The organism is Lachnotalea sp. AF33-28 (assembly GCF_003477885.1).
GTDB lineage: Bacteria > Bacillota > Clostridia > Lachnospirales > Lachnospiraceae > AF33-28.
Genome location: NZ_QUEE01000017.1, coordinates 1 through 51,208, shown reverse-complemented (window position 1 = coordinate 51,208; position 51,208 = coordinate 1). Strand labels below are relative to the sequence as shown.

Here is a 51,208-nt window from a genome sequence, read left to right as displayed (position 1 = left end):
TTCCTTCACGGATCCGGACGAGGTTGAAATCGTCACATTGGACGATGTGATCTATATGGGCACCAAAAACGATGCCGCGTTTCTGATTGACGATATTTTAAATCTGTACGAACATCAGAGCACTCAAAATCCCAATATGCCCCTGCGAGGCGTATTTTATATGGCCGATGAATACCGCAGGTATATTGACAAATACAGACTGAATGTCTACGGAAACAGCCTGATCCGCCTTCCGCTGCCACAGTATTATGTGTTCTATAACGGGCTTAAGGAGGAGCCGGACCGGACGGAGCTTAAGATCTCGGATGCCTATTCAAAGAAATACCCGGATTTAGTACCTTGCCTGGAGTTTAAAGCCACGATGCTCAATATCAACATAGGGCACAACCAGGAGCTGATGGAGCACTGTCAGAAGCTGAAGGAATATGCGCAGTTTGTGGACGAGGTGCGAAAGAGGCTGGATGAGGGCGCACGTCTGGAAGATGCGGCGGACGGCGCAGTGAACAGCTGTATTGAAAAGGGGATTCTCGCGGAATTTCTGATCGCACACAGAGCGGAGGTGAATGAAGTGGTCCTTACAGAATACGATGAACAGTTTCATATCGCCTGTGAGAAGGAAGAGAGCAGGCAGGAGGGCTTAAGGCAAGGTCTGGAACTGGGGAAGGAACAGGGTATCCAAGCATTAATAGTGACCTGCGCAGAGCTTGGTCTTTCAAGGCCGGATATTACCGAAAAAGTAAGCGTTAGGTTTTCACTGTCCAAAGAAGCATCTGAAAAGTATGTGGATACATGGATTCCGACTGAAAAATAAATCTGCGCGTACATAAATGCGGCCCCGATGCTGTGAATCGTTCACAGCATCGGGGCCGCATTCATTTTTCTTACCGTTTCAGAGCGTGTTTGAAACTTCATTTTCGTAAAGTGTGACGCATATCTTACGGAAGGCAGCTTCCAAACACATCCAGGAACCTGATATAATTAAGCTCTGTTGGAAAGAACTTCTTTCTCGTATCTCTTTACTTCTGCAAACCAGTCTTCCTTTGCGGGAACGCCGTTTAATTCGCAGAAATAATTCCATACATCGCCGTAAGGATACAGTTTTAATTCTTCCTGCATCATCATCAGCTCGCTCATCTGGCCGCTTTCCTGCAGCTCTCTAAGCTTTGCATTGGGGGATACCAGCGCATACAGCAGAGCTTTCTGCAGGCTGCGCATGCCGACTACCCATGCAGAGATGCGGTTAATGCCGGCGTCAAAGAAATCGGTAGCAAGCATCACCCTGTCAAGAGCATTGTTTCTTACCACTTCTTTGGCGATTTCCTTGGTCTCATCGTCAAACAGGACTACATGATCGCTGTCCCAGCGAACCGGCCTGGTTACATGCAGCGCCAGTTTATCGTAGAATAACAGCATGGAAGAAATCTTGTCGGAAACCACCTCGGTAGGATGATAATGTCCGTTATCCATCAGGCACAGAATATCATTCTTCGCTGCGTAATTCATATAAAACTCATGGGAACCTACGGTGTAGCTCTCCATACCGATGCCGAATACCTTGGATTCTACCGCTACCAGAACTTTTTCCTTATCGTAATCGATGGAAAGGATCTGGTCCAGAGAATCTTTCAGACGGGCTCTGGGGGCCATTCTGTCAGCCGGAACATCCTTTAATCCGTCCGGAATCCAGATATTTACCAGACAGGGCTGTCCCAGTTCGGTTGCAAAATACTCAGCGATGCGCAGGCAGGCCTTGCCATGGTTGATCCAGAACGTACGGATTTCTTCGTCAGGGCTGGACAGTGTGAAGGGCTCTGACTTCGGATGGGAGAAGTATGTAGGGTTGAAATCCAGTCCCAGACCTCTCTCTTTCGCAAATTCCACCCATTTCTTAAAGTGCTTCGGCTCTAAAGCGTCTCTGTCGGCCCATTCGCCGTCTTCAAATATAGCATAGCTGGCATGCAGGTTGATTTTGTGCTTTCCGGGGATCAGCTTTAACGCTTCATCGATATCCGCCATCAGTTCTTCCGGTGTTCTTGCCTTGCCCGGATAGTTGCCGGTTGCCTGAATACCGCCGGATAACGCACCCTTCTGGTCAAATCCGCCAACATCATCGCCCTGCCAGCAGTGCATGGAAATGGGTACATTTTTCAGTGTTTCCAGAGCAGCGTCGGTATCAACGCCGATTGCCGCATAGCGGGCTTTTGCTTCTTCGTATCTTTCTTTGATTGTCATTTTTGACACCTCCATATTGTATTAAATCTATCAGCGGTCCGTTTAACGGACTCCTGTGTCCTCTAGTTATATTCCTTAATATTGAAGGAATGGTAAATCGTGTCCCTGGCCTCTTCCACAGATGCGAATACGTCGTCTTTTAACATCTGTGCCACCAGATTTCCGATGGCTGTCGCTTCCGTAGGGCCTGCGTGCACGCTCTTGCCGGTCGCTTTGGCCGTCAGGCGGTTTAAATAGTCCGCGTTGCAGCCGCCGCCCACGATATGTATCCTGGAGTATGTCCTGCCGGACAGCGCCTCCATCTCCTTAACCGTTTCGCCGTAGCTGTCGGCAAGGCTCTGATAGATCACCGTAGCCAGCTGACCGATAGTTTCAGGCACCTTCTGGCCGGTTCTGCGGCAGTAATCTTTGATCTCCTCGGTCATATTGTCGGGAGACAGGAAACAGTCGTCATTGACATCTACGCGGGAGGGGAAGTCATTCTCCTTCTCCGCCATCTCACAGAGCTGTGCAAAGGAATATGCATCGTTTAATTCATGGCGCACGGACTGAATCATCCAGAGGCCCATGATATTTTTCAGATAGCGGAAACGGTAGTCATAGCCGCCCTCATTGGTCAGATTTGCCTTCATGCTCGCCATGGAGCAGTCAGCTTCTTTTCTTTCCAGGCCCATCAGTGACCATGTGCCGGAGCTGATGTACATGAAATCGTCGTCATTGGCCGGTACGGACAGCACCGCCGATCCTGTATCATGTGTGGCCGGAAGCACTACCTGAAGCTGGAAACCAACCTCATTTGCGATTTCTTCTTTCAGGCTGCCGACCACAGTGCCCGGCATGGAAAGGGGTCTGAACATTTCTTTGTTATATCCCAGCATTTCAATCAGCTCATAATCCCAGTCTTTGGTCACAGGGTTTACCAGCTGTGCCGTGGTGGCGTTGGTGTATTCATTAACTTTATTGCCTGTCAGCAGATAGTGGAAATAATCAGGCACCATGATGAAGTCTTTGGCGGCCTTCATATATTCGGGATGATTCTCCTTCACCGCCATGAGCTGATAGATCGTGTTAAATATCTGTTTCTGAATTCCTGTTCTGGCATACAGATCCTCCGGGGAGATGATCTCATACACCTTTTCGTCCATCCCCGTGGTTCTTCTGTCGCGGTAACCCACGGTGTTTCCAAGAACCTGCTCATTTTCATCCAGCAGAACATAGTCCACACCCCAGGTGTCAATGCCCATGCTCACCGGTATCTTACCAAGCTCTTTACACTTCTTCATACCGTTTAGGATCTCCTGAAACAGGCGGTCCAGTTCCCAGCAGAGCTCGCCGTCCTTTTTTACCAGGCCGTTTTCAAAACGGTAAACCTCTTCCAATGTGATCCTGCCATCCTCTATGGAGCCAAGGATATGACGGCCGCTGGATGCGCCGATGTCCACTGCCAAATAGTACTGGCTCATTTTCATACCTCCATTCGTATGGGACAGCCCGAACCGGTCTGTCCGCGGTTGTCCATTTATTTGTATTATAATGGAATTGCAAATGAAAAATAAGGACGCTATTTGATTGAAATAGTGTCCTTATTTGCAGTCCATTAATCAACCGCGAATTGCTGCCCCAAATGCTATTTCCTCAGCAGCCATTTATCAAAAAACTCGATCACCCCTGCGCCGACCCACTGATGTCCGCCCGGATGTATAGAATGCTGCAGTCGGTCCTGCGCGCCGTACAGCCGGAAAGCGCTTCTGGCCGTTTCCACCTGCGGATAGACATTTAAAAGGCCGGAAGGGCCGTTTAAGCCGTCTTTCTCCCCGCTTTCGATAAACAGCGGGCGGGGAGCGATCATGGCACCCATATCTCCCATGTCCATGGTGCGCCACATATTGGGCACAAAATTGCAGGGGCAGTTGGCTGCCAGAACCACCAGGGACTCTTTCATTCCATAGAAATATCCGCTGGTCACGGCAGCGCTTATCCTCTCATCGACAGCCGCAAGCCACAGCGTCTGCTGCCCGCCGCCGGACATGCCGGCGCAGCCGATGCGGGTTTCATCAATATCCGGCTGTTCTGCCAGAAAATCCACCAGGCGCATCAGATCCCATACTGCCAGGCCGATGACGGACTGTCCGAAACCGATCGCCACCTGCAGAAGCTCTCTGTGGGAGTTGGAAGTCCACGCTTCAGGGGAATCCCCCTGCTGCCCTGCTTCCCTGCGTTCGCCGGATCCCCGTTCATCGGGGCAGGCCACCGTATAGCCGGCTCTTGCCAGGTCATGGGCGAAGCACCCCTTGTCAAACCACTGTCTCATCGCGGCTACGCCCGGATTATCAAAATCGCTCACGGTACCCTCTTTGCCGGAGCCGTGTCCGTGAGGAACGATCACAGCGGCCCCGTTGGGGCTGCCCGGCCTTAACAGATAAAACGGCATATAGATATCCGGTTCGGTCTGTATGGTCCAGTACTCTTTCACAAACCCGTCCATAGGCACTTCGGAGTGCTTCACAGGCCGCAGATCCGCTGCCTCACACTGATCAATTCCGGAAATCTCCTTCAAACGGGCGGCTGCCTCTTTCCGCCACGCCTCATGAGCCGCCTGATCTACAGGATGAAACGCATACTGCCTCTCGGTGCGCTCATATTTTCTGGCCATCGCTTCCAAGCTTGTATAATACATGATTTATCCTCCTCTGTCACCAACCGCAGGTTGATGACCTACGCACACTTCAGTGTGCTTCTGCTTTTTACTTTCTTAGTCGAGCAGACTGACCTTAACAGGCCCAAGCAGCCCTGAAGGCTCCACCGGCATCGTCATGGAGAGAGGATCCCTCTGATTGTGCACCAGGGTATTGACCACCCGCACCTTCAGCACATTGCCCTTTTCTTTCAGCACCGTCCCGCCTGTTACACAGTACGGAGGCGCTATACGCACACCCAGATCCTCTCCGTTGAGCCAGACTTCCATGGTCTCATAGACTTCTCCGAAATCCAACTTCACTTTCTGCACCTCTGCATTCAGACCTTCGGGCAGATCAAATACGGTCTCGTATTCCATCACGCCGGAGAATTCCGGCTTTCTATCCGGGGCGGTCATATCCTCCAGTTTCTCCAGGCGCAGCGTCTCGTCGCTTCTGTCCTTCCGATAGTCCTTAAGCGTCACAGTCCAGGGGCTCTGGGGCTCAAATGCAGCCTTCTCTTCCCAGCCTTCTGCTGCAGGAACGCATCCTTCGTCAACATCACCCACATAGAGTATGTACGCTTCGTACGGGCTTAAGCGCAGCTTCAAGCGGTTATCCTCATGCTCCGCCACATACAGACAGTTGTCAAATGCGTCATAGCGGCAGCAGTTCCTGCCGGACAAGGGCAGCCAGACTTCCGTCTCCACCGCGCGGTTCGCGGACTCATTAAAGAAGAGATAGAACTCCCCGTCCTGCTGCCGGTAATGGTAATAGCGAAGATCGGGCGCTTTCGGCGCGCACATGAGCTCGGCGGCTCCGGTCTTTCTAAGATACGGCGCGAGGATCTCCTTAGAGAGCACAATGGAGCCCGCGCAGTCGAAGGTTTCTCCTGTTTCCAGCACCTTTGGCGATTTTTCAAGGAATATGATCTCCAGTCCCTTCGCCGATGCATCCGTACACCAGTCCAGCAGATATTGAGGGAGATATTCACAGTACGGAAAGATCAGCGCGTTTAACGGCTCTCTGCCGGCGATCAGCCTGCCGTTCTCACACCGGCACTCCTTCAGCACATCCTCCGGCAGCACTTCATAGTCGATCTGCTCCCTCGATAAAATCATGCCCGCCTCTTCAAACGGCTCGTACTCACCTGCCCACTCCGCGCAGGCATTGTAAAACAGTCCCACACAGGGCACATGGATGCCGCCGTTTATCAGATGGCTCACCCGGTTCATATACTGCATCAGATATCTGAAATACGGATACTGCGGGTTATTTCCCCTGGCATAAAAATGGGGCGGGCAGTCCGGATCGGGAAAATCTTTCATCGTAAATGCGTGTGGAACAAAATGATTGACGCCGCGCACCAGCATGTGATCGGTCAGCCATTTCATCAATTTTAAGCCTTCGGACCAGCCGTAGGCTCCGTACATCTCGCACATCGTCCTGCCGTGTTTTTTCTCATCCAGATGGCCAAGGCTTGCGCCCATCTTTGCCAGACCGAACTGGAAGAAACGGCCGTCATAAAGTCCCTTCCCGCCGATGTGGTGGAACTTTCTGTCCTCATATCCGGGACGGATCTGCTGGAGCACCACGTCGATGCCGGACATATCCTGTCCCCACAGGGCCCTGAAAAAGTGTCCGGTTCCCAGCCCCATCATGGCGTGACAGCCGTTATCCTCGATCACATGGCCGATGTATTCCACCCCGCGGTCACGGCACCACTGTCCGATCTGTCCGCAGAAATTCACGTCATACAGACGAGTCACCTCATCCATAAACTCCACCCTGGCCCTCGGCGAGATTCCGTCCATCTTACAGAAAAGAGCCGTCAGATTCTCCCCGTAAGCCGGGCCCCATAATTCTTTCAGCCGGCTTTCCAGCTCTTCGCACCAGGGAAGAGGTGCATCCGAATGTCCGATCAGGTGATGTGCCACCACATTGCCGATCTCCGGCTCATCCGAGAAAAATCCCGCAAACCGCCTGCCAAACTGTTCCTTATAATGGGCATAATGAGGCTCATAAACCGTATCGATAAAAAAGCGCACCGCATCTCTGTCAATGATATTGATATAGCCGGGGCGCACCTTGGCCTTCCTGGTCGTCTTAAACACGGTCAGCCCCCAGTCTCCCTCCGGCACATCCCAATAAAGAATCCCATCCCGCACCAGGCCGGTCAGCTCCCTCACTTCAGAAAGCTTTTCCGGATCCTTAGGATCCCTGATTCCTGCAGTCACCGCTTCCAGCGTCTCTCCGGCTTCCACCTTAATTAAAAAGCTGCTGCGGGAGGCCGGTCCAAACGCGTCGATATGATAATAGTCCAGAAAAGTCTTAGCATAGGGTGAATTTTCCTCCACCTTTCCGTTGGCATACCCGCTGGGGAAATGGGCATCGTCCAACACCCATACGCGCATATCCAGCCGGTCGGCCTCATCCATGATCACATCCATATCCCGCCACCAGCTCTCGCCGACGAAATCCGGATGGGGTCTGGATTCCACACACACCGCGCGGATTTCGGATTCCCGGATTTTCCTCATGCCTTCTCTAAGCAGAGTCTCATCTTCCCCATGCTGCCAGAAAAAAGGAAGTATATAATTATCTCCCCCGCCCTCCAGCAATTCCTTCAGTCTTCTCTCCATACACTCGTTCTCCTTCACTCAAGTCCAAATAAAGCCCACCGCACCGCCCGTTAAATCAGGCAGCGCGGCTATACTCTAATATTACCCTTCTGCCAGGGCAACGTCCAGTGTTATTTTCTTTCCGCCGCTCCCACAGTCAACCCTTTACCGCCCCAATCGTCAGTCCCTTTGTAAAATACTTCTGTAAAAACGGATAGATCAGAAGGATCGGAAGCAGTGTCAGAAACAGCTGCGCGGCCTGCAGCGTCTTCACATTGGACAGCGCATTTTCGATGGCATCGCTGGCATTGGTCATATCGCTGTTGGATATGAGGTTCTGCAGATAGGTCTGCAGGGGATAGTGAACGGATTTATTGTTGTAGATCTTGCCGTCAAACCATGAGTTCCAATGGCTTAAAAAGCTAAACAGTGTAACAGTCGCGATCACCGGCTTGGAAAGCGGCAGGACGATGCGGATAAAGCGCTGGAAATAGCTGGCCCCGTCCACCATGGCCGCCTCCTCGATCGTATCGGGCAGCTGCTTCATAAAATTCATGCAGAGTATGATGTTGTAGATCGGAACCGCCCCTGGAAGCACCAGCGCCCAGATCGTATCAAACAGTCCCAGATCCTTTACCAGAATATAGTTCGGGATCAGCCCTCCGTCAAATACCATGACAAAGATCAGAATCCATACATAGTATCTTCTGGCTCTGAACTTCATCTCCGATTTTGACAGCGGATAAGCCATCAGCACGGTCAGCACCGTATTGATCAGCACACCCAGAATCACCCGTTCCACGGAAACGCCGAACGCGTTCCAAAACGCAGCCCTTTTAGCCACAACCTTATAGGATGCCAGCGTAAAGCCTACCGGCAGCAGATTTACCTCATTGGCGGCAACTGCCGCCTGATCGCTCAATGAAACTGAAAGTATATGTATCACGGGAAACAGGCAGACCGCGGAAAGCGCCAGCATGAGCAGGGTGTTTATCACCGTAAAAGCTCTATGCCCTATCCCTTTCGATTTTAATCCACTATTCATAATATGTGCTCCTCTTATTTCGAGATTAAAAGATCGTGTAATCGCTGTATTTGTTGGCCAGCGCATAACTGGATACGATCAGTATAAAACTGACCACCGATTTCAGCAGGCCCACCGCCGTACCCAGGCTGTAATTGGCCTCCACCAGGGAAATGCGGTACACAAAGGTATCGATAATATCCGCTGATTCGTACACCAGAGGATTATAGAGGTTAAATACCTGTTCGAATCCCGCGTTGAGCACATTACCCAGATTCAGGATCATCATCAGCATGATAATCGGGGCGATGCTGGGAATTGTTACATGAAGGATCTGTTTGAAACGGTTGGCACCGTCGATCCTGGCCGCTTCGAACAGCGATTCATCCACTCCGGTGATCGCCGCCAGATAGACGACCGTTCCGTATCCGAAATTCTTCCAGACATCGGTTCCCACCAAAAGCCCGACAAATTTGCTGTTGTCACCCAGGAAAAATACGGATGAGAGTCCCATGGCATTTAATGTCTTATTTACAATGCCCTCCAGCGAAAAGATATCGAGTATGATGCCCGCCAGGATTACCCAGGAAATGAAATAGGGCAGATATACGATGGTCTGCACGCTGCGCTTAAAGAAATTGGAGCGCACTTCATTTAAGAGAATTGCCACAATAATCGGTATGGGGAAATTGATAATAATCTTTAACACCGCTATCTTTAATGTGTTCCAGAGCACTCTGGCCGTATCCGGCAGATCAAACATATACTGGAAATTTTCCAGTCCGACCCAATCCGATCCAAAGATGCCTCTGGCAGGGTAAAAATCCTTAAAAGCGATGGTTATGCCGGCCAGAGGCGCATACTTAAATATCAGAACAAGTATAATGCCGGGCAGAATCATCAGATGCAGCTGCCAGTTGTTGCGCAGATCAGATGCAATACGGCTGCCCAGGGTTTTTTTCACCGGCATCAGGCCGGTTGTTGCTTTTTTCGTTGTTTTCATTTCGTGCACCACCTGTTTTGTGGTAACAGTTCAGACAAACAAGTGCATCTAAACCGTACCGTTTTATGATCATAAACGCTGCTAAGCGCGGTTTTCGGGTTGAAAGAGAATCCGCCCGCGGTCGTTTTCCATCCTCCGGCACAGGACGTGCGGAGGAATAAAAAACGGAGGGCTGCCGCAAAATAGACACCTACTTGCGCTATTTTGCAACAGACCCCCGCGACAGTTCCAGCTTATTCTGCTGCAGCCTTTATCTCTTCGGCAACTTTGCTTCCACCGATGCTGTTAAAGGTCTCAACAAATGTGTCAAAATAATCCACCGGCTGGTCGCCCATGATGATGGAGATATAATCTGTCAGTTTCTGCTTGTTCAGAAGGGACTGTGTCTTTACAGCAGTATCCGTAGGAGCTCCGGCATAATCGCTGTAACGGACATTGGAAAAGTCAATAGCGAGATAGCCTTCCAGGTATACCTTCTTCCATGCCCAAGACATCTCTTCCGGCAGTTCGGTGCTGATCACGTTCTGATAATCGGCGTCCTTGCCTTCCACATGCTCTTCCCCAGCTTCCACAGCCGCTGTAAACTTCTCGCCCCAGTTGATATTGCTCTGCATCTGAAATGGCATCAGGTTATTGGGTCCTGCGGTTCTGATCGCATCATCCAGTGCCAGCTCATTGAATTTAGTATAGAATTCCGTAGGCTCTTTTGCCAGATCAGGAGCTGCGAATCCGTCGCATACCTGGTTCATCATTTTTACTACTGCTTCCGGATGTTCAATGCCTTTCTTGGCATACATGTATCCGTATACGTTCAGGGCAACACCCGGTTTATACGATGCAACGCCTTCTGCAGGAGGCATCTTGACAGCAACCCAGTCAGCACCCTCCACATTCTTAACGCAGTCTTTCATAACGCCCAGCGGATTAAAGAAGTATCCGATATAGATACCGATCTTTCCTGCCGCGATCAGTTCCTCTTCCTTTGTAGTATCCTTAACTGCAAATTCCGGATCAATCGCTCCGGCCGCATACAGTTCAGCCAGCTTTGCAAGCGGCACTTTCGCCTTTTCATCCGTGCAGCCCGCCATGAAGGAGCCGTCGTCCTTCTTTACCCAGTACTCGTCCTTGCTATATACTTCATAAGCCGACATGATGTGATCCAGACCGTTTAAATCCTTGTCCAGATACAGGCCGTAAGTATCCTTCTGTCCGTTTCCGTCCGGATCGTCGGTAGCAAATTTCATCGCTATATCCAGAGCTTCATCCATGGTCTTCGGTTCTTCTAAGCCTAAAGCCGCCAGCCAGTCAGAACGCATCCACATAATCGGATAGCTGTCACCAAGGGTGTTAGCTACAGGAATTGCCATATATCTGCCGTCTCTCGTAACCGGTGCGAATAATGCGTTGTCACTCTGTCCGGTCACCGTTTTTAAGTTGTCGGTTGCCCAGTCATTATAAACATCGGTCATATCTTCAACCATATCATTCTTGATCAGTGTTGCCATCATCGTTGCATCCACAATACCGAAATCCGGGATTTCGTTGCTGCCAATAGCCAGCTGCATTTTCTCAGTCATGGAGCTGGATGGACAGAGAATGGAATTTTCCACTTTAATTCCCATGATGTCTTCCCACATCTGATACAGCGCGTTGTTCTGTGCGTCCATGCCTTCCGGATAAGCCGTAACCACTTCGGATTTATTAAAGGTCATGGTGATAGCCGGATCATAGGCTTTCATCTTGTCTTCTTCATTTTTAGGCTTCTCGACAGTGGTCGTGCTGCCGCCGGCGTCTTTTTCCTTTGTGCCGCATCCCGCCATCGACAACAGCATCACAAAACAAAGTAAAACTGCTACTACCGCTTTGATCTTTTTCATAGAACTTCCTCCATTTGTTTCGTTTCAGTGAACATTCACCATGGCCATGTATGTGTTCCTTACCGATAACAAAATTCTACCATAGCGGCTAAAAAGGGAAAATAGAAAGGTTTTTACTTTGTGGAACTATCTTGACTTATATGTTTGTACGGTATTCCTTTGGCGACATTTTCACCATACGGTTAAAAACCTTCGTAAAATAGCCAGGGGTCTCAAAACCCACTTTATGTGAGATCTCATAGATCCTGTCATCCGTTTCCCTAAGCAGGCGCTTGGATTCTTCGATTCTCACCTCAGTGATAAATGCGGACAGCTGCACCCCCAGCGTCTGGTGAAAGATCCTCGACAAGTATGACGGATTGATGCGGAATCTGGATGACAGGGCTCCAAGCGACAGATCCTCTCCCGGATTTTCCCGGATATAGCGCTCCACTCTCTGCACGATATAATTGCCGTTCTCCTCCTGCGTGTCCGGATTCTCATCCACCTGACAGAGAAACAGCGTTCCGTCAGCATTTTTGATCTCGCGGTGGGAAAGCACATGTTCCAGTACACTTTTTAAGTCCGGCAATGCAAAGGATTCTGTCAGGCATATGGACATAGACATGTCCAGCTGCTCATAAAAATAACTCTGCATCTCTTCCACTTCCTTTAACAGAGACACAGTGTCGATCTCTCGATTAGCCTCCGGCTGAAGCAGAAAAACGGAACAGTTTGTCTCATACTGAAATCCGGTAATCCACCCCATACCATAAACTACCTTCTGAAGTATATTCATCAGCCAAAGATGAGTTCTGTTCTCAATCTTCTCCCCTACTCTTCCGCCATAGCGGATCACCAGCATGCGTACCTTCAGATCCGCATTCAAAGGGATTTCCGCCCGGCTTAAGCTGTCCTGCCTGCAAAAAGATGCATCACCGGCCAGAAGATCATAAAAATAACTGTTCAGGCGCTCCAGGCCGGTGCAGTCCATTTCCCAGCGGTTCCCTCCGGCATGAAAGCGGTTAAACCATTCCGTATCCAGCCGGTCCACCAATCCCCTAAGCACGCTGATCAGCTGTTCGTCCATAATCGGCTTTAACAGATAGTCCACGCTTCCCAGCTTAATGGCCCTGCGGGCATATTCAAAGTCCTGATATCCGGTCAAAAAAATTACGCTGGTACCCGGCCATATCTTCCGCGTTTCTTCTACCATAGAAAGGCCGTCCATCTCCGGCATGCTGATATCCGATAAGATGATGTCAAAAGGAGTTTTCGAGAACAGCTCTAACGCAGACTTTGCGGAACCGGCGGTCTTCACCTCTTTAAATGGCAGATCCGAAGCCAGTATCACCTCAGACAGCCCTTCTAATATAATGGATTCATCATCCACAATTAATATGCTGTACATATCATATCCCCCGCATAATCGTTTATATCAAAAAACCGACCTGGAAACATCCGTCATCTGTGATCCGCAGCTGCAGCCCGCCGGACTGGGGATGGATCGCCTTTAGCCTCTGCTGGATATTCCATAGCCCGAAACTTTGGTTAGGGCAGACCGGATTATCCAATGTCATTTTGAGCCTTTCCATTTGTTCCGGCGTGATCGCACGGCAGTCATCCTCAACCAGAAAACCGAGCTGTTCTTCCTTTTTTACCACCGTGATCTGTATCCGGCAGGCTCTGCTGGTTTTCTCCACGCCGTGGCGGATGGAATTCTCGATGATCGGCTGCAGAAGCAGAGGCGGGATCATCTCCTGGTTGAGGCCCTCCTCCTGATCGATCTCATAAAAAAGCTTTTCCTCAAACCTCATCTGATTCAGCAGCAGATAGGTCTCTGTAAACTTCATCTCCTCCTGCAGAGATATGTAATCGTTGGACACATAGGTGAGAACCTTGAAATAATCCCCCAGATACAGGCAGAGCTGCGCCACTTTCTCTGAATCGCCGGATTTGGCCATGCGGTATCCCATATAAAAACTGTTGAACAGAAAATGCGGATTGATCTGGGCCTGCAGCTGCTTAAGCTTGGCCTGTTCTACCTGGAGCTGTTTCTCATACACTTCCTGAATCAGGTTCTCCACCTTGGCCGCCATGGAATTATACTGGCAGAATACATAGTTAAATTCCTGCGACTCATCCTCCGGGAGCTTATAATTGTAAACTTCCTGCTCCACCTTCTGCATGGCCGTGACCAGCTTATTCATGGGCCTGGAGAGCATGCGCCGCAGCAGCCAGGCGATCACAAGCGGCAGCAGCAACGCCATCACAGTCAAAAATATCCAGACCCGCTGGATGTAATAGACATCTCTATAAATATCATCCTTCTCTGAATAGAGTATGATGTCAAAATGATTGTTAGGTGTACGCACTCTTTCCAGCAGATACGTCCGGCCTTCGATCTCAGTCTCCTCCGGAAGCTCACTTTTCCCGCTCATGCGCTGAAAAATCTGTTTGCCCAGCTCACTTGCGCTGCCCTCTCCCAGCATCTCACCGCTCTCTGAATCCACCAGATAGAAATCATAGCTGTTATCGCTATATGAACGCAGTGTGTTTTTGATATGCCGGACGGAAACAGTGATACCGCACATAATTCCGTTTGCTCCCTGCAGGAGATAAACCATCTCATCCCTGTTGTTAAAGAAAGACTTTTTGCTTTCCAGATAGCTGTCGATCATCCTCTGATACGTATCATCCATCGAGATGATGCTGTAATTCGCCGTAAGAAGCTCCTCTGTGCCGGGCAGAAGTATGAAGATATCATCGATGTACATGCTGGTCTGACGGTAATCCTTCAGCTTGGAATAGGCATCGTAATAAGCCAGATAATCCTGATAATCAAAGGTGTCATCCCTTTGATTCACAAAGTTCTGTACATCTGCATCTCCGCACAGGGTATAGAGCAGACGTGTTACCCGGTCCAGATCATCATTGACAATAGCTGAGAAATAGGAGATATTTTCCTTTTGATTGCGGATCGTATTATCCAGCTGTTTCATGCTGATCACCCAGAGGCTTCCTATCACTACAACAGAAAACGGAAGCCACAGGGCAAATATCCACAGAAAGAGACGAAAGGTAACTGATTTGGGATTAAGCAGTGCGGTAAGTTTTTTCATGAAATTTTCCCCATACAAACAGCTCTATCCTTCGACAGAGCTGAAGCTATGACCGTATTGTGCCGCGGTTTACACATTGGCTGCCATCCTCCCCAGATGCCGGCCGGTCTTCATCATATACAGAAATACATTCCCCGCCCGCCAAAACAGCAGCTGCAGACTGTCCAGGCAATGCAGAGCCTTGTGCAGTAGGAATTGCCGCTCATGGACGGCATGCCTCCGAAGGGACTTCCCATGCTGCCATACCACTGTCCGCCGGACTCCAGCTGACGGACCAGATTCTGATACTGGGCATTGCCCGGCTCCATGGAAGCGGCCTGTCTGGCATGCGTCAGGGCATTGGCCTGATTACCCAGGCCGGAATTAGCGATGGCGCTGTAATAATACCACTGTGCGGTCCTGTCCGATATGCCGGAAAGCACGTTGACTGCTTCCTGGTAATGGCCGCTCTGGATATAGTTGGCGGCGGCCTGCATATGGACCGTATACTCATCATGACCCTGACCGCCGCCCGCTCCCCGCGCGCCTCCGAACCCGCCAAAACCTCCGAATCCGCCGAACCCTCCGTACTCACCGTAGCTGTCCTGGCCGCCGGTGCCGTACTGACGCTCCTTCATGATTTGATCGTAGGCCTGCTGTACCTCTTTAAATTTTTCTTCTATCGCATCTTTGTTGGGATTGTTGATATTGGCATCCGGATGGTACATGCGGCTTAACTTCCGATAGGCCTTCTTAATCTCATCGTCAGAAGCGTCCCTGGACACTCCAAGGGTTTTATAGGGGTCCGAAATCATAGAATTTTTCCTTTCTTTCTGCTGTATCTTATCTCCTGTCACCGGCCGTCAGGATGCTGACCCGGTGCAGCCGTGAGTGCCGTTGTACCGGCACCGGCCGCCAGCCGACGAACTTCGTATATCTTAGGGCGTTTTTTCTTCCTGCTGCCGTCGCTTTGCGGCCACCATCTCATAACGCGTCCAAACTCCGGAATACAGAATATTGCGCAGCACATCCGCACATTCCAGTATCGGCAGCCGTTCAAACGCCCTGGCGCTCTCCGCCATCATGGCTGTCAAGATCCCCCGGCAGGTTTCCTCGCAGCCTTCGCTGCCATATAAGGGGAGGAACGGATTGTATCCGCCGCTTTCCGCGTCCTTTTCCAGATCTTCATAGGCATCCATTAAGTAGATGAATTTGCCGAGAAAATATCCCATCTTTCTTAGCGGTTCTTCCCACTCATCCTGCCTGTATACGAATAATTCTGCCAGGATATCTCCAAAATATCCGGCCGCCTTATCCATGTTCTCTTCCCCGCGCTCTTCACAGTCCCGTATGCCCTTAAGGGCATCCAGAATCTTTTCAGCCTTGTACGGATAAGCGGCGGTTACCCGCCTGCACCTGCGTTTCAGCAGTGCCGCCATCATCCGGCGGTTTAAGCGGCGCTCGTCCTGCCAGTCATCCATCATCTTGTAATAGCCAAACACTATATTCATATCCGCAGCATAAACCGTGTATTCGTTATGGATGCAGAGATGCTTGCTGCAGGGATGCAGCATACACCGCCGGTATTCCTTAAGCGTATCCGGTTCGTACAGCCCGGTTAAAAGCAGCACCAGAAAAGTCATGTCATAGGACAGGGTCATCTGTCCGGCACGGCCGTAGCGCTTCTTCAGTTCTTTGCATAACCCGCAGTAAAAACCGCGATATGTATCGAAATCCTTGATCTTCATCTCCGGTCTGTTTGCGATGACGTATCCGAACATATGGGATGCTCCTTTCCAATGTCTTCCGACATTCTATCATAATACAAAATATTTGTGTAGTTTTTATGAGAAATTTATTAAGAAATACGGATAGAATTCCATTTTTTTCGTAAATCCGGGCTCTGCCTCTATGAAAAAAGGGTTGCAATTTCTAAAAAGTGTGCTATACTCACTGTCGTAAGAAATAAATGAGGCGTGACGTCCCACCGCAGGCGCCGCCCCGGCTGTTTCTTTTACAACAATTAAATATCATTCGCAGAGTAGATTTGTGTGCGTTAAGTGCCGGCTGAACAGGGAGTTGTCAATCGGACGAAAAGGCGGAAGCCTTGCGGTACACATTTCGCATCCCGCTGCAATCCGAAGATAAAAGCGCATAGGCTTTTCCTATGCTGTAATTATCTCCTATTGTAGTAAGAGGTCTGCAAAGGAGGTAATTTTTTTATGAAAAGATTAGCAACTTTGTTCGCCGATTCTTACCGTGAAGTAAAGAATATCAGAACAATCACCGTGGCTGCCATGTTTGCCGCCATCTCCGTAGCGCTGGGATATTTCACCATTCAGATCGGCGACTACATCAAAATCGGATTTTCCAGTATCTCCAATGAATTTGTGTATTACCTGTTCGGGCCTGTGGTCGGGGGATGTTTCGGCGGATTCATCGATCTGCTGAAATACATCATCAAACCCACCGGCGCTTTCTTCCCCGGCTTCACCGTCAACGCCATCTTAGGCGGCATCCTGTACGGAATGCTGCTTTACAAACGGCCGATCCGGCTTGTGCGGGTCGCCGCCGCCAAACTCACCGTTGTCGTAATCTGCAACATCCTGCTGAACACGCTCTGGCTGTCCATGCTGTACGGAAAAGCATTTATGGTGCTCCTGCCCATGCGGGCCCTGAAGAATATAATCATGTGGCCCATCGACTCCCTTCTTTTCTATACGCTGGCCAGATTCTTTGAGAATGCGGGACTGTTTAAAACCATTCGGCGTTTTGAAACACGCGCCGGTGTGAAAACCGCGGATAAATAGCCTCACTGTGCGGGCGCATGCAGATAATAGAAAAAAACTCTGGCCATGCGCTCCGCCGAGGCTCTGGCCGCATCCTCATGATAATGGATATCCACCATAAAATACCGGTTTACATGCTCCTCATCCGCCTCTATGCGGCAGGAGTGTGCCAGCGCATGCTCCACCGAACTGATTTCCTTCTCCTCTATCTCACCATTTTCCAGATTCACCTCACAGTAGAACGGACACGGTTTTCCGCATTTAAGCATTTGCCTGAAATATTCCCTGCTGATCACTCTCATTCCATAACCTCCATGATATCCATGTTCCCCCCGATTCTGTGCTGTAAATCCTGCCGCGGCACCTAAAGCGTTTATGCCTGTCCAAAACTGCCGGACCGCACTGCCGCCTTACAGCGATGCGCCGCATGACCTCCTCTCCTGCTTTCTTTGCATTCAGCTTCCTTCATCACCGATGAAAAAAATCCCGTTCGCCATCCGAAGAGCTAAGTATATTTTACTACTATCAAATGGAAAGGTCAACCATTTTTCAAACATTTGTTCTGTTTTTATTTTAATTGTATTTTGACTATATTGTCGGATAAAAATACAGCGGCAAACTTAAGCGAATATACCTTATCCCGCATTAAGTCCTCCGCTGTTTACCCGCTGTATTCTCCGCAATCGGAAGCAGTAACCGCCGTTACAGATATTTTGCGAATGCACTGAATGAATATTTAAAATAAGCAAAGCTCATATTGGAGCCGAATTCTTCGATGTATTTTTTATATTTATATTCGGAAGGCACCCTGCCGGCCACGCGTTTATCCACCTTGGTGGATGTGTCCAGCAGATCCGCCTTGATATCCAGCCCGTCTCTTACCGCAGAGGAACAGACATAATTAAAAAACCCGGAACTGGTCACGGTGGAAGCGGTCAGCCGGTCGTCCCCCACGATTTCCTTCATCATCTTCAAACGGTCGCGGAACCGGCGCCACATGGACTCCGGAGCCATCGCCTTGGTGGAATACCAGACGCTGTCCGGATACAGCGATTCCGTCAGATGGGAAGGCTGGCTCTTGTTCTGAAGCGTGCGGATCTGGGATGTCTCCAGCAGCAGCTTTATCAGCCTTTCGCTGACCGTGCGGGTGTTGCCCTCATAGAGGCGGACTGTCCGCGTCTTTGGATCGATGTCGGCAGTCGTAAGATGCGTCAGATTAATGTAGTAATTGCCGGCAATCCCCTCATAAAGAGCCACAAATATGGATGCATTATATACCCCGTCATTGGCGGCCAGAATCTTCTGATAATACTCCTCATACTTCTCCGGCGTCAGATAATATCTTTCCTGGGATTCGTCAATCGCGGCGAATATCTTCTCATTCGGATACAGTTTATAATCCAGCCAGTTCACCTTACAGTAGCCCAGCGCTCTGCACCAGTTGATGTAATTAGTGATTATGGTGCGTTTCTGCCGGATCGTGGTCTTGGCCTTAAAGGACAGAAGGATCCCAACCAGCTCCTCCGTCGACATCTCGCACAGATCCTTGCCTGCGTCTCTCTCAAACTTCTCCGTGGCGGCAAATGTATTCTTAGCGTTTGTTTTGTCTTCTGTGGTGTATTCCAAATAAGCTAACTTCCGTTCTGCCTGATACATATTTCCTCCATTCACATCAACCGAATGCTGATGACCTACGTGCGCTTTTTTGTGCGCTCACATGAACCGATACGCCTGCGCGTTCTGCCCCTCTGTCCGGAAACCTATCGGCTTCCGTTTATGTTCAGTGCCTCTCTGTCCGCAATTCATTGTATGTCCGCATGATGAACACACCTATATGTAGTTTATCGTACCATAATTTTTTTTATTTGTCAATGTGCAGTTGTATTATGACGCATTTAGAAATATAAGGAAATATAACAGTTCAGACGTCCAATGTGAAAACAGGTGCAAAAGCAGGCTTTAAATCCAAGTTAAACTTTATTATGTCAAAATGCAATTTAATTATTGACTTTATCGAACATCAGTGCTATTATAACGTCACAATGCAATTTTATTTAATTGATACTTTACCGAAAAGGGGCAATGAAGCATGAAAAACCGTCTTTTATATGTACGCAAATACCATTCCTCACGCCTGAAAGAATTTGGTTGGGCTGTTGAAAATACGCTGGAGGAATCCCGGCAGCTGGGAGAGGTGATCACCCTTGCCGATAATCAGATACTCCGCACCGTCAGGGACGTCCGCCGACGCACTGTCTGCCGCGAAAAACTGGAGATTTTGTATAAGCTGCGCGATCATTACAGGGACAGCTGTACCTTCAGGCAGTCTCCCGCCGGCTATGCAAAAGCCCAGGCCATCCGCAGAAAGCTGGCCGCGGTCAAAAAAGACAGTGCCCTGATCCGACGCATGAAGCAGAAATACTGTTCCGACACGGTTTATGCAGATGAAGCCAGACGGATACAGGATAAAATCGACCGCACGCTGTTCGTGGAAGATTATGTGGTGGTCGTCATGGATCATATGAAGCATTACGAATACCTGTACCGCAGCGGCTTTCAGATCAATGGCCGTACCTACCGCCGTTTCAGCTGTTCTGCCGGGCAGGCCAGGGTCTCCACCGTGGTCTTCTGCTGCACAGACATCGCGTATGAAGTGAAAAAAAGGCTGAATAACGGCAGGGATGAAACAAAGAAACTTTCTCCCAGTAAATTCAACGCCTATTTCGGGCTGGCAGGCTCCGCCACCAGGACGGTGAGCGAACCTAAATTCATCGTCGTACGCGATTTCATCAACACAGCCTCCTTTTGGGCCAATTACTGCATAGAAAACGGGCCGAAGGTGGACGATACCATGGTGCAGAGGTTCATGCGTGATGTGCCGATGAACCGCACAGACGGCATGGGGCTGATCTCACCGAGACAGGCGGCCCGGTGGGCAGAGGAGCTGGGGCTGGACTATGTGCCCTCCCAGTTCTGTATCCGCCAGAACTTTATAAAAGGGATGCTCTGCACGTTTCCCATCCATGAGTTCTGCGAAGAGGTCAATCACGGCAGCTATCTCGTGGACACCGTGTACCGAAATGCCGACGGCAGCCCTGTGAAAGCCGATCTTAGGGAGTATGACATCATACTTTCGGAATCCCAGTTTAAGCTGTGGGACAGTTTTCAAAACCTTGAGACCTATATCCAAAACTGCCGCAGCAACCGCCTTTTCTGGGGCGTTGCTCTGACATCGCCCAAGGAGCCCAAACATATGCTCAAGCTGAATTACCAGTTCATCCAGACGCTGGATTTATCCCCGGAGGATGTGCGTGGCCTGGCTGAGCCATTTGTGCGCTGGATCCGCGGCGTATCCTATGATGACGCCGCTTACATGCTGCTCTTTCTGCTGGGAGTCAACAATACGGAAGAAAAAATCCGCAGTTTTCTATCCGGCAGCGACCGCTACTGGGTGAAAGCCCTGATCGCGGACCCCGCGGTGAAAAATGATAAATATATCCGCACCAAAATCCGGGAACTGATCCGTCAGAAGATCCGCAATGCCTGCAAGGGGGATATCTATGTGGAGGGGAATTTTCAGGTGCTGGTCTCCGATCCGTATGGCTACATGCAGCATGTCTGCGGGCTTCCGGTCACCGGCCTTCTTAAAGAGGGAGAATTTTACTCCGGCTACTGGAATGAACGCGGTGTCCGGGAGGTGGATGCGATGCGTTCTCCCCTGACTTACCTTTCAGAACACGTGCTGCTGCCGCTCCGGGATGATGACCTTACAGGGAAATGGTACCGTTACTGCCGCCAGGGAATCATACTCAATTACCACGGGCATGAGACGGTCAATTTCGCCGGCGCTGATTTTGATATGGATATACTGGCAACCACCCCCAATCCCATCATGAAAAAGGGCATCTGGCCGGATGAACTGCCCGTGGTATATGACGCGCCTAAGCCGGAGAAGATCTTATTTACCGAGGACGATCTGTACCGGGCGGACACATTTTCCTTCGGCTCCATCATCGGCTCCATCACCAACAAATCCAGCAACGCCTATGCCCTGCTGCCGCTGCTGGAACAGGAATACGGCCGGGACAGCGCCCAGTACCAGCTGGTAAAATCGCGGCTTAAACAGTGCTGTAAAGCCCAGTCGGCGCAGATCGATAAAGCCAAGATCGGACGGGAGGTCAAGGGCATACCGAAAGTCTGGATCCACCGCAACGCCGTGCGCAGGGATAAAAAAGGCCGGCTCACCGGAAGGCATCCTAACCGCAGACAGCTGTATAATGAAACCCTGCTGGACCGCTACCCCTACTTTTTCAGGTATGTCTACAAAGATGTGGACAAACAATGCCGTGAATACCTGGAGTCGGCCGACATCTCCTGCCGCCAAAAATACCGTTTCACCCTGCAGCAGCTTAAAGAACTGCCGGAGCGCAGCGCCGAACAGGATGAATTTCTGAACCGCGTTTACCGGTATGCTCCGGTGACCTTCAGTGATAGCCCGATGAACCTGCTTTGCCATTACATAGAAAATGTGGATTTTGAGATATCCAGGCATACGAAAATCCGGACGGATGAGGAGATCTTTCTCCGTTACAAGAGTCCAGTGCCTTACGAACAGTATTACAAGGCCGTAGCTGCTGAAACAAAAGCTTTCTTAAAAAAGGAAACTGTTGAAACCGTGCTGTGCCCATATGAGGATGACAGCACAGGATTTCAACCGGAACGGTATGAGGACTATTGCAGCAAAGCGGATCTGTTTGCTCTGCGTATGGAAAAGATCTGCAGCAATCCCTATGTGATCACCAACTGTCTCATTGATTACTTCTATAAGGAAAGACCTTCATCCAATAAAGATTTTCTGTGGGCAGCTTATGGGAAATATATTTATAAAAACATCGTCAGAAACGGCGATGTCACCGCCGTTCATTTTCCTCTGCCGGATGAGGAAGGGGATATTGAGTATCTCGGATACCGCTACAGTCTCCGGGAAATACCGCTGTAGTGCGATCCTAAAAGGAACGTTCTAAATCAATTGGCTATTTTTCCTAATTGAATATGAAAAGGCATGTATGCCATATTTTTTTCTTTCAAATATGTCAAAATGCAATTTTATTAGAAAGGATGTTGTGTATATGTATAATCAATATGACGAGCTGGAATACGCCAGAAATATTTATCAAAACGGCTTTCAAAGCAATTACCTGCCAACGCAGCTGCGGCTCCTGGCAATTTATATGAAAACGGAACTCGGCTATAAACCCAGGCAGCTGCGGGCAGAGCTGACCGCTTTCTGCCAGGACCGGCTGCCCGGCTACCAGCCGGCCGTCCACTACCCCGCCATCAATAAGGCTTTGCGCCAGGCCGGACAAAAGGGGGCTTCTCTCCTGCACATAAAAGAGCTTCCCATTTATCAGTGGGAACTGGACTTCCTTACGGCTTATCCGCTGTGTCCGCAGGAACAGATGACGGCTGCCCTGGAATACAACTGCCGCAAGCTGATGTTTACACTGCTGGTTCGGACCCGGCTTAGGCGCCTGATCTCCCTCCAGAAGAATTACGGTGAAAACCTCTGCCTGTATTTCAAAGGAGGGGGACGGGAATACCGCGAATTAAAACAGGAAGCCAAACTGCCTTCCTCACAGGATCTGCACAGCGGTCTGATCTATCATCTGGCCGCTGCCGGCGCGGTTACACCCATGCATGACGGTCTGCTCCGCCTGGACTTTATGGAAGAGGCGGACCGTGCCGCAGAGTGTGTTTCATGTTCACCCACGTTTGAACCGGCCTTTTCTATCAGTCATTTTAACAATGCAGGATGGTATTACGACTATTATAACCGGCTTCCCCGTATGAAGCTCTGCAGACATTGCGGCTCGCCGTTTAAAGCCTCCGGAAACCGCCAGCTCTACTGTCCCGGCTGCACAGAAGAGATGGAGAGGGAACGCTGGAAAATACGGGCAAGAAAACACAGGGGGATGGCGGTTCCGGCAGGCGATAGCCTCCTTGTACCCGCCGATTCCACGACCGGCTCCTGTCACGGTTTTGAAATAACCGTCCAGCCCCCGCTGCTTAAGGGTTTGGAGTGTGGGACGGTTTTCTCTTAAATATGAAACAGCATCACTTAAACAGGTCGAAGCACACTGTTGTGTGCGCAGCTCATCAGCCTTCGGCTGGTGACAAAAAAATCGGAAGCACACTGAAGTGTGCGTAGGTCATCAGCCTTCGGCTGGTGACAAAAGAAAGGAGAAAAATTATGTTATATGATATCGGAAGCATGAAAGAAGTGATCTACCGTGCTTTAAGCGATTCAGAATCCATCCGGCTGCTGCTTCTGGGGAGCGGATATGAAAACAGGGAGGAATCCACAGAGGTCCAGCTCTCCCGTCATCTGCTGAAATCCTTTACCCCTGATGAAGCGGCGGCGGATCCCCAGGTGTATCTGTGTATCGAAGCGCTGATCACCGGCACCACCCGCACAACTAAAAACTGCCGGATCATGCTCTATGCCGTCTGCCACCATTCTTTGGTGGATACAGCGCCGGCGGGAGGCGCGGGGACCTTAATTGACAGGCTATGTAAGGCCGCGGATGAGGTGCTCTGCGGCAGCAGCGCCCTTTCCCGTTCAATCGGAATCGGCAGTCTGACGCTGGAAAATACCGGCATGTACAAAAGCGATACCGGATATTACGGCATCATCATGGAATATTCCATTCCTTCCTACAGGTAGGTGATACTATGAAACTTGAACTATTTGATCTGCTTTCATTTGAACCTGCCGTCCTGTCCAATGTGGGGAGCATCCGCTCCCCGCTGCTTAGGGACATCGCCAAAATCCGCTGCAGCACCTATCAGTCCTATATCAGCCTGCTTTTGCTGACGCCTAAAATGTATTATGAAATGTCGGGGAAAAAAGAAGAAGTGCCGCCGGATCTGTCTGTCTACGATCTGATTGCCGCAGATGAAACCATGTATAAAGCGGTGGAGTCCGCCTTGGATTTTTTCTTCTGCGAAAAGGTGGTCTACCAGCCCGAACACCGGATGTTCTTTACCTATAACGGCGCTGCCGGGCCGGACGGAGACCCCCTTCCCACAGGCATTATCCATCGGGAGATCTATGGCCAGGTCTGTGATCTGATCCTTCAGCAAAACTACATACAGAAAAAAGAAGAAGATCTCTCTGAAATCAAAAGCAAACGCGCCCTGTCCATCGCTATGAAGCTGCAGCGCGGGCGGGAGGCCAAACAGACAAAGGCCCGTTCTAACCAGAATATGGAGCTTGGCAACATCATATCGGCCGTGGCCGCCAAGCATGAATCCCTAAATCCCCTAAATATCTGGGATATCACCGTCTACCAGCTCTGGGATACCTTTTACCGGCTCTGCAGCAACAACATCCTGGCCATACAGTCCATGAGCGTGGCAGCCTGGGGGGATAAGGAGAAGCAGTTTGACGCCTCCGGATGGTTTCAGCGGATGGGATGACAGCGCCGCTTATCGTCCCCGCAAGTGACGGGCCGGTGTGAGAGTTACTGTTCACCGTTACCGAAAAATTCCCGCGTATGAGAGGGCAGGGTATGGTCCTCATAGGGACCCGCTCTCGCTCCGTGAAGCGCGCAGCGGTACTAATGCTGTAAAATACACAGCAATAAGTACCGGCGGGCTTCAAGGGATCCCTATGAGGACCATACCCTGCCCTCTCATACGCTGCTTGATCGGCAGCGTGTGAACAGTAACAGAAACAGGTGTAAGGTATATCGGTTGTTTTAGGTTGCAAGGCACTGTTTGGATGTGATAGTATAATATCAGCAATTCACAATAAGGTGGAACAACATGAAAAAATACGGTTATATTCCTGTTATTATAATAGTTTTTTTGTTCACCGCCTGCCGCCAAGCTGCGGCGGATCCGGCAGACAGCACGGCAAGTTTCGTTTCATCCGCTGCTGCGGTTGAGACAGAGGCGCACTCCTCGGCGTCGGATGAGGATGAATATACACAGACCGAAGCGTATGCGGCAACAGAAACTGAAACGCCGTCCGTGCCGGAAACCCTATTATCCGGTGAAACGGAGAGCTTCTCCGCATCCGAAGCGGACTGGTTTCGCACAGGCGTCAAACACGCCGGTATCAACGATATTTCTGCCATCACAGCCTTAGAGCTTGCGGTAGAAGAAGGGAAACTGATGGCATCCGTCTCTGCCGGGAGCCGCTATACCTTTACAGTCGGCGATTGCACAGTGCTGGACTTAGAACCGCTGGCCGCATGCAGCGCGCTGTCTAAGCTGGAACTCACTGATCTGGATGCGCTGGGAGTCACAACCGTCGGCTGGGAGTCGCTTACATCTCTGCCGCTTGAGTTTATTGACTGCATTAACTGCGGGCTGGAAGAATTTCCGATATCCGGAGAGGACGGCGCCTTTAAAGATCTGATCTCCCTTGACCTGCCTGGAAATCACATCGCAGATCTTTCCGGCATATCACTTCCTGCCAAGATACGCTTCATTGACCTAAACGGCAACCCTGTAACGGATCTGTCACCGTTCATTCCTTATATAGACAGGCTGACCGTTGATTTTGACGGCGCCGAACTGACTTCTCCTTCCATATCCCCTGTACAGGCACAGAAATATGTGCTTGAATATTTCGCAGAGAATAACCCGCCTTTCTTCTACGGAGACGAGGAATATGTTCCGGACTTTAATGAAGAAAATTATACATTCAACAGCGCGCGTCTTTGCTGCACCCATCCGCCGGGAAGCACACATTTTCGGCATTATTACAACTCCATTGATTACTGTGTGGAGCCGAGGCTGGCGTGGATGCTTTCCTATACATTCGACTGGACAGGCAGTTTTGATGTATGGGTGGATGCGGAATATGGGTATGTTTTGATGTATGGGGATGTTCTGCCGGATTAAAGGGAATGAAGGGAAGCATTGCTCAAGTACATTTTAGAAAATGGAGTCCAGCAATTTGCTTTTGTAATTGCCGGGCTTTTATTCAATAGGAAGAAAGTCCCCCTGTAATTCCTTTTCTAATGGCCCTCCTGCGCTGCGCTTTACGGCAGGATGCGCCCAAATGTGGACAAAGCTCACCTTGATACCATTCATATTTATCTTTTTGTGAGTCACGCTTTAGAAAAAGTGCCGAGCCTCTTGATTTTAAAGGCTTTTCGGCACTTTTTATTTTATCCTTATTATGAAACAAAAAGACGGAAACCGAGCTTAACTGGCACTGTATACATACGCTGCCAAAATTCTCAACAAGCAAAAAATCCCGCGAGCGGGACAATAATTATGAGGCGAATTACCCAGTAGAACCTGGGAGAAAGGAAAAATCCAATCACTTTCTAATATCATTGGATTATACGTGACAAACTATGAATACAATAAAAAAAGTAATTGATGTATCTTATCATCAGGGAATTATCGACTGGAAAAAAGTGAAGGAATCCGGACTTGTAGATGCCGCCATCATCCGCTGTGGATACCGCGGCTATGCCACGGGGACTCTAATGAAAGATACGCAGTTTCAAAATAACATAACGGGTGCCCTAAACAACGGTATTCCTGTAGGTATCTATTTCTACTCCACAGCACTTTCCACAGCAGAAGCCAGGGAAGAAGCAGAATTTACGAATCGCTTAATAAGGAATTATGACGTTACCCTGCCTGTCGTATTTGATTATGAGGGGTATAATGACAGCAGATACCGTACATACAATAAGACAACACAGGCCCTGCGCACTGCCATGTGCAGGGCCTTTTGTGAAACAATAACTAACTATGGATATACCACTCTCGTTTACGGTTCTAAAGGCATTATCCGCAGTAAATACGATCTGTCACAGTTAAAAGATTTTCCGATCTGGTGTGCCCGTTATGCCGGCGGATATACCGGCATAACGGATGACTGCAAATATTTTCCAGATCTCGGGGAACATACGTCGAGCATCGCACTGTGGCAATACACCAGTATCGGCAGAATACCAGGTATCAGAGGCAACGTTGACCTGAATAACATGTATTTGGAGCATCACATTGGAGCATCCGATTCAGAAGCCGAAGATAGCATGGAAAATGAAATTCTCTCCGAAATACTCTCTTCCATCAAGGAACGCGAAATCTTCTGTGAAATTGCAGAATATCAGAATGGCTCCACCCCGGAAAAAGTTTATGAGGATTCTGCGTGCACTGTAAAAATCGGCTGTCTCGATCCACATGAACGCTGTGAAACCATGGGTATATTTGAGAACAGGGCGGTCGTGCTGTATACGGTAAACGGTACCGGGTATGAAAAAGTCGGCTTTGTAAAATGGCTTGGTGGTTGCAAACAGGCCACAAACTCCTATAAGGACAAAATCTACCAGAACGGTTCCTCCAGGGAACCGGTATATGCCGACAACAGCGGACAAACCAGAATCGGCAGTCTCGATCCCCACGAAAAGTGTTCCTGTATGGGAATAGTAGACGAAATGGCCATTGTACGGTATAAGATAAACGGTAAAGAGGACACAGAAAAAATCGGATTTGTGAAATGGCTTGGTGGCATCAGTTAACGTTGCATACCGCATGAACCAAGTTAAGGTCACGGTTTAGAAAAAGTGCTAAATCCACGGTTTTACAAGGGGTTTCGGCACTTTTTATTTTATCCTTATTATGAAACAAAAAGAAAAAATCCATAACCTGATAATCAGATCCGGAAAGGACCGCGGCTCTCTCACAGCCCCCCTCTCCCGGATCTTTTTATATATCAAAACACTTAAAAAAAGAAAGAGAGGAATTTAAACATGGGAATCAACTCAAACATGGCAAGCAGAGAAGTCTGCGACCTGATTTTTGTGGACTACGCCACAAAGAAACCTTTTTTAAACCTGGATTACGCGAACGTAACCACAACTGAACTGACAGGTGAGTCCTTATTCGCTTACGGCGGCAAAGGACATCCCAAGAAAGTACAGTTCTCCGGCGAGCGCGGCGGCACATTGACCATCGAAACGCAGATGCAGTCCGTAAAGCTGTGGCAGCTGATCACCGGCGGTGAACTGAACAAAAATGCTAAATTTGTTAAGAGAGCGGAAAAGATTACCGCAGGTACGGAAAGTTCCGTTATCACTCTGGATGAAACACCGATCACCGGAACTGTCAATGTATATGCGGCAGCTGATGACTGCGGTGAAGAGCTGGCTTGCACTGTTGCGGAAAAAACAGTTACGCTTACAACACCCGTGGCTGCCGGTACAAAAGTAGTTATCTACTATATGACTGAGGTGACGGATAAGGTGGAAAGAATCTCTATCAAATCCACCAGCTTCCCGAAAAATTTCATCGTATACGGCGATACAGTCATGAAGACAGAGGAGGATGAACTGCTTCCTTACCGCCTGATCGCTTACAAGGCCGCACCGCAGTCCAGCATGTCTTTAAGCTTCTCCAATAACGGTGATCCCGGCAGCATTTCCCTGGTCTGTGATCTGATGGCTGATGACGAGGATCATATCCTGGATCTGGTGCTGCTGGAGGAGTAACTGACCAAACTATTATATGCATTAAAAACTAACATGTACTGAAGTGCACACAGGTCATTCTTTAGATGACCTTCAAAGAAAGAAGGAGAATAATTATGTCATTATTAACAATACCAGTTTATGGCGGCCCGGGGGATTCAGCTTATGCCCAGACAGGGTCTATTGCGATTGCTGAGTCCTATTCCACATTATGGAATGAATATGGATATAAGTATATTGAGTATAATGTAACAGGCACATCACAGAAAAAACGGGGTTATATCACTGGCGGATCGGCAGCCTCCAAGGCTCCGAGCTCTTTTTCGACCGGTTGCGGCGGCTATACAAAAGTAAAAGCTAATGTATATGGAGGGCCTAATATAGATAATTACGCAAAAACCGGTTCTTTGGACCAGGTCGAATGGGTCACCGTATTATCAACAACCGATGATAATTTCTATTTTGTTGAATACTTTACCTCCACTGGAACTAAACGCGGATATGTTCTGAAATTATCCGTGAATTTAAGTCAAAATACTGCACTGGGAAAGGCCAATGCGGATATCACCACATATCAGGCACCTGGAGGCGGCATATCCGGTTCCTTAAAAGAAGAAGAGTATATGACCATTCTATCTAAGGTGTCCAATTATTATCAGATTGAATATAATACAACCTCCGGCCGAAAGAAAGCCTATGCAAAAATAAGCGACATTACCAAAATAGGAAATGGTGCGATTGATATAACTCCTGAAGAGGGAATCGAGGCTGCAATGGCCGAAGCTGCATCCGTTTACAGCGGCCCCAGCAGTAAGATATATGCCAGCATCGGCAGCGTTAGTGCCGGAGAGGTAATTTCTATTCTTCATAAAGAAGATGCTTTCTATTACATTAAATACCTCACTTCCAAAACTTATAAGCGCGGTTATGTGTCTGTTTCCTCTGTTTCTGCTTTCTCCGGCAATCCGGAAGCTTTTGGTACTCTGGGCGGCTCTCTCAAGACGGTGTCTGCCAAGTGTACCGCATACTCCGCACCGGATACATCTTCCGCAACAGTTGGGTCTGTATCCGCTAATGAAACGGTTACTGCATTCGATCTGATGGAAAACGGATTTACCTGGGTTGAATACAGCACATCTTCCGGGACCAAACGCGGTTATATCGCAAACAGCAATTTTGCGGACTCCGGCAAAGGCACTGTTGCCTTGATTACTTCTGATTGCGATTGCTACTACGTTCCTAATGCTTTATCTATTGGCAGCGTATATGCTAACGAATATGTCGTTATATTAGACAAGTGCAAAACAGAAAAAAGCGGTGACCTGGATTATGACTATTATTATATTGAATACAATTCTTCCAAAGGAAGAAAACGCGGATATGTTCTCCGCAACTTTGTAACAGCCAGTACAGCGATTGGCGGTGATATCATTGACTCTGCATATCCGCTGAGAACTTTATGCCAGTCCAATCAGCAGCAGGATGTTTACGCCGGACCTTCTTCTGTTTACGCATCAGTTGGCTCCATTGGATTAACAGAAATCGTTTGGAAACTCTGCACTGAAAATGACTATACATATATACAGTATTTCACTAGTTACGGAAATAAACGCGGTTATGTGCCCACTGTGACCTTAAGCCATTATGAATCTGTAAAGGAGATTCCATATCCAACAATCCCCAACTCAACAAACTATATGATCGGAACAAGCGGGGAAGGAAATCCGCTGTGGTGTTATCGATTTGGAAATTCTGATTATAATAATATACTGGTGCTAAACTTTGCGATACATGGATATGAAGATGCCTGGGCTCAAGACGGCATCGAATTGTTTAATGTTGCTGTTAAATTAATGAGCCGTCTCTCCGATGAATATGCTTCCACTTCGAGTCCATTTAATGATTGGCTTATATATATAATTCCCTGCGCGAATCCTGATGGGCTGTTATACCGTGGTGGAACGCCTTCAGGAGATTGCGATGGAAAAGGGCGTCATACCACAACCCAATGGGATTGGCCTGATGAACTAAATGGAAGCGGGAATTATGATGCCAAACTGGCGCAGGGCTTTTTTGTGCCTGATGGACATATCGATATGAACCGCTGCTTTCCTGTAAACTTTGTGGCAAATGCATCCGGCCGCAATCGCACAGGGAATAAACCGCTGATGGCAAAAGAAGCCCTGTATTTGGCAAAGTTTCTGGATGATATTAGAGATAATAATCCCAACGCGAATAAATACTTTGTTGATGTACATGGGTGGACACAGCAAATTATAACATCGAATGAAAAATTACTGAATAGTTTCTCATCTAAATTTTATGACGACGACAGTGACTATGGAATTTATGATAAAAGCAGAACACTTACAATTGCTAAAGGTTATATAGGGACCTATGCAGAAAGTATCGGCTTTAATAGTTGTTTATTTGAATTTCCCGCAACTGTCAAAGCACTGGGGGATGTCTCGCATAAAGGATATGACACCAGATTTATTGCCAGCATACATAATATTGTTGTACCTGCATCTAACAACAGCTAAGTATTTTCTTAATGCCCTGTTCGAGAATAAAAAGTATTACAGTTCATTCTTGAACAGGGCCCTAAGTTTTGTCGGTTTAACTCTTAAATAATACTACAGCTTGCATTTGTAAAACTGCTATGATATATTGAGTACACTATGGTGATGCACATTAAATGTAGGAATCTTTCATAGTAAAGAAACGCAGAGCAATATACTTTGACATTATTCTGTTTGTATTTGTGAAGGAGAGCATTATGAAAAAACAGTTATTTAAAATATTTTTATTTATCGTTCTAATTTTATCAGCCTGCTCTCCTTCGGACAGCATACAGGGTTCTGTTCATACTTTGCCTGAATCTGACACAGTTCCTGTCACAAACGAGACAGAAATCCCCTCTTCCGAGAGTACTGTTACGCTATTTACAGAAACTGAAACCACCACCACTCCCGCTCCGCCTTTCTATACTCTTGATGATAACTGGCTTTATAATTTTTCCCCAAATCCGTCAAAAATCAATTCTCTCTACATCGAAGCAGGGGAGAATGAACTGTGGATTAATGATATTATATTCAAGCCGGGGGAGCTAAAGATTTTGGATTTAGCCCATCTGAGAGAATGTTCCAATCTACAGTTTCTGCATATTAACGATCTTGCGGATTTGGATATAGCGGTTACAGGATGGGACGCATTGGCCAACCTTCCCACTCAAATTATTGAATGTACAAATTGTAACCTTACCGAATTTCCTATATCCGGACTTGACAACAGTTTTAATAAGCTTACTACTCTTTATTTAAATAACAATCAGATATCGGACCTGTCCGGCATTATACTACCGGAAAATCTAAACAGAATATATTTAAACAATAATCCTATCTCGGATATCGCTCCTTTGTTTCCGTATTCAAAAAAATGTCGGACCTCCCTATATGGTGTCGACTTTAATACGCGTATGATTACTTTAGATGAGGCACGAAATTCAGCTGCTGATTATTTCTCCACTGTTATGCTTCCATATTTTGATGAAAATAAAGACGCAGAACTATATTTTCCAAAATTTGATGAAGACATCTATATTTATACGGATGCAGTCCTGTGCTATTCTCGTGATTATGCTCCTGGTAATCCCAAGAGGACGGTTGATCTATGTTCAGAATCAAAGATGGCATGGATGCTGGATTACCGCTTTGAAGGATCAACAGGCGCATTCTTTGTATGGGTGGATGCTCTTACAGGTGAAGTTTTAAAATACAGTGCTATTCTTGCGGATTAGTTGCATGATGCAAATTGTAGCGTTTTTGAAATTTTATTTTGGATAGATGCAGAAAACTGTGATTTACTAATATATTATAGCAAATTACGATTAAACCTGCCATTTTCATTTTGAGTCAGGGAGAGGATTTATGGAAAAACATATACTAAATATATTCTTACTTTTCGTTCTATTATTATCAGCCTGCTCTCCTTTGGACAGCAAACAGGGTTCTGTTCAAACATTGCCCGAATCTGACACAGTCCCTATCATAAATGAGACAGAAATCCACTCTCCTGAGAGTACAACTGCGCAATATATAGAATCTGAAACAACCACCTCCCCCGCTCCGCTTTTCTATGCTCTTGATGATAACTGGCTTCATAATTTTTCAAAGAATCCTTCAAAAATCAGTTCTCTCCACATTGAAGCAACAGAGAATGAGTTGCGGATTAATGATGTTATATTCAAGCTGGGGGAGCAAAAGATTTTGGATTTAAGCCAGCTTAACGAATGTTCCAATCTGCATTTTCTACATATCTCCGATCTTGCGGATTTAGATATGACGATCAGAGGATGGGAATCATTAGCTAGTCTCCCCACTCAACTTATCGAATGTACAAATTGCGGCCTTACTGAATTTCCTATAGCCGGACTTAACAACGGTTTTAATAAGCTTACTGAGCTTTGCTTAAATAACAATCAGATAACGAACCTGTCCGACATCATACTTCCGGAAAATCTAAGCAGCATATACCTAAACAATAATCCGATCACGGATATCGCCCCATTGTTTCCTTATACAAAAGAATGCTGGATATCCCTATACGGAGTAAACATTAGTACGGATATGGTTACCCAGGACGAGGCGCGGAAGTATGCTGCCGATTATTTCTCTTCTATTGCGCTTCCGTATTTTGGTGAAACTGAAAGAAACGAATTATATTTCCCTAAGTTTGACGAAGAAACCTATATCTATACGGACGCAGTTTTATGCTATCCGCATGATAATGATCACGGTCTGGACAACCTAACGGTCGTATTATGTCAGGAACCAAAAATGACCTGGCGGCTGGATTATGGCTTTGAAGGATCAACCGGCGCATTTTATGTATGGGTGGATGCTCTTACAGGCAATATTTTAAAATACAGCGCAATTCTTGCGGATTAGCCGCATGGTACAAACCATTGTCACGCTTTAGAAAAAGTGCCCAACCCCATGATTTACAAGGGTTTCCGGCACTTTTTATTTTAACCTTATTATGAAACTAAAAGAAAAAATCCATAACCCGATAATCAGATCCGGAAAGGACCGCGGCGCTCCCACAGCGTCCCCCCTCCCGGATCTTTTTATATATATATAATTTCAAAAAAGAAAGTGAGGAATTTAAACATGGGTATCAACTCAAACATGGCAAGCAGAGAAGTCTGCGATCTGATCTTTGTGGACTACGCCACAAAGAAACCTTTTTTAAACCTGGATTACGCGAACGTAACCACAACGGAACTGACAGGTGAATCCTTATTCGCCTACGGCGGCAAGGGACATCCCAAGAAAGTACAGTTCTCCGGCGAACGCGGCGGCACACTGACCATCGAAACACAGATGCAGTCCGTAAAGCTGTGGCAGCTGATCACCGGCGGCGAGCTGAACAAGAATGCTAAATTTGTCAAGCGAGTGGAAGCGGTTACCGTAGGTGCAGACAGCTCCACCATCACTCTGGATGAAGCTCCGGTTGCCGGATCTGTCAACGTATTTGCGGCGGCTGACGACTGCGGAGAAGAGATGGCATGCACTGTTTCCGATAAGGTAATCACACTTACGGCGCCGGTTGCCGAAGGAACAAAAGTCGTTGTTTATTACATGGCAGAGGTGACGGACAAAGTGGAACGCATCTCCATCAAAGCCACCAGCTTTCCCAAAAACTTTGTTGTATACGGCGACACCGTCATGAAGACAGAGGAAGACGAACTGCTTCCTTACCGCCTGATCGCTTACAAGGCCGCGCCGCAGTCCAACATGTCCTTAAGCTTCTCCAACAACGGAGATCCCGGAAGCATCTCTCTGGTCTGCGACCTGATGGCTGACGATGAAGACAACATCCTGGATCTGGTGCTGCTGGAAGAGTAATCGCCATTGTAACAGTGAATCTAAACGTAATTGTATTGTAGTTTGTGTAAAATCAAACACCCTGCCGCAATCAGCGGGGTATTTGACCCTCGGGGCAGCAGCCAATGATCCATACAGGCATATCTGCCTGGCTCGCTGTCTCGGGGGAATAATGAACCGGAACGGACCAATGCTGTCCGTTCTTTTCTTTCGGGGATAAGCACGCCTGCAATGCAAAAAGCAGAGTGCTTATCCCCTTTTTTTTGTTCACTAGGAGGATAGAAACGGAATGAAATTATTTTCCAGCCTGAAAGAGGTAGCAGAATGCTATGGCATGGAGAATCTGGTACCTGTTACCAATCTGCAGCAGATCCTGTTTTACGTCCGCCGTTTCGGCCTTCAGCCCAAATGGATCGATGAAAGCACGGAAAACAAAGGCCACATCGTCTGCTACTATCTGAAACAGGAAACATGCCTGGCCTATAAGAAATGGAAGGACAACCGCCCGCAGTCAGGCGAAACTTCCCTATAGAAAAGAGGTAATCCCATGCAGGAAATCATGCAGTCCATCGATTGGATGGAACTTATAAACGCCCTGTGGGCCATCGTCATACTGCCGCTGCTGACCTATATCGGTAAGCAGATACACGAATGGACCAAGGCCAAAAAGATCGACAAATACAGCGATATCCTTTACAAAAATGTGACCGCGGCTGTGAAGGATGTATACGAAACCACAGTTAAGGACATCAAGGGAACCGAAGACTGGACTCCCGAAAAGCAGAATGAAGTCAAAGAGCTCGCCAAAACAAAAGCCATTCAGGCTCTGTCCAACAGCGCTTATCAGATCCTGAAAGCCGCCAACAACGATTTTTCCGCCTGGCTGGATTCCCTGGTAGGCACAGCTCTGTACGATCTGAAAAATAAATAAACACGAGGAGGAACAATTATGGCATATAAAATCGCGGTGGATGCCGGCCACGGTCTGTCTGCCGCCGGCAGAAGATGCTTAAAAAGCATCGATCCCAATGAAACCGGGGAATGGCAGCTAAACAGCCGCATCGCCGGCTATGTAACCGAGCACCTGAAGGCTGCCGGAGTGCAGACGCTGCGAACCGATGATATCACGGGAGAAATCGATGTCTCCCTCTCAGGCCGCTGTCGGAAAGCCAACGCATTCGGGGCAGATCTGCTGATCTCCATCCATGCAAACGCAGGCATCAACGGCGGGTCCGGGGGAGGTATTATGGTTTACGCGCTGCCCAATGCCAGCCAGTCCACCAAAGAATGGCAGGAGGATACCTGGCGGCAGACAGTAGCTGAAACGGGACTTCGCGGCAACCGCTGCCACCCCCTGTCCTATGCAAACCTTACCATATTAAAACATGCGTCCATGCCCGCCCTCCTCTGTGAGTGCGGCTTTATGGACAGCACCGTGGATACGCCGGTTATACTCACCGACGGTTTCGCCAGAAAATGTGCCCGCAGCATTGCAAACGCTGCCCTGAAACGCCTTGCCCTTTACAAAAACGGCAGTGGGGTCAAGCCGGTATATGCTGACGCCAACCGCACCAGCGCCATCGGCTCCCTGAACCCTGATGAAACCTGCCGTCTCATGGGCACCTGCGGCAATTCTATGATCGTTCTCTATGAGGTCACCTCCGGCGCACAGTACTATCCGGCGGACCGCAATTATAAGGTGGGATTTATCAACTAAACGGAGGAACCAATGGATGAAAAATATACTGATCTGGCTGTAAAGCTGGAAAATGTGGACAGCCGCAGCAAGTCCAACCAGAACCGTCTGGACCATTGCGAGGCTGCCATCAAAGAGCTCCGGGAGGACCAGAAAGCGATCATCATACTGGCCAACGGAGTGGACAAAATTGCAAACGAAATGGTAAACATAAAAGAAGACATCAAAGATGTCAAAGCGGGTCAGTCCGAACTGACTGAAAAAGTTACCATCCTGGAAAACAAACCGGCCCAGGAGACCAGAGAACGCTTAAACGGCATGATGGACAAGCTTTTGTGGCTTTTGATCGGAGGCGCGGCCGCCTGGCTGCTCTCCCAGATCATACCGGCCATCAGCTGGTAACCGGTCCGGCAGCAACTGAACAACTCAATAAACGCGGAGGAGATATGCAATGAATAAAACTGATTTAAAGAAAATCGTACATAAAAGCAAAAGCTATGACTATTATTACGACGAGGACGAAAACGCCTTTCTGCCCCGTCAGGCCTATGCCGACACAGAAGGTCTGCCCAAACTGACCATCAAACCTCTGGATCTGATGACCACCGCGGCCATCGCCAACAAAACCGCCGAAATCGTAGTGACCGATGACGGCAGCTACAATCCGGAATATGAAAAGCTCATCAAGCTCTATCATATCCTCAAAGAATCCTGCGGATTCAGGTTGGATGAATTTGATGAAGAGGAAATGTACGCCATCCTCCTCTCTCCCATCGGCCAGCTGATCGACGCAGAAGAATTCAACATCCCGTTTTTGCATGAACTGGAGGTGCTGACCGCCAAGAGGATCGCCATGCGCAAGGACCTGATACTAAGGGACCACTCTGTGAGGGATAAAGTGGTGGAGTTGCTTGAAAAAGAAATCGGCAGCAATGATCTGCAGATCGAGCTCTTAGAGCAGCAGAAGGCGATGAATGAGGCGTTTACGCCGGAAGAACAGAAACAGCAGGTACAGCTGCTTTCAGAGTTTATGGAAATTATGAAAAAAGAGGGATTTGATGAAAATCTGAACCGCATAGTGAGTGAACCTGCCAATAAAGAATTTTTTACCAGCCTTTCTAACCGTGGTAATGTCTGATTTCTCTTTATATTAAGGAGCTGTGCCATGGCAGGGACACAGCTCCTTTCCCTTTTAATACTTAACAAATATATACACGGAATGGAACTATTCCATTCGTGAAAGAAAGGAGTCTATCTAAATGGCTGATCTAAATACACCAAAACTAAATGTCCAGTTAGATACTCAAAAAGCGAAAAAAGTATTTGACGAGTTTCGCACAAAAATGGCCAGCCAACCAATAAATCTGGAATTATCTATTGACACAAATACATTTCTTTCACAGGCAAAGAAGGATATTCCCCGTTTAATGGAACGTGTTCAAAATTCACTGGCCCAACAGACTTCCTTAGACATAACACTTAATCTGGATTTTAATACAGTTTCCGTCATACCGGATTCGCTGACTAAGCCCATTGAATCCATCAACAAATCAGCAATCAGCCTGTCACAGCAGCTAAAGGAACTTCGATCGGAATTTAAAGCCTTTGATGTTCCAAAGCCTCTTGCTTCGCTTTCCCATGAGTTCGGCAGCCTGACAGATGGTATTACTTCCACGGAAGAGACCTATGCGGATTTTGTTAAAAACCTAGTGAATGTTAAAACAATGACTTCCGTCGTAGTGAAAGATCTCATGGATAATCTGTTGAATAAAAAGAGCATCGGTAGACTCAAAGGCGGGTCTCACTCTAATAATATGCCCAGCCTGGCCAAGTGCGCCTGAAAGGCGATTCAAGGTCGGGTATGTTCTATAGCGGTTCTATAGAGATGCTCGTTAAACATATCGTAATTGGCTATTACCATAGGCCAGTGCTGGAATACATAATATTCTTTGGCTACAACGTGGCCGGAAACGGCGGGCGTGAATGCACTCCGAAAGGATATGGGAACCGAAACCGTAAAAAAACAAAGAATTGGCCATATGTCAGTCATCCGGCTGTAATGCCGGATAAACGCTAAGTGGCAGCCATCTCGGCAAGACGTGTAAATCAGCAGCGGACTCCTGTACAACCATGCTTTATATCGCAGGCTGTTACAGGAAGTGTTCAGAGACTGTAAACGATATCGTGTCTGAAATATTACAGGCATGTAAAAGACAGTCCGGCGTGGAGCAATCCATCTCCCTAACCAGGAGCATAATTGCAAAGTGTGCTATCTGCACGCGGCAGCTAGTGGTATGAAAAATAGCTGCTGTCTTAGATGGGCTTCATACAAGCCGTAAGTTGGGAAGAATTGTATGTACTTACCGTCTAGATTTTAACATGTTTTGATATAAAACAGTCCCATCCTGTTTTAACATTGCTGATATTTTCATATCAAAACAAAGAACTTACAGTTTTTAATACGTCTTTGAGCACACTTAGAAACAACTGGAAACAACTGCGAAAAGATATCACAGCGAAGAAACTTTCGAATATACCAGGAGATTTAAACTACTTTTTTTCGGATAAACAGAAAAAGGATATCTTAGATGTTGATTCAACAATTCCAGTTCTTTCAAAAGAAGAAGCTCAAGCACGAATTAATAAAATTAACAGTAAAAAAAAAGATTCAAAATTCAATATCAATGATTTAAATGAAAAGGAACGGAAGTATACCGCAGAATGGTTAGAAAGCACCAAAGGCCAAGTCCGAACCGCGGAAAGCTATATGGAAGCCAACGAAAAGGCCCGTAAATCCATAGAAATGGAGAACAAGGCCATCGAAGCGCAGGGGATCGCTGCCCGTGCTGCCAGTGTTGGTGTAAATCTGTTAATAACAGCAAGCCACATGTTATTTATGTATCTTATCTCCACGGTTATACAAAAGGCTCTGGACGCATGGGACAAATACATTCATAAACTTGATTATGCGAAACAAAAGCTCGCAGAAAGCAAAGAAGGATACGAAACCATCACCTCGGAAATAGCGGATCTTAACGAACAGCTGGAAGCTAACAATCTGCTGATAAATGAGCTGAATTCCAAAGGAAAACTAAGTTACGTTGAAGAAAATCAGCTGAATGATCTACAGGATGCCACCAAAGAGCTTGAAAGACAGCTGGCTATAAAACAACTTGAAGAACAAACGGCGGCGGAAGATCTCTATAAAACGAATAAAGAAGCTTATGAGCTTGAGTCCAATGGAGGCCCGCTTACCCCGGAGAATATCAAAGCACGCGCTGACCAGGGACCCGGCATCGATTTACTTGCAAAAGGAAACGCCCTTGATAAGTCAGCTGCCATATACCAGCTCAATGAATATCTTAACGATCCAGAACTGCAGGATTCGAAAGAGTACTATGAGGACTTATTAGCCGACACAAAAAAAGCGCTGGTAGAAGATCTCTCAACCTATCAGGATTATCAAAGTAATATAACCGCTTTACAGGCTTCCCATCCCCTGACTGAAGAGCAGCAGCAGCTATCTGCCCAACTGGAAAGTGACATACATTCCATCTTCCAAACTCTTGGAGAAAGTGACATCTGGAATGATCTCCAGTTAAATGACCTGATACGGTCCGGCGACTTCAAATCCGACAATGCAGAAATAATTGCGCGAATCCAGGAAGGCAGTTTTACCGAATCGGATCTGCAGGATTACACGCAGCTGAATGCCGCATTAGAGGAAAGTAATCTGCTTTTGGAAAACGGACAGTCTGCCTCTAAGCTATATTTAGACCGAATGACGCAGATAGCCAATACACCTTTTGATATTTCCTCTGAAAACTCCATTCAGGCTATTGATGATTTTCAAAACCGCCTTTCCGTTCTACACTCCGCATTGCAGAATACTGATGATCCCGATTCCATGATGGAAGCAATGAAACAGTTTCCGGAGCTGCAAGAAGAGACCGGTGACTTATCCGCAGCCATTCAGGATCTGATTCAGAACGAACTGCAGGAACTCTATGCGCGTCTTGGTGAAAACATCCCGCCAAATATCCTCGAATTATTTGACGACATGGCTGAAAAAGCTGCTATTACATCAGATACATTTAATTCCGTGTCCGATGCTCTTGACCACATGTCAACCGCATATCAGAGTGTAGCCGACATTACGTCCGCTTACGATGAAACCGGCCTTATCACGCAGGATTCCTTAAAAGCAATCAGCGCCCTCGGCGGTGAATATGAAAAGCTGACTATACAGTATATGGCAGGTGGCTTTACCGATTCCTACTATCTGGAGCATTTAAACGAAGTCTATAACACGGATCTGGAGAACTACCGCCTCTATCTTCTTGAAAAATACGGCGCCGATGAGCCGTTCTGGAATACACTGATGGAAAACAATTCCTCCTTCATTGATTCCATGAATGAAAATTATGGTATAGACCTCTCTAACTGCCGCTCCTATAACATGGCGAAGCTTCAGATCGAAGCTCAGACATTGGGCTCTGTCTCCAGCATGTGGTCCAAATACTATAATGCAGAGTCAGGAACTATGACGGATGAATATACCCGTCTGAAAGACAAGCTGGAAGAAATGGGAGCCCAAGGCCTGTCCCATACCAAAATTTATCAGCTGACTCAGAAAGAGTATGATAAAGCAAAAGCGATCAAAGAACAGGCAGACATTCATAAGAAAGCGATGCAGGAGCTGGAAGATATAACATATAGCAATATCGATGCCAGCTTTAAAAAGCTGGATACCGGTGCATCGAAGGCTTCTCAAAGCGTCAGTAACCTGACCGATCATGTGGATTCCCTCACCGATAGCCTGGAAAACCAGAAATCTGCCCTGGAGCAAGTCAAATCCCGCTACGAACAGGTCAGTTCTGCCGTCAGCTGGTTTTACGATCAGAAGATTCAGGCGGAACAGAATTCCATTGACAGTCTTGAAAAGCAGAACGAACAGCTGGAAAAACAGCAGAGCGTATATGATTCCGTACTAAAAGCGGTTGAAGCAGTCTACGATAAAGAAATCGAATCTCTGCAGGCACAGCAGGACGCCATTCAGGATAAGATCGACGCACTGCGGGACGCCAACGATGAGCAGGAACGCCAGACCGCTCTGGAGAAAGCACAGTATGCCCTGGAGCAGGCCCAGATGCAGCGGTCTAAATATCTGTTTAACGGCCGTGAATTTGTCTACGAGACGGATAAGGAGGCCATCACAAGCGCCCGAGATTCATTTGATGACGCCCGGCTGGAGATCAAAACATCCGAGCTGGAAAAGGAGAAGGAATCCCTGCAGTCCTCCATTGATCAGCTGGAGAAATACAAATCCATGTGGGGAGACCTAAGCAGTACCTATGAGATTTCGCAGAATGATCTGCTGGCTAAAATGGTGCTTGGAAATGAATATCAGAACATGGTGCTGCAGAATCGGACAGCCGACGTAGAGGCATTTAAGGATAACTACATCTCCATCCAGACACAGATCAACGACAACCAGGGGCTGATTGATTCCTATAATGAGAAAATCGCCTATTATGAGTCCCTTAAATCTCAGTGGGAAGAACTGACAGGCCAGTACCAGGCACAGCAGAATATCCAGCTGCTGATGGAAACCTTCGGAACAGATTATGAGAAGCTCCTCCTGGACGGCAGGACCATGGCATGGGATGCATTTGCGGAAAGCTACCTGGGCGTTCAGATCGAAATAGACGAGATATCGGCTAAAATAGAAACTGCTATGGACAACGCAGCCTCCACTGCGGAAACGGCAGCAGACAGACTGACCGCAGCATATAACAGGCTTGCTGCGCAGGCTGGCATCACCTTCAATATCAAAGGTGCAAAGATCCCCCCCGGCGCCGCCCTGTACCATTCCGGCATCAAAAAAGGCCGGGTAGGCGAACGTCTGTTAAGCGATCAGGAAACCCTGAACACGCTCTATACCCACGCCACAGGCGACCCCATTCACTCCGATGAGCTCTTAGCCAAGCTCAAGGTGGGTGAAGTTGTCCTGACAAAGGATCAGCAGCAGCGCACCGCGGCATCGCTCTGGAATTATGACCGTTTCACAGAGATGTCCCGCAGTCTCGTTCTCTCCAGCTTTTCAGCCGACTCTGTGCCCTCCCTTCCCTCCTATCTCACTAATAACGCAAACCGCAATATGGATTTCACCCAGAACATCCGCATTGAACTGCCCAATGTGAAGACAGGGACAGATGCAAACCAGATCATCAACCAGCTTAGCAATCTTTCTCTGAAAGCCAATCAGTACTTTAACAGGAGGTAACCATGCTTCATCTCGATACAGAAATATTAAAAGCGATTTCCTGCGGCATCAATAAAGCCGCCGTAGGACTCAAAGCAGATATGACGTTTCCGTCCGTCGTATATGAAGCGCATTGCGACGGAACCTACACAATCAAAAAAGACGGCCAGGACTACAAAGTCAAAAATGCCCTGGGCACCGCGCTCTCACCCGGACAGCATGTCTGGGTGAAGCTGCCTATGAATAAGCTGGAGTTCATGCATATCTGCGGAATCCGATAAACTGTCCGCAGTTAAACCAGGTTTATTTATTCAGTAACTCACTCATCAAAGAAAGGTGGTACATTTTCATGGCAACCATTAAAATCAAAGACCTCCCGGAGGCGAATCAAATCTCCGACTCCGACCTGGTCATTTTAGAAGATGCCGATACGACCCGCAAAGCCGCGGGACAGACTCTCATCCATTATGTCGGAAATCACCCTGATATCAACAACCGTTTTTTAACCAGGGACAGCTTAGGTGCTGCCGGAGAAGCCGCGCCCTTGGATGGGACCGGCAAGCTCTCTTCCGATTATCTCAATTTCGGCAAGGCTGCAGGCACAGTCTATGAAGGCTCTGAAGGGGAAAAACTGGAAGATGCTGTCGCTTCGGCTGCTGAAAGTTTAGATACAAAGGCAGATGCCTCTGTATTAAACGCCCATACACAGAATACCGGTATTCATATTTCCGCAGAAGAAAAAGCTGCATGGAATGCCGCAAAAGCACATGCGGACTCTCTGCATGCCAGAACCGACGCAACTAAAACTGAGTCCTCTGCTGCCAACGGCAGCATTAAAATCAACGGCGCGGATACCAAAGTCTACACACATCCCGACAGCGGTGCGGCGGCAGGCACATATACTTCCGTCACCGTAGATACAAGGGGACATATAACAGCGGGCAGCAATCCCACGGTTCCCGTAACACAAGGCGGTACCGGCGCCACTACAGCCGCGGCCGCTCTTAAGAATCTGGGCGTCAGCGCCTCCGCCGCAGAAGTAAACCTTTTAAGCGGTGCAGCAATCACCACAGATGAGCTGAACAGTCTTGAAAACATTTCAGATAATGTACAGCAGCAGCTGGATGATAAGGCTTCCACCGCGTCCTTAAGCAGCCACGCCAATAGCACTGCAATTCATATAAAGGATTCAGAAAGAACCGCATGGAATCTAGCCAAAACACATGCGGATTCCACGCATGCCAGAGCTGACGCGACTAAGACCGAAGCTTCTGCCACCAATGGAAATATCAAAATCAACGGCACGGATACCGGTGTGTATACGCATCCTGCCAGCGGTGCCGCGGCAGGCACTTATACCTCCGTCACTGTTAATGTACAGGGGCACATCACCGCGGGCACAAATCCCACAGTTCCCGTTACACAGGGCGGCACCGGCGCCACTACGGCCGCGGCTGCTCTTAAGAATCTGGGCATCAGCGCCTCCGCTGCAGAGCTCAATATTTTAAGCGGTGCGGCGGTCACTGCCAAAGAGCTGAATCATCTGAAGGATACTACTGAAAACGTACAGACACAACTGGATGGAAAAGCATCCGCCGAGTCTTTAACCGGCCATACCGGCAACGCAGCCGTTCATATAACCGCTGCAGAAAGAACCGGCTGGAATCTGGCCAAAGCACATGCGGATTCCACCCATGCCAGATCCGATGCGACAAAAACCGAAGCTTCCGCCACCAACGGAAACATTAAGATCAACGGCACGGATACCAAGGTTTATGCACATCCTGCAAGCGGCGCCACAGCAGGCACTTATACTTCCGTCACCGTAGATTCACAGGGGCATATCACAGCAGGCACAAATCCCACAGTCCCTGTAACCAAAGGCGGCACCGGCGCTGCCACAGCCGCAGCCGCCCTGAAAAATCTGGGCATCACTGCATCCGCAGAGGAGCTCAACATCCTAAGCGGCGCCACAGTCACCGCGGAGGAGCTCAACAGCCTGAAAGATGCCACGGACGGCATCCAGTCACAGCTGGATGAGAAAGCCTCCGCCGCTTCCTTAAACAGCCATACCGGAAATACTGCTGTACATATATCAACCGCAGAGAGAACCAACTGGAATCTGGCCAAGACACACGCGGACACCGCACATGCCAGAACCGACGCGACAAAAACCGAAGCTTCCGCCACCAATGGCAGCATCAAAATCAACGGCACGGATACCAAGGTCTATGCTCATCCAGCAAGCGGTGCTACAGCAGGCACCTATACTTCCGTCACCGTGGATTCACAGGGACATATCACGGCAGGCACAAATCCCACGGTTCCCGTATCACGGGGCGGCACAGGCGCCGCTACGGCCGCAGCGGCTATTAAAAACCTTGGAATCACTGCGACGTCCGCTGAGATTAACATTTTAAGCGGCACTACCGCCACAGCGGAAGAACTCAACAGCCTGAAGGACACTGCGGAAGAACTGGACAATTTGAAAACCGCTGCGCAAGACCTTCAGTCCCAGATGGATGGAAAAGCAGCTTCCACCTCTTTAACCGGCCATACCGGCAATACAACCGTTCACATAACCGCTGCAGAGAGAACCAACTGGAACCTGGCCAAGACACACGCAGACTCCGCACATGCCAGAACCGATGCGACAAAAACCGAAGCTTCTACCACCAATGGCAGCATCAAAATCAACGGCACGGATACCAAAGTCTATGCACATCCTGCAAGCGGTGCCACGGCTGGCACCTATACTTCCGTCACTGTGGATTCACAGGGGCATATCACAGCGGGCACAAATCCCACTATTCCCGTATCACGGGGCGGCACAGGTGCAACAACTGCAGCGGCGGCCTTGAGCAATCTCGGTCTCACAGCCACAGCAGCTGAACTGAATAAACTGGACGGAATCACGGCCAGCACAGCCGAGCTGAACTATGTGAAGGGAGTGACCTCCGCCATCCAGACGCAGTTAAACGGAAAAGCGGCCGCTTCCCACGGCAACCATGTCCCGGCCATTGATACCGCAAGCAGCGGAAAAGTGCTCAAATCCAACGGCACCGCCTCCGCATGGAGCGCTCTGACCTCGCAGGATGTCACAGATGCGCTGGGATATGTCCCGGGGCACGGCGGAGAATATGGAATCGCTACAGAATCCACGCCCGGGCTGATTAAATCCGGCACGGATATCGCAGTGGATACCGCAGGCAATGTGAGCGTTAAGGACAACAGCCACAGCCATACCGTCGCCAATGTCACCGGCCTTCAGGCCGCGCTGGACGGCAAGTCACAAGCCTCCCATACGCACTCCAATTATGCTTCGGCAGTTACCGTAACCGGCTCCGGCAACGCGGTCACCGCAGTCTCTCAGAGCGGCAATACGATCACCGCAACAAAAGGGAGCACTTTTCTGACCGCCCATCCGGCCGTAACCATGGCATCCAACACGACTTCCAGCGCGTCGTCCGTATCATTTTCGGCCATCGACAGCGTCACTAAGGATACTTTCGGACATGTGACCAAGGTCAACACCAAGACTGTTACCGTTCCAAAGTATACAGTCGTAAGTGACACCGAACCGACCGGTCAGGCTGCCAGCGACATCTGGTCCAAAGAATATTAATACAGGAGGCACCGCTATGGCAAATCAACTCAATACACCCATTGTCAACTGGAGCCCTGCCTTTGATCCGGCTTTCAGCCATACCTTTACATTTTCCTATACCGGAAACCAGGCGGTGAAAAACAGGGCTGTGATCTATGACAATGACACCTATGAAAACGTATATGACCGGATCCAGGAAGGGCTGAAGCTGGACCATGTTCTGCCCTCCAATACACTGGCGTCCGGCAGAACCTATGTGATACAGATACAAGTCTTCGACGCCGCCGGAGCGAGCAGCGCACTGTCCGCTCCCGTGGTCTTCCAGTGCTTTACCTCGCCGGAGTTTTATTTCTCCAATGCCGAGGACAAGATGGTGCTGTCCAGCGCCAATTTCACCGTGCTGCTGTCCTACTCACAGACTGAATCCGAGCCTTTACAGCAATTTCAGTATTATCTGTACGGACAGGACCGGACTTTGCTTTACAGCTCCGACGTTTTCTACGACGGATCAAACCTGACCCACACCATATACGGATTCCACAATGACAGCATTTACTATCTCCGGGCGGTTGGAAGAACCGTGCATGGCATGGAGCTGGATACGGGTTATCTGCAAATCATCGTACAGTATCAGATTAAGCCCGCCAACATTCTCTTCAGTGCCCAGAACCACCGGGAAGGCGGCTATCTCTCCTACTATACCGGGATCAAATCCATCGGTTATGAAACGCAAAACGATCATTACTCTTTTGCGGGAGGCGAGGTCACTCTCTGGGACAACATGCTCACCTATAACGATCAGTTTTGCATAACCGGTGATTTCACCGTCGTGCTCAAAGCGCGCAAGCTTCCGCTGGAAACCTTTTTCCGAATGAAAGCGGATGACTGCCCCTATGAGATCTCCATGCGCATGCTTGAGATCGGCGGCCTGTATTACTGCCGCCTGACCGTTCCTTACGGTTTGGGAGACTATGTATTTTACAGAGAACTGCCCAAGGCCGAACTGGCCGATGCCGGCGGGCACAGGCTGACGACCGCATCCGGCATACCGATCTCCATCGTGAATCTGACCTACAATGCCGAGGACCTGGTTACTTTTACACTGCGCAGAAAGGGCGGCCTGTACAGCCTGACTCTGTCATTTGAAGAAGAGGAGGCGTAACATGATTTTTTTAGGAACTACATTTTTCAGCGGAAAATATACATTATCCCCGCTGAATGCCAATATTGACGGCATCAGCCAGATACAGATGACCGACGGAACCTATGACCATCTCTTTATCAGCGCGAATCCTGAAAAGGGACCGGCCAACATACACGACGAATGGGACGAACACACTGTCTTAAATGCCGATTTCAATGACAATCTGGAAGCGGGCAATTCCGGCTTCAGCCTGAAAAATACAGATACCATGGTAATTAAGATACGCGAAAAGGGCACCATGGATTGGAAAACCATCGAGACCAAAAGGGTGAAAAACGTGGAGGATTTCAACTTCTACGGCATATACCGTTTTGCCAGAAATAATACGGATTATGAGCTGATGCTCCTGTCCACCATCGCTGGCATAGAAAATTCCTATGTGGTGCGTGAAGTTCGCTCTGAGTTTGACGGCATGTACCTGATCGGCAATGACGGTCTCTTCGGAACCGTCTATGACCTGGACGGCTGCGACACAACCAGAAATACCACTGCCTCCATCGTAAACCTGCTAAATAACCGGTATGCATCCGTCTATTCCAACGGCATTTCCAATTATGACAGCGGTTCGGTGACAGGAACATTTCTGAAGCTGGATCCTGACAGCGGTCTGGCCGACGAAGCGGGCGGCATCGGACTGCGCAGAGAATTTATAGATTTCCTCTGCAATCAGAAACCCAAGGTGCTGAAATTATTTGACGGAAGGATCTGGCTGGTGCGAATCACCGACACTCCCTCCGACACCCAGAACGGACATCCGGATCTGCGGCAGATCACCTTCAGCTGGGCAGAAATCGGCGATGTAAACTCGGTAAAGGATCTCTATCAAAACGGCCTGACCGACGTCACCTCCGAGTGGTGGTAACAGCAGACGGCCAGGCAAACGGAGGAAACGCATGAAATATAATATTCAGGAAATCGACAAAGAAACCCTGCTGCAAAATTCACTCAATTTTAAAATCCGGCTCTATATCACAGACAGGAACAAAAACATTCTGGATGAGGTGAGCGGCGTCATAGGCGGAGGCAGCTCCGCCATTGACTCCGATTCCGATATCAGGCGTACATTTTCGGTTACGGTTAAGCTGGACGGACTTACGGACGGCATCGAAGACCGCATCACAGGCTGGCTCGGTTATCATTTTAATCTGCAGGTGGGCATTTACAGCCTGCGCACACAGGAATATCTCTATTATCCCTGCGGCTACTTCACAATCACGGAATCCAGCACCGTTTATGATGCCGTAACCAACACACTCACGCTGAACCTAAGCGATCTGATGGCGGAATTAAACGGCGCCCGCAACGGGCAGATCGGCGGAGCCCCCACCATCCTGATCCCGGTAGAAAATGAAGACGGCACTAAAAATATCATCCGGGATGTGCTCACCGGCATCGTCACACAGCAGGGAGGCATTCCCGATCACATCATCGGAGATATCGGCGCCTACAGAGGCCTGCCGGAATACAACAGCAATTATGAAAACTACCGCAGCGAACACCCGGACTGGAACGTACTGCCTTATGACCTTACATTTAACGTAGGTGCAACCGTGCTGGAAATGATCAATAAAATCCGGGATTTATACCCCAACTATCAGACCTATATCGATGTATACCGCAATTTTTGCTGCGACATGATCCCTTCTTCGAAGCAGGATCCCATACTGCTCTCCGACCGCTATCTCCGTCAGATCCTGGTATCTGAAGGGACAGAAAATGTCAGCTACGACATTTCCTCAATTAAAAATGTAACCGAAGTCTTCGGTCAGACTTATGATATCGACCGTATGGCTGACATCTGCCAGACAGCGGATAATACCTACCGCATGAACCTGCCGGACTATGAGAAGTACATAAACAGCGACTATATCGCCTTTAAACCGGATTCCGATAATACGGACAGCATGTATGCCCGGATCAACGATCTGGAGGCCCTGCCCATCTATGATGAGGTAACCGACACCTTCATACCCGCGGATACAATGATCGCCGGTAAAGTCTATGTCCTCCAGTATAAAAAGCGTGATGGGGACAATCAGTGCTTCTATTTTCTCGGCCAGACCCAGCCTCATGCCGTCTGCGCGCTCACGGGAAATGCAGAGGACCCGGTATATACGCAGGATTATTTCCGCAGCAGATATAACTGTGAAAATATTCATCTGCGCGAAATTCCCGAAAGTCCGTTCACCGTGCAGCGGCTCGGCCCCATTCTGGAGGTTAAGACCGGGGACAATTTTGACAACATCAAATCCGATTCCGTAGCATTGGAGAATGCAAAATACTATAACGCAAAATCCGCCATCATGACCGATACGGTCACGATCACCACCAAATGCATTCCGTTTCTGGACGTTCAGCAAAAGGTGGAATACCGCAAAAGCAATGAAAAGCAGGCGCAGATATATGTGGTAAAGGCCATCACCAATGACTATGACAGCGGCACATCAAGCATCACGCTGCACCGGTTTTATCCTTTGTATGACTGAAATTGTAACGGTTCAGACTGCGGGAATACCGGCACCAAAATCTGCCTGCGGTATGCAGTGCAGTATATAAAATAAATAGTTCAACCTCAGAAAGGAGGACGCAGATTTGGCACAGAATTACTCTCACGAATACAGTAACTTTCCGTCTGCCACCATAGAATTGACAAATTATATGGATATAGACAGTACGGTGGCCCCGATTATCAGCCGTATCTATCAGCTTCAGAGCAACGGAGATTATACAGGAGCCAATGACCTGATCGAGGAAAACAGGGAACTGCTTAAGCCCTATTCGGTCGACATGTCCGCTCTGAACAGGATCATCGAGGAAATTTATAACACACAGCTCTATGCCTTAGGAAGTTCACAGCAGATATTCATTTCCGATGCAGAGCCGGCAGTGGATGTCCCCGAGGGCAGCTTCTGGCAACAGGAATACTGATCACAGGAGGCAGTTTATGAATCAAAATATAACCATCACAGGCATTGGCAGCCGGGTCCGGGAATACACCGGGCTCCCGGTTACCTTTCCCGACCTACAGGTCACCTATAAGGACACTCCGCTGGTCAGGGATACTGATTACACCGAACACTATTATAACAATATCCAGCCCGGCATCGGAGTCCTGCTGCTAAAAGGCGCCGGTGATTACGACTTCGCGGAACATATCTACTTCACCGTCTACATCCCGTTTGAAGATACAACCGCGGATATCCGCCGTATCGCCATTTTAAACGATCTTGATATGGAGCAGCTGCCCGTTATAAAAGAACATGATGCACGGATTGAAAAAGAGCAGTACAACAGCGCTGTTGCTCTGCTGAATCAGAATCCGCAGATCGACGGCTTCCGGGCCAAAACCTTCCGGGCAATGGAAGAAACAATCAAAGAAACACAGGAATATCTCACAAGTAAACACGCACCCAGTTATTATTATACTTCCCCCACCGAGCCCAGTGAGGCCGCTATGGAAGGGAACGTATACTGGATGCAGGAATATGTATAAATCAAAATTTAAGGAGGATTTTAATTATGTCTATTACTTCAGGATTTAAAAAATTCAAGAATCATATTAAGAATGGGGACGGAACATACAGTCTCCAGTCACTCTGGACCAGCGCACAGACTGTAGAATGCGCTGATGGAACTACTGTCGAGGATAAAATTGGGGGATTGAAAGGTATATCCACTGATTTGGAGACGACGGAAGCCGGTTATGCGGCGGATATGACGGTGGTTAGTCAACTAAATACGGATAT

At 48.4% G+C, this 51,208-nt stretch carries 41 protein-coding genes and 1 riboswitch; of the genes, 28 read left to right on the top strand and 13 right to left on the bottom strand.

Going from position 1 to position 51,208, the window contains the following annotated elements:
* Positions 1–811, top strand: an 811-nt coding sequence (locus tag DWZ56_RS19350) for a hypothetical protein (protein WP_243095376.1), incomplete at its 5' end; no start/stop codon positions are given.
* Between the two features lie 167 nt (positions 812–978).
* On the opposite strand, the gene DWZ56_RS19345 is transcribed toward DWZ56_RS19350, so the two are convergent.
* The 11 genes from DWZ56_RS19345 to DWZ56_RS19295 all read right to left on the bottom strand — a co-directional run bounded on the left by DWZ56_RS19345 (position 979) and on the right by DWZ56_RS19295 (position 16,293).
* Complete coding sequence (locus DWZ56_RS19345) at positions 979–2,232, bottom strand: L-rhamnose isomerase (RefSeq protein WP_118558248.1); 1,254 nt, start codon at positions 2,230–2,232, stop codon at positions 979–981.
* 62 nt (positions 2,233–2,294) lie between these two features.
* Positions 2,295–3,695 (bottom strand): rhamnulokinase, encoded by a 1,401-nt coding sequence (gene rhaB / locus DWZ56_RS19340; protein WP_118558247.1) that lies wholly within the window; start codon positions 3,693–3,695, stop codon positions 2,295–2,297.
* 164 nt (positions 3,696–3,859) lie between these two features.
* The gene (locus DWZ56_RS19335; protein WP_118558246.1) at positions 3,860–4,909 is read right to left on the bottom strand and encodes an alpha/beta hydrolase family protein; all 1,050 of its coding nucleotides are present in this window, start codon (positions 4,907–4,909) and stop codon (positions 3,860–3,862) included.
* Between the two features lie 75 nt (positions 4,910–4,984).
* On the bottom strand, positions 4,985–7,549 hold the full coding sequence (locus DWZ56_RS19330) for a hypothetical protein (protein WP_118558245.1): 2,565 nt from the start codon (positions 7,547–7,549) through the stop codon (positions 4,985–4,987).
* Between the two features lie 136 nt (positions 7,550–7,685).
* Positions 7,686–8,573, bottom strand: coding sequence for a carbohydrate ABC transporter permease (locus tag DWZ56_RS19325; RefSeq protein ID WP_118558244.1), 888 nt, complete (start codon positions 8,571–8,573; stop codon positions 7,686–7,688).
* A gap of 25 nt (positions 8,574–8,598) precedes the next feature.
* On the bottom strand, positions 8,599–9,555 hold the full coding sequence (locus DWZ56_RS19320; protein WP_118558243.1) for an ABC transporter permease: 957 nt from the start codon (positions 9,553–9,555) through the stop codon (positions 8,599–8,601).
* Positions 9,556–9,788: 233 nt separating this feature from the next.
* Positions 9,789–11,432, bottom strand: a complete 1,644-nt coding sequence (locus DWZ56_RS19315) for a hypothetical protein (protein WP_118558242.1) — start codon at positions 11,430–11,432, stop codon at positions 9,789–9,791.
* 136 nt (positions 11,433–11,568) lie between these two features.
* Positions 11,569–12,822 (bottom strand): response regulator transcription factor, encoded by a 1,254-nt coding sequence (locus DWZ56_RS19310; RefSeq protein ID WP_118558241.1) that lies wholly within the window; start codon positions 12,820–12,822, stop codon positions 11,569–11,571.
* A gap of 22 nt (positions 12,823–12,844) precedes the next feature.
* Positions 12,845–14,533, bottom strand: a complete 1,689-nt coding sequence (locus DWZ56_RS19305; protein ID WP_118558240.1) for a sensor histidine kinase — start codon at positions 14,531–14,533, stop codon at positions 12,845–12,847.
* Positions 14,534–14,646: 113 nt separating this feature from the next.
* The gene (locus tag DWZ56_RS19300) at positions 14,647–15,324 is read right to left on the bottom strand and encodes a J domain-containing protein (protein WP_118558309.1); all 678 of its coding nucleotides are present in this window, start codon (positions 15,322–15,324) and stop codon (positions 14,647–14,649) included.
* A gap of 126 nt (positions 15,325–15,450) precedes the next feature.
* Positions 15,451–16,293, bottom strand: coding sequence for a DUF5685 family protein (locus DWZ56_RS19295; protein ID WP_118558239.1), 843 nt, complete (start codon positions 16,291–16,293; stop codon positions 15,451–15,453).
* A 254-nt stretch (positions 16,294–16,547) separates the two neighbouring features.
* Positions 16,548–16,648, top strand: a riboswitch (THF riboswitch).
* An 86-nt stretch (positions 16,649–16,734) separates the two neighbouring features.
* Between DWZ56_RS19295 and DWZ56_RS19290 the strand changes: the two genes are divergently transcribed.
* Entirely contained in the window at positions 16,735–17,322 is a 588-nt protein-coding gene (locus DWZ56_RS19290; RefSeq protein ID WP_118558238.1) for a folate family ECF transporter S component, read from the top strand.
* A gap of 2 nt (positions 17,323–17,324) precedes the next feature.
* Here DWZ56_RS19290 and DWZ56_RS19285 read toward each other — a convergent pair whose 3' ends face one another.
* Both DWZ56_RS19285 and DWZ56_RS19280 read right to left on the bottom strand, forming a co-directional pair.
* Positions 17,325–17,603: a hypothetical protein gene (locus DWZ56_RS19285; protein WP_118558237.1), complete on the bottom strand. Its 279-nt coding sequence runs from the start codon at positions 17,601–17,603 to the stop codon at positions 17,325–17,327.
* A 400-nt stretch (positions 17,604–18,003) separates the two neighbouring features.
* Positions 18,004–18,957, bottom strand: a complete 954-nt coding sequence (locus DWZ56_RS19280) for a phage lytic cycle repressor MrpR family protein (protein WP_118558236.1) — start codon at positions 18,955–18,957, stop codon at positions 18,004–18,006.
* A gap of 433 nt (positions 18,958–19,390) precedes the next feature.
* On the opposite strand from DWZ56_RS19280, the gene DWZ56_RS19275 reads away from it, so the two are divergent.
* From DWZ56_RS19275 to DWZ56_RS22985, 26 genes are all read left to right on the top strand, one after another.
* On the top strand, positions 19,391–22,300 hold the full coding sequence (locus tag DWZ56_RS19275; RefSeq protein WP_118558235.1) for an RNA dependent RNA polymerase: 2,910 nt from the start codon (positions 19,391–19,393) through the stop codon (positions 22,298–22,300).
* Between the two features lie 130 nt (positions 22,301–22,430).
* The gene (locus tag DWZ56_RS19270) at positions 22,431–23,402 is read left to right on the top strand and encodes a hypothetical protein (protein WP_147369456.1); all 972 of its coding nucleotides are present in this window, start codon (positions 22,431–22,433) and stop codon (positions 23,400–23,402) included.
* A 149-nt stretch (positions 23,403–23,551) separates the two neighbouring features.
* Positions 23,552–24,025 (top strand): hypothetical protein, encoded by a 474-nt coding sequence (locus DWZ56_RS19265; RefSeq protein ID WP_118558233.1) that lies wholly within the window; start codon positions 23,552–23,554, stop codon positions 24,023–24,025.
* An 8-nt stretch (positions 24,026–24,033) separates the two neighbouring features.
* Positions 24,034–24,780, top strand: a complete 747-nt coding sequence (locus DWZ56_RS19260) for a hypothetical protein (RefSeq protein WP_118558232.1) — start codon at positions 24,034–24,036, stop codon at positions 24,778–24,780.
* A gap of 348 nt (positions 24,781–25,128) precedes the next feature.
* On the top strand, positions 25,129–26,214 hold the full coding sequence (locus tag DWZ56_RS19255) for a leucine-rich repeat domain-containing protein (protein ID WP_118558231.1): 1,086 nt from the start codon (positions 25,129–25,131) through the stop codon (positions 26,212–26,214).
* A gap of 461 nt (positions 26,215–26,675) precedes the next feature.
* Positions 26,676–27,854, top strand: a complete 1,179-nt coding sequence (locus DWZ56_RS19250) for a glycoside hydrolase family 25 protein (protein WP_118558230.1) — start codon at positions 26,676–26,678, stop codon at positions 27,852–27,854.
* Positions 27,855–28,085: 231 nt separating this feature from the next.
* Positions 28,086–28,823, top strand: a complete 738-nt coding sequence (locus tag DWZ56_RS19245; RefSeq protein ID WP_118558229.1) for a hypothetical protein — start codon at positions 28,086–28,088, stop codon at positions 28,821–28,823.
* Positions 28,824–28,918: 95 nt separating this feature from the next.
* A complete protein-coding gene (locus tag DWZ56_RS19240) occupies positions 28,919–31,345 on the top strand; it encodes a M14 family zinc carboxypeptidase (protein WP_158584664.1) in 2,427 nt (808 codons plus the stop codon).
* 236 nt (positions 31,346–31,581) lie between these two features.
* On the top strand, positions 31,582–32,601 hold the full coding sequence (locus DWZ56_RS19235; protein WP_118558227.1) for a leucine-rich repeat domain-containing protein: 1,020 nt from the start codon (positions 31,582–31,584) through the stop codon (positions 32,599–32,601).
* Positions 32,602–32,731: 130 nt separating this feature from the next.
* Positions 32,732–33,751 carry a leucine-rich repeat domain-containing protein gene (locus DWZ56_RS19230; RefSeq protein ID WP_118558226.1) on the top strand — a complete coding sequence of 340 codons (1,020 nt, stop codon included), beginning with the start codon at positions 32,732–32,734 and terminating at the stop codon, positions 33,749–33,751.
* A 222-nt stretch (positions 33,752–33,973) separates the two neighbouring features.
* Positions 33,974–34,711 carry a hypothetical protein gene (locus DWZ56_RS19225; RefSeq protein ID WP_118558225.1) on the top strand — a complete coding sequence of 246 codons (738 nt, stop codon included), beginning with the start codon at positions 33,974–33,976 and terminating at the stop codon, positions 34,709–34,711.
* A 268-nt stretch (positions 34,712–34,979) separates the two neighbouring features.
* Positions 34,980–35,222: a hypothetical protein gene (locus DWZ56_RS19220; protein WP_118558224.1), complete on the top strand. Its 243-nt coding sequence runs from the start codon at positions 34,980–34,982 to the stop codon at positions 35,220–35,222.
* Positions 35,223–35,237: 15 nt separating this feature from the next.
* Positions 35,238–35,621: a hypothetical protein gene (locus DWZ56_RS19215; RefSeq protein WP_118558223.1), complete on the top strand. Its 384-nt coding sequence runs from the start codon at positions 35,238–35,240 to the stop codon at positions 35,619–35,621.
* An 18-nt stretch (positions 35,622–35,639) separates the two neighbouring features.
* Positions 35,640–36,407, top strand: a complete 768-nt coding sequence (locus tag DWZ56_RS19210; RefSeq protein WP_118558222.1) for an N-acetylmuramoyl-L-alanine amidase — start codon at positions 35,640–35,642, stop codon at positions 36,405–36,407.
* Between the two features lie 12 nt (positions 36,408–36,419).
* A complete protein-coding gene (locus tag DWZ56_RS19205) occupies positions 36,420–36,788 on the top strand; it encodes a hypothetical protein (protein ID WP_118558221.1) in 369 nt (122 codons plus the stop codon).
* Positions 36,789–36,837: 49 nt separating this feature from the next.
* On the top strand, positions 36,838–37,524 hold the full coding sequence (locus DWZ56_RS19200) for a hypothetical protein (RefSeq protein ID WP_118558220.1): 687 nt from the start codon (positions 36,838–36,840) through the stop codon (positions 37,522–37,524).
* Between the two features lie 121 nt (positions 37,525–37,645).
* Positions 37,646–38,227 carry a hypothetical protein gene (locus DWZ56_RS19195; protein ID WP_118558219.1) on the top strand — a complete coding sequence of 194 codons (582 nt, stop codon included), beginning with the start codon at positions 37,646–37,648 and terminating at the stop codon, positions 38,225–38,227.
* A 926-nt stretch (positions 38,228–39,153) separates the two neighbouring features.
* Positions 39,154–42,672 carry a hypothetical protein gene (locus DWZ56_RS19190; RefSeq protein WP_147369455.1) on the top strand — a complete coding sequence of 1,173 codons (3,519 nt, stop codon included), beginning with the start codon at positions 39,154–39,156 and terminating at the stop codon, positions 42,670–42,672.
* A 2-nt stretch (positions 42,673–42,674) separates the two neighbouring features.
* Positions 42,675–42,932, top strand: coding sequence for a hypothetical protein (locus DWZ56_RS19185; protein ID WP_118558217.1), 258 nt, complete (start codon positions 42,675–42,677; stop codon positions 42,930–42,932).
* A 68-nt stretch (positions 42,933–43,000) separates the two neighbouring features.
* Entirely contained in the window at positions 43,001–46,276 is a 3,276-nt protein-coding gene (locus tag DWZ56_RS19180) for a hypothetical protein (RefSeq protein WP_118558216.1), read from the top strand.
* 16 nt (positions 46,277–46,292) lie between these two features.
* Positions 46,293–47,420: a hypothetical protein gene (locus DWZ56_RS19175; RefSeq protein WP_118558215.1), complete on the top strand. Its 1,128-nt coding sequence runs from the start codon at positions 46,293–46,295 to the stop codon at positions 47,418–47,420.
* 1 nt (position 47,421) lies between these two features.
* Complete coding sequence (locus DWZ56_RS19170; protein WP_118558214.1) at positions 47,422–48,324, top strand: hypothetical protein; 903 nt, start codon at positions 47,422–47,424, stop codon at positions 48,322–48,324.
* Positions 48,325–48,355: 31 nt separating this feature from the next.
* Entirely contained in the window at positions 48,356–49,948 is a 1,593-nt protein-coding gene (locus DWZ56_RS19165) for a DUF5048 domain-containing protein (protein WP_118558213.1), read from the top strand.
* A 106-nt stretch (positions 49,949–50,054) separates the two neighbouring features.
* On the top strand, positions 50,055–50,390 hold the full coding sequence (locus tag DWZ56_RS19160; RefSeq protein ID WP_118558212.1) for a hypothetical protein: 336 nt from the start codon (positions 50,055–50,057) through the stop codon (positions 50,388–50,390).
* Positions 50,391–50,406: 16 nt separating this feature from the next.
* Entirely contained in the window at positions 50,407–50,955 is a 549-nt protein-coding gene (locus DWZ56_RS19155; protein ID WP_118558211.1) for a hypothetical protein, read from the top strand.
* Between the two features lie 26 nt (positions 50,956–50,981).
* A partial coding sequence (locus DWZ56_RS22985; RefSeq protein ID WP_207666316.1) for a hypothetical protein occupies positions 50,982–51,208 on the top strand: 227 nt, incomplete at its 3' end.

Coding starts and splice junctions, on each gene's coding strand:
- DWZ56_RS19345 (WP_118558248.1), bottom strand. CDS start 2,232: ATGACAATCAAAGAAAGATACGAAGAAGCAAAAGCCCGCTATGCGGCA.
- rhaB (WP_118558247.1), bottom strand. CDS start 3,695: ATGAGCCAGTACTATTTGGCAGTGGACATCGGCGCATCCAGCGGCCGT.
- DWZ56_RS19335 (WP_118558246.1), bottom strand. CDS start 4,909: ATGTATTATACAAGCTTGGAAGCGATGGCCAGAAAATATGAGCGCACC.
- DWZ56_RS19330 (WP_118558245.1), bottom strand. CDS start 7,549: ATGGAGAGAAGACTGAAGGAATTGCTGGAGGGCGGGGGAGATAATTAT.
- DWZ56_RS19325 (WP_118558244.1), bottom strand. CDS start 8,573: ATGAATAGTGGATTAAAATCGAAAGGGATAGGGCATAGAGCTTTTACG.
- DWZ56_RS19320 (WP_118558243.1), bottom strand. CDS start 9,555: ATGAAAACAACGAAAAAAGCAACAACCGGCCTGATGCCGGTGAAAAAA.
- DWZ56_RS19315 (WP_118558242.1), bottom strand. CDS start 11,432: ATGAAAAAGATCAAAGCGGTAGTAGCAGTTTTACTTTGTTTTGTGATG.
- DWZ56_RS19310 (WP_118558241.1), bottom strand. CDS start 12,822: ATGTACAGCATATTAATTGTGGATGATGAATCCATTATATTAGAAGGG.
- DWZ56_RS19305 (WP_118558240.1), bottom strand. CDS start 14,533: ATGAAAAAACTTACCGCACTGCTTAATCCCAAATCAGTTACCTTTCGT.
- DWZ56_RS19295 (WP_118558239.1), bottom strand. CDS start 16,293: ATGTTCGGATACGTCATCGCAAACAGACCGGAGATGAAGATCAAGGAT.
- DWZ56_RS19290 (WP_118558238.1), top strand. CDS start 16,735: ATGAAAAGATTAGCAACTTTGTTCGCCGATTCTTACCGTGAAGTAAAG.
- DWZ56_RS19285 (WP_118558237.1), bottom strand. CDS start 17,603: ATGAGAGTGATCAGCAGGGAATATTTCAGGCAAATGCTTAAATGCGGA.
- DWZ56_RS19280 (WP_118558236.1), bottom strand. CDS start 18,957: ATGTATCAGGCAGAACGGAAGTTAGCTTATTTGGAATACACCACAGAA.
- DWZ56_RS19275 (WP_118558235.1), top strand. CDS start 19,391: ATGAAAAACCGTCTTTTATATGTACGCAAATACCATTCCTCACGCCTG.
- DWZ56_RS19270 (WP_147369456.1), top strand. CDS start 22,431: ATGTATAATCAATATGACGAGCTGGAATACGCCAGAAATATTTATCAA.
- DWZ56_RS19265 (WP_118558233.1), top strand. CDS start 23,552: ATGTTATATGATATCGGAAGCATGAAAGAAGTGATCTACCGTGCTTTA.
- DWZ56_RS19260 (WP_118558232.1), top strand. CDS start 24,034: ATGAAACTTGAACTATTTGATCTGCTTTCATTTGAACCTGCCGTCCTG.
- DWZ56_RS19255 (WP_118558231.1), top strand. CDS start 25,129: ATGAAAAAATACGGTTATATTCCTGTTATTATAATAGTTTTTTTGTTC.
- DWZ56_RS19250 (WP_118558230.1), top strand. CDS start 26,676: ATGAATACAATAAAAAAAGTAATTGATGTATCTTATCATCAGGGAATT.
- DWZ56_RS19245 (WP_118558229.1), top strand. CDS start 28,086: ATGGGAATCAACTCAAACATGGCAAGCAGAGAAGTCTGCGACCTGATT.
- DWZ56_RS19240 (WP_158584664.1), top strand. CDS start 28,919: ATGTCATTATTAACAATACCAGTTTATGGCGGCCCGGGGGATTCAGCT.
- DWZ56_RS19235 (WP_118558227.1), top strand. CDS start 31,582: ATGAAAAAACAGTTATTTAAAATATTTTTATTTATCGTTCTAATTTTA.
- DWZ56_RS19230 (WP_118558226.1), top strand. CDS start 32,732: ATGGAAAAACATATACTAAATATATTCTTACTTTTCGTTCTATTATTA.
- DWZ56_RS19225 (WP_118558225.1), top strand. CDS start 33,974: ATGGGTATCAACTCAAACATGGCAAGCAGAGAAGTCTGCGATCTGATC.
- DWZ56_RS19220 (WP_118558224.1), top strand. CDS start 34,980: ATGAAATTATTTTCCAGCCTGAAAGAGGTAGCAGAATGCTATGGCATG.
- DWZ56_RS19215 (WP_118558223.1), top strand. CDS start 35,238: ATGCAGGAAATCATGCAGTCCATCGATTGGATGGAACTTATAAACGCC.
- DWZ56_RS19210 (WP_118558222.1), top strand. CDS start 35,640: ATGGCATATAAAATCGCGGTGGATGCCGGCCACGGTCTGTCTGCCGCC.
- DWZ56_RS19205 (WP_118558221.1), top strand. CDS start 36,420: ATGGATGAAAAATATACTGATCTGGCTGTAAAGCTGGAAAATGTGGAC.
- DWZ56_RS19200 (WP_118558220.1), top strand. CDS start 36,838: ATGAATAAAACTGATTTAAAGAAAATCGTACATAAAAGCAAAAGCTAT.
- DWZ56_RS19195 (WP_118558219.1), top strand. CDS start 37,646: ATGGCTGATCTAAATACACCAAAACTAAATGTCCAGTTAGATACTCAA.
- DWZ56_RS19190 (WP_147369455.1), top strand. CDS start 39,154: ATGGAAGCCAACGAAAAGGCCCGTAAATCCATAGAAATGGAGAACAAG.
- DWZ56_RS19185 (WP_118558217.1), top strand. CDS start 42,675: ATGCTTCATCTCGATACAGAAATATTAAAAGCGATTTCCTGCGGCATC.
- DWZ56_RS19180 (WP_118558216.1), top strand. CDS start 43,001: ATGGCAACCATTAAAATCAAAGACCTCCCGGAGGCGAATCAAATCTCC.
- DWZ56_RS19175 (WP_118558215.1), top strand. CDS start 46,293: ATGGCAAATCAACTCAATACACCCATTGTCAACTGGAGCCCTGCCTTT.
- DWZ56_RS19170 (WP_118558214.1), top strand. CDS start 47,422: ATGATTTTTTTAGGAACTACATTTTTCAGCGGAAAATATACATTATCC.
- DWZ56_RS19165 (WP_118558213.1), top strand. CDS start 48,356: ATGAAATATAATATTCAGGAAATCGACAAAGAAACCCTGCTGCAAAAT.
- DWZ56_RS19155 (WP_118558211.1), top strand. CDS start 50,407: ATGAATCAAAATATAACCATCACAGGCATTGGCAGCCGGGTCCGGGAA.